Raw genomic sequence first — 52,742 nt, 5'->3', positions numbered from 1 at the left:
GGCGGCGCGGGCGGTGCGGGCAGCCGGGAGGCAGGGCTCGCGGTGGAGATCGCCACGGGGGATGCGCTGGACGTGCATCACGTCTCGGTGCACGAGCGGCTCTCCGCGCTGTTCAGCGTCACCCTCGTGGTGCACAGCAGGAACGCCGACCTCGCGTTCGACGAGGTGGTGGGGCAGGAGGCGCGGTTTCACCTGCGGCACGGGGACCACAGCCGCACCTGGACCGGGCTGTGCAACCACATCCAGCAGCTCCGCGCCGAGGAGGAGGGGGAGTCGGTCTACGAGCTGAGCCTGGTGCCGACGCTGTGGCTGCTCACCCAGCGGCGCAATTACCGCATGTTCCAGCAGATGTCGGAGCTGGACATCGCGAAGAAGCTGCTCGACGAGTGGTCGATCCCGTTCGAGGAGAAGCTGACCGAGAGCTACAAGCCCCGCAAGTACCGGGTGCAGTACGGCGAGAGCGACTTCTCGTTCCTGTGCCGGATGCTGGAGGACGCGGGGATCACCTTCTACTTCGTGGAGGGCGAGGAGGAGACCCGGCTGGTGCTCGCCGACGCGCCGCAGGCGAACCCGCTGCGGGAGCCGAGGATCCGCTTCCACGACGACGTGACCACGGCGGGCGCGAACGAGTACGTGACGGGGGTCCGCTTCGGGCAGCGGGTGCGGCCGGGCCGGTACACGATGCAGGACCACGATTACCGGCGACCGCCGACCTACAAGCTGGCGAAGAGCGCCGAGGCGCTGGCGCGCGGGGTGGAGTCGCGGCTCGAGCGGTTCCACTACACGCCGGGGGCGTTCCTGTTCAGGGCCGACAAGGGAGAGGACAACCCGGTCGCGGACGACAAGGGCAAGAGCCGGGTGGACGAGAAAGAGGGCGAGGCGCTGGCGCGGAAGCGGCTGGAGGCGAAGCGGGCCACCGGGAAGCAGTGCACCTTCTCGACGGACGCGCACGATCTCGCCCCGGGGGTGGTGATGGGGATGCTCGACCACCCCAAGTCGGAGCTGGGGCCGGACAGGAAGCTCTTGATCCTGGAGTGCAGCCTGGAGGGCACGCAGAACGGCGCGTGGACGCAGCAGTGCGAGGCGGTGAGCGCCGAGGTGGCGTACCGACCCCCGCTGTCCGCGCCCAAGCCGAAGGTGAACGGAGTGGAGAGCGCGACGGTGGTGGGGCCTCCGGGAGAGGAGATCCACTGCGACGAGTTCGGGCGGGTGCGGGTGCACTTCCACTGGGACCGCGAGAGCAAGATGGACGACAGCAGCTCCTGCTGGATCCACGTGAGCCAGGCCTGGGGCGGGGCCGGCTACGGGGGGATGAACCTGCCGCGCGTCGGGCAGGAGGTGATCGTGGACTTCCTGGGCGGGGATCCGGACCGGCCGATCATCGTCGGGCGGGTGTACACGAACCTGCAGAAGGTCCCGTACAAGCTGCCGGAGAGCAAGACGCAGAGCGGGTGGAAGAGCAACTCGACGGGCGGCGGCGGGGGCTACAACGAGATGATGTTCGAGGACGCCAAGGGCCGGGAGCTGCTCAACATCCAGGCGGAGAAGGACCTCAAGAAGCGCGTCAAGAACAACGAAGACGTCACCATCGGCAACAACCGCACGAAGCGCGTCAAGGCCAACGACAGCCTCACCGTGGGCGGCAACCGCGCCCACATGGTCGCCCAGAACGAGCAGGTCAAGGTGGGGTCGAACCAGGCCCTGGCCGTGGGCGTGAACCGCTCGACGATGGTCGGCGCGGTGGACGCGACGACGGTGGGCGACACGCACATGATCAGCATCGTGCCCGCCGACGGACCCACGGCCGGCGGCGGCGGCGGCGGAGGCGGCGGAGGCGGCGGTGGCGGCGGTGGCGGCGGCGCGGCGGCCGGTGGTGGGGGTCCGACGACGGCCACGATGAAGGACAAGAAGATCGTCTTCGACTCGGGCGCGGGAGCGTCGATCACCGTCGACGGGTCCAAGATCTCGATCGTGGCCAGCGAGGTCACCGTGGTCGGCACCAGCGCGGTGAACGTGGTATCACCCGGGGTGACGAACGTGCTCGGGGGCAACGTGCTGAACCTGGTCTCGTCAGGCGGCGACGTGAACGTGAAGGGCGGGCCGATGGTGAAGATCAACTCGTGACGCCGGGCGCCGCCGGGGCCCTGACGGGGGCGCCTGCCGCGTGGATCAGCCCCAGCGCCGACGGCCGGCGCGCAGCTCGTCCACCGCACCGCGGAGGAACGCCGTCACGGCCTCGGTGCTCCAGGGGGTCTTCCCCGCGGGCATGAGCCCCGAGGCAGGCGCGCGCCCCGAGGCAGGCGCGATGGACAGGCCCGAGGCGTCCACCTCCGCGCGGCGGCCGGCGTCGAAGTCCTGCCCCGCCACGCGGGCGACGATGATCTCCGCGGGCCATTTCTCGTTCAGGAACATCATCACCTGCGCGACCATCTCCCCGTGATCGTCGAGGCGCGCGACGAGGGCCTGCTCGTCCGTCACCGCGATCCCGGTCGTCTCGTCGTCGGCCAGGTAGAAGACGATCGACCTGCTCGGCCCCAGCGTCCGCGCCAGCACCGCGATCTCGGGGGCCACGGCGACGGCCAGCGTCTGCATCAGGTCCTCATCGAAATGCCACGTCCCCGGGCGCTCCGCCGGCTCGACCCAGCCGTGCGCCTGGAGCTTCGCCATGAGGCGGGGGAGGTTCTCCTCGGTGAACGCCTGAAAGAGCGCCTCGTCGAGGCCCACGAGCTTGCGCGCATTCAGGAGGCCAACCAGCGCCGCGAGTTCGTCGATGTCGAGGGTGAATGCCTTCATGGTTCCTCGCTCTCACCCGTGAGCCATTTCCAGGCATCGGAGGAGGCGTCTCGGACACGCTCGCGCGCCTCGCGTTCGGTCTCCTGGGCATCTTTGTAACCCCCGGAGATGCGCTCGTAGGCCTTGTTCCCCTTTTCCCAGACGGTCGAGCCGCCGTTGTCCCAGATGGGGACGACCCCATCCATGACGCGGTTACCCAGCCGGTCCACGACCTTTTGCTTCAGGGTTCGGTCCGGGAGCTGGCCTCGCCAGTACTCGATGCCGGATCGCTGTCCGCTGAGCGGATCGCTGGTGTCACGATTCTCACGCCGGAGGTAATTGTAGCCGGGGCCCCGCTGCTGATAGTTGTAGAGATACCCTGCGGCGTCGTGCACAGCGCCGTGATACCCGAGCGCGGAGTCGTTGCAATCCACCGCCTTGTTGCCCGGACCGACGAGCCCCCCGGTGGGATTCAGGTACGCGCCGAAGACGGGGTCCACACCGAGCGCGTCTCCGACGACCTTGCCATAGCGGAGCTGCGAGGTCGTGCCCATGAAATCACGGTTCTTCTCGTTGAGTTCCTCGATCGGGTCGAGCCCCTTCTCGGCGATCCTCCGTCTTTGCTCGGCCTCGAGATCCAGGGTGCGCTTCCATTCCTGCTGGAGCTCCGAGAGAGGTCGCTTTCGCAGCTCCGCGATCTTCGCCAGCGCCTCGGCGACCTCGGGGTGATCCGGGTCGTCGCGATGCCTGGCGAGCGTCTCCATCGCCTTCCGGAGTTCGGGGTCGTTCTCACCCTCGAATTTCATGCCAATCAACGATTTGAGGTACGGGTCCTTGAAAAGGTCGTCGACGGGGTCGCCGCCCGAGCCAATGAGCACCGTGGGGAAGCCGAAGACGATGACGCCCGCGTGCTCGGTCGTGTCGCCCATGCGGGCCGCCGGCTTGCCGCCGATGAGCACCGTGCCTGCCCCGGTGGCGATCACGTCGACCGCGCCCTGGCACTCGCACTGGTCGTCGACGCGGGCCGCGGGCAGGTTGCCGATGACGACGGTGGGGCACCCCGGCGGGAGGATCGGGCCTCCGACATGGGCAGGGCAGACGTGCGGATCCCCAACGCGCGCAGCGAGCTCGGTCATGGCGGGACGACCAGGCTATCAGAGCACGCCATGCGCACGCTGCCTCGAAGCGGGGCGTTCATCGCGCGGATCCAGCCGTACGCGGCGCGTCGTTGGCCGCCCTGCCGCCCTGCCGCCCTTCCCTGCCGCCCTGCCGCCCTGCCCTGCCGCCCTGCCGCCCAGACGCCCTGCCCTGTCGCCCTGCCGCCTTGCCGGGGCGCGTCACAACTCCCGCTGGGCCGCGACGGCCTCGCGCACGCCGTCATCGAGCGCTGGCTCTGCAGCCATCCGCCGGAGCCACACCCGCTCCACGCGCATCAGGGCGGTCTTCGGGATGCGCAGGTCCACGAGCACCTGATCGACCTGGCCCCGCTCCAGCGCGACCGTGATCCGGGCATATTCCACCGGCAGGATGGGCCCGCGCTCCTTTTCGAGCCGCTCCAGGTAGGCGGCGTCGAACCGCTTCAGGAGCGCCTGCTTCCCCTGGGCAGTCTCGCCGCGGATCGCCTCCACCCAGCGGCGCTCGACGGTCGCCCACGTCTCGGGGGCGAGGTCGTGCTCCTTCAGGATCGTCGCCCTCTCGGCCGGGCGGCAGGCGAGTGAGGCAGAGATCTCCGCGCACCGTTCCAGGGGAACGTCGGCCGGGGTCCTCGACGCGGGTGCTTCGGCGGGCGGCGGGGCGGCCTCGGTGCCCGGCGGCGCCTGGCCCTCAGGGGGCTGGCGCTCCAGCGCGGGCTTCGGCGCGGGCTTCGGCGCAGGCTCCGGCGAGAGGTGAAGGCGGGGCTCGCGCAGGCCGGAGGACGGGGCGTCCGTGGAGGCAGCAGCAGACACCAGGGGCGGCGGAGCGACGGCGTACGGCGGCGGCGGCGGCGGCGCGGCGGCGGACAGTGGAGGCGGCGGCGCGGCGGCGGGCGTGAAGAGAGGCGCGGCTTCGGGGCGCGGCGCGGCTGCCGGGGAAGAGGTCGCAGGTGTCGCCACGAAAGGGAGCGCAGCGCGGCTCGGGGTCGCGGTCGGAGGGGCGGCGTCGGCGGGCGTGCCCCAGGAAGGTGCAGCGCTGGCGGCGGTGCGGAAGGGCATGGGTGGGGCTGCCGCGAGGGGGACGGAGAATGCCGGGAACTCCTCGGTGACGTCGGGCGGCAGCGCGCTCTCGGGAGGGGGGTCGACCGCGCCGCGATCGGTGACGGTGAGCGGGGCGGTGGGAGACGCGGGCGGAGTCCAGGGGACCGCGAAGGGGAGCGCGATGTTGCTCGGGGTCGCCGCGCGGGGCGGAGGCTCTTGCGCGAAGGGGAGCGCGGTGCTGCCCGGGGTCGCCGCGCGGGGCGGAGGCTCTTGCGCGAAGGGGAGCGCGGCGCTGCCCGGGGTCGCCGCGCGGAGCGGCGATTCGAGGTGCATGAGGGTGCCGGTGTCCACGCGGGGCTGGGAAGCGGGCGCTGTTGCGCTGCCAGGGCCCGGCACGGGAGACGCGGGGTCGAGCTGCACGAGGGTGCCGGTGTCCACGCGGGGCTGGAAGGCGGAACGCGGATCGGATGAGGGGGCGGGTTGCCCGGCAGGAGGCGCGGGCATCATGGGCAGGGTCGCGCGACCGTCTTCAGGCAGGTCGTCGAGGAAAGGGAGGGCGGCGAGACGCTGGGCGGCGCGGGCCGCGAGGCTGAGGGTACGGCCGGCGTCGTCGTCTTCCTCCAGGTCTAGGGTGAGCACGGCATCGAGGCCCGGGCTGAGGGTGCCCTCGGGGTCCACAGGCTGCCGGGGCTGGCTGGGAGGTGCCGCGGGGACGCGGGTGCCGGAAGAGGGCTCGGCACGGCTCGATGCGGGAGAGGCGCCGGTGCCCTCCGCGGTGACGACGATGCGTCCAGCTTCCTCGGGGTGGCTCAGGGAGAGGCGGCCGCGCCAGACGAGGGTGCAGAGGCCTCGGTCAGTGTCGATCCAGAGGGTGTCGCAGCGCAGGGGGATCTCCTCGGCGAGCCTGCCAGGGCGGGCGGCGCTGGCGCGGGGGCGGAGGCCGGGGAGGCTGGTGACGAGGCGGGGGTGGTCGGGGTGGAGGTGCTCGAGGACGAGGCGGGCGTTGTCGTGAAGCTCGGCGATCTGCTGGTCGCGGGGGGCGACGTTGAAGAAGCCCGGGTCGAAGCCTTCGGGGAGGGATTGCTCCCACCAGCGGTCGTGAGGCCAGGTGCCGGCGTGACGGCCGAGGCGGTCCCGGCGCGAGGGCCAGGTGGGCGCGATGGGGCCGAAGCCGATGGGGTCCATGGTGTCCTCACGGCAGGTGACGTGGAGGCCCACGGGCTGGAGGCTGGGGAGTGGGACCTGGCCGTGCGCGTCGGGTGGCGCATCCGCGCGAACGCCGACGGGGTTCCAGGAGCCAGGGCCGCCGGCAGCGCGCTCGTAGCGGAGGGAGACCTTGGTGACGCGGGGGCCTTCGCGGAGCTGGCCGTCCTGGGTCCAGGCGCGGGGGGCGAAGGCTTCAAGAGACTTGTCGAGGTCGGAGACGACGAGGCGGACGACGATGGAGGCAGCCGGGACGCCGCGCGGGGCGTGGGCGCTGCCGACGAGGACGACATCGGCGCGGGGCTTGAAGGGGGCGAGATCGGAGGCGATGGCGAGGCTGCGGGTGGGGTCGTCGTTCCAGTGGGTGTCGTCCTCGAAGACGGGCTCGGGGGTGTCGTGGACGGGGGATTCGCCGGGCTGGAGGCGGTAGGTGGCTTTGCAGACGAGGGTGAGGTTCCAGCCGCCGCGCGCGGTGGGCCAGATGCGGGAGGCGACGCGGAGAGCGGCAGCGCTGGAGGTGAGGTGCACGGGAGCATGGTATCAGCGCGGGCGGGAGGCACGAGGGCCGTGGGGGCGCTGCTACCCTTCGCCGCGCAGCAGGGTCGCCGGAAAGTTCGTCAGGAGAGCGGCGGCTCGGATGACCGAACACGGGGAGACGAGGGCATGACGGAGCGCAGGGTGCGGGTGGGAGGGGTGGAGATCTGGAGCGAGGCGGTGGGAGATCCGGAGGGGGCGCCGCTGTTGCTGATCATGGGGGCGAATGCGTCGGGGCTGGTGTGGCCAGAGGCGTTCGTGAAGATGCTGGCGGCAGGAGGGCACCGGGTGATCCGGTACGACCACCGGGATACTGGCACGTCGACGCGGCGGGCGTTTGCGGCGCGTCCGTACAGCGTGGAGGACCTGGCGCGGGATGCGGTGGGGGTGCTGGATGGGCACGGGGTGGAGGCGGCGCACGTGGTGGGGATGTCGATGGGAGGGACGGTGGGGCAGGTGCTGGCGCTCGATCACCGGGAGCGGCTGCGCACGCTGACGGTGATGATGACGGCGGCGCTGGGGGTGGACTTCGTGGGGAACATGCAGCGTGCAATGGCAGGACTGCCGTCGCTGGATGGGCTGCCGACGCCGAGGAGAGAGGTGCTGGAGGCGCTGGGAGGGCGGGCGCAGGGGGTGCGGGATCGGGAGGCGGAGCTGGACCGACGGGTGGCGGAGTGGCGGGTGCTCTCGGGGGAGGTGCTGCCGTTCGATGCGGAGGCGTTCCGGGCGATGGAGGAGCGGGTGATGGATCACGCGGGGACGCTGGATCCAGCGATGACGCACCTGCTGGCGGAGCCGGTGGCGCTCGCGCGGGGGGCGGAGCTCGGGGGGATCACCACGCCGACGCTGGTGATCCAGGGGATGGCGGATCCGCTCAATCCGCCGCCACACGGGCGGTATCTGGCGGGGAAGATTCCGGGGAGCCGTTGCGTGGAGGTTCCGGGGATGGGGCACGCGCTGATCGCGGCAGTGCAGCGAACGGTGGCGGAGGCGATCCTGGCGCGCACGCAGGCGTGAGGTGAGGCGGGGGGCGCGGGAGGGCTGGGCGGCGGGCAGCTCGACGACGTCCACCTGGTCGAGGGTGCGGGGAAGGCGAACGTGTTCTTCAAGGTGGCCAAGCAGGGGTGTCCTGGCTGCGTCTCGGGCACACCACGCTCATGAAGCGACGGACGGCAGGCTACGGGGAGGCCTGGTTGTGGCGCCGCGTGAGGGCGTGCTCTCATCGCGTGTCATGGATGAACCTGTAGCGAGTCCGCCAGCGCGCCCGCCGATGAAGCCGCGCTCCAAGGCCCTCGTCGCTGGCCTGGTGGGGGTCATCGTGGCCGGGGTGGTGGGGCTCGCGGTGGTGCTGATGGCGCGGACGAGCACGCCGGAGTGCACGACGCGGTCGTACACGGACCTCACGGAGAACGCGATCTGCGTGCTGGAGGGCCGCGTGGAGCTGATCGACGACGCCAACCGCGCGCTCAATGCGCGGGAGATCACGGGCGAGGACGCGGGGAAGCTCGATTATTTCCACCTGGTCGACGACGCCGGGAGAGCGTTGATCTTCTTCGATGTGGCCAAGCACAAGATGCCCGCGGCAGGGGCGCAGGTGAAGGTGAAGGCGAAGGTGCTGGTGGAGTCGGCGAAGGCGACGCCGCGGCTGGTGGCGGAGAGCCTGGACTGAGGACGGAGAGGCCTCTCGGCAGGGCAGGCCAGGCTTCGACGGGGCGAGGCTCAGCGGGCGTGAAGGGCGCGCAGAGCGCTCAGCGTGGCCTTCACGTGCGCGCGGTAGGCTCGTTCACGCGAGAACAGGGAGGCGTCCTTGCGGAGCTGCAAGACGTACGGGCTTCCCTGCCGGCGTGTGGTGTGCAGGACGGGTAGCTGCGCGCCGTCGATCATGCGGTGGATGTGCAGGCGGCGTTCCTTGTTCAAGGGCCAGTCGTGCTCGGTGTCGGGGGCGTGGAGGAACCTGGAGAGCACCTTGCAGTCGGCGCAGGTGCAGGGCAGCGGGTGGGTGAGGGTCCAGTCATCGGGGGCGCGCACGGGCGCCTTCAGGACCGCGTCGAGGCGCTCGACGCACGTGCGGTGGAGCCGCGAGCCGGCAAGCTGGGCGCGGAAGGCCGGGGAGCTGGCAACACAAGCCTGGGAGAGCTGCACGAAGAAGGCCGTGGGGAAGCGCTGGTCTCCGTCGAGCAGGGAGGTGGTGAGGTCGTCGAGGATCTCGGGGGTGGACACCGCCGCGGCCGCCGCGAGCACGTGAGCGAGGTGGGTGGACCCGGGAGCGAAGACATCGAGGTCGAGCCAGGGCTCCTGCTGGGTCAGGGCGGTGACGCAGCGCTCGCGCGCCGTCTTCGCCTCGCGTTCGAGGAGCCACCTGGAGAGCGCCTCGCAGGGTGGGCGCTGGCTCGCGCACAGCGCTTCGCAGAGGTCGGTGAGCAGGGAGGCCAAGGGAGGCGTGGCCCAGTGCGGGCGCTCCGCCCAGTCCGAGAACAGGTCTCTGGCCCAGGGGAGGCCGTGCCTGTCGACGAGGGTCACGAGATCGCGGCGCATCGCCTGATTCTGGAGGCGGTGTGCTCCCAGCGGCGAGAGCCATTCGCGCGCGAGCGCGGGGTCGTGGATGCGCGTCGAGAGCTTGATGAGCCTGGCGAAGAAGCGGGCACCTTCGACGGCGCCGGCCGTGCGTGGCCAGTGGGGTAGCAGCGCCGTGATCTTCGCTTCGAGCGCGGCCGTGTCTCCACGCGGCAGCGCCAGCAGCTCGTCCACGGCCCACTGGGGCGAGGCTTGCGCCTTCAGGGCGAAGGTGTTGTCCCGGGGCCACGTCACGAAGGCCGCCCGGTGGTACCAGCGGTCGACGGTGTTGCCGTAGTTGCCCTGGTAGCCTTCGTAGTCGCTCTTGAAGGGAGCCAGATCGGTGGAGGGGCGGGTGAGGTGCAGCTCTGCCAGGCTGACCTCGCCGGGGACGCCTTCGATGGGCTTGCCTTGAGCGTCCAGCCAGTGGTGAAGCGCGATGTCGCTGTCCAGAAGATCGCCGAGCGTGTACTCGTCCGTCTCGTCGGCCTCATCCTCTGGATCGTCCCAGCCGAACGAACCACCGTATTCCTCCCAGTCGTCGTACTCGCACGTCCAGACCTCGTGGACGTCGGCGAGCGCGAGGAAGCATTCGCCGTCGAGGCGCTCGGCCGCGGTCCGCAGTGCGGCGACGCGGACGCCGTCGCCGTTCTTGAGGTGGCTCCAGGAGAGGCTTCGCTGCGTGTACTCGTGATCGAGGAGGTAGACGAGTCGCTCGGGCGGCGCCGGCTCGGACTGGCTGTAGCGCCTCCTGACGGGCACCGCGAAGTGCTCGCGGATGCTGTCGGTGAGGCGGTCCACGAGGTCGGATGGCGTCAGAGGGCGCCCGCCTTGCGCGTGGTTCCGGAGCGAGAGGCGGTAGGTGAGCGCCACCCGGACGCCGCGCTTGATCGGGCTCACGGCGTGGTAGCAGTCGGCGTAGAACGCGAGCAGCGAGAGGTCCGTGTTCTGGTTCGCGAGGCGGCGGAAGTGCTTCTTCTCGCCGCGGTGCTCCACGGTCAGGGCGCCGCCGCTGTACGCCGAGGGCAGGATCACCACGAGCGTGGCCACCATCTCGTCGCTCTTCTCCGAGTCCTGGTGAGGCTTGAAGAACTGGCCTTCCTCGTACAGGAGGAGCTTGTCGAAGACCGCCTCGATCTCGCGCTCCTCGGGAATACCCAGCTCGGCCTGGAGGGTCCGCAGGTGCGCCGCGAGCGCGGGCTTCCAGCGTCGCGCGGCGATCTTCACCCGGCTCGGCGCGATCTCCCAGGTGTTGCGCACGCTCGGGTCGTGCAGGGTCTGCTCGCGCAGTCCAAAGGGCGAGGGGCGCGCCACGCCACGGAGCTTCCCGGCGACCGTCGGGCTGATGGGGAAACGCAGGGGGCCGACGCCGGTCACCTCGATGTCGAGATCCTCTGCGGGCGCGGAGAGGCGCGCGGCAAAGGTGCCAGGGGCCTTGAGCTGGGCGAGCAGGTCGGAGATGGAGGCTGTCATGTCGTCGCTCCTGTGGGGGAGGGCCTGGTCGCTGGCGTCCGCACCGCGACAGCGCCGGAACCTGCCACGGGAATGCATCGCCGATCGACTGGGAAAAAGAGGCTCCTTCGCGGAATACCGCGGGATCACAGGGGTCCTGGAGAGGTCTCGGAGAGCGCGAAGCAGGGCGATTCACGCGTGCTCGCGGCTCGTTGCTCCGGGATACAGCAGACGGGATGGGGGCTGCTGGCCGTCACCTCTGCTGGCCATTGCCGCGGTCATCCAGAAAGCGCCACGACTACCGCCGGAAGAACGACGTCTGCTGGAAGCGCAGGCCGTCGAGGATCTGCTCGACGCGCGCGTCGGACAGGGAGCCGATGCGTTCGCCCAGGCGGGCCTTGTCGACCGAGGAGATCTGGGAGACGACGACGACGCTCTGCCTGGGGAGGTTGCCCTCGCCCGCGTCGAGCAGGACGTTCCCGGGCTCGTGCATGCGGTGCAGGTTCGAGGTCAAGGCGCAGACGACCACGGTGGTGATGCGGGAGTGGTTGAAGAGGTCGTCCTGCACCACGACGTGGGGGTGGGCGTAGCTCGGGGCAGGGCCTCGCGCGTCGTCAGGGCCGATCCAGAACAGGTCACCACGGTGGATCGTCTCCGGAGGGGTGGGCTCGGGTGCTGCTGGGCTCGTCTTCATGGGCACTCGCGAGACTGGAAGAGGCTGGGTGGCGTCGTGGTGGAGGTGTCGCACGGTGCAGCGGGGTTGTGTCGGCGTGTGCCAGGATCGAGGCATGCTTGCCCTGCCGCGGGAGGGGATGAGGCCTGGCTGGGCAGGGTGGCATGGGTCTTGGACGGAGAGGACTCTGATGAAGTATCAACGCATGAGCAGGCTGGCGCTGTTGACCGTGGCCCTGTCGGGGGCGGGGCTCCTCGGGGCGGCTTGCGATGACGAGGTCCCGGTCGACCCCGGGACGACGGGCTCGGGCGGCAACGGAGGCGCGGGCGGCGGTGTCGGCGGCTCGGGCGGAGACGGCGGGGAAGGAGGCGGGTACGAGTGGCCCGTCGATACGTACCCCATCGAGATCACGCCCTCGGAGGACTGGAAGAACGAGCTGAGCTTTCCGTGGGATCCGTTCGCGGTGGTGCCGTTCGAGCCGTTCACGCCGAGCTGGGTGAAGTTCACGGTGCTCATGCACGATCCGACGAAGGTCTACTACCAGAACAGCAACCTGTTCCCGTTCCACGGGGAGTTCGCGACGGCGCGGCTCGATCCGTTCTTCGACATGTCGCTGGAGGAGTACAACCAGGTCTCGCTCTACGAGGAAGGGCAGCAGGCGATCCTGGGGGCGGTGCTGATCTCGCCGCGGCCAGAGAGCGTGCCGGAGTACGGGATCCAGCTCGTGCGGCAGGATGCGTACGACCCGGAGATGGCGCGGATCGTCCTCGACCTGGTGCGGGAGAGCATCGTGGCGCCGGACGGGACGCGGCCGTTCTACTTCCCGACGTACGAGCAGCAGGAGTCGGCGCGGGACAACAGCGATTTCTTCGCGGCGAGCGGGTTCCCGGTGAGCTCGGTGGAGAGGTGGACCGTCGGGGATAGCTGCTATGCGACGGGGTGGGCGGTGGGGAGGCTCCGCTACGTGGCGCCGGACATGATCGACGAGGCGTACGCGAACGGGGAGCTGACGGCGCAGGACATCCTGCTCACGGACGCGGTGCCGGCAGAGGTGCCGTACGTGGCGGGGATCCTGTCGCTGTCGCCGTCGACGCCGAACTCGCACACGGCGCTGCTGGCGACGTCGTTCGGGATTCCGTTCGCCTCGCTGGGGACCGAGGCGCAGCAGCAGCTCGCCAAGGGGCTGGATGGGCAGGAGGTGGCGCTGCGGGCGTCGCTGGAGTACGGGACGTTCTGCCGGGTGGCGATCGTGGACGCGGAGGGGAAGATCTCGCCGGCGGACAGGACGCAGCTCGACGACCTGAAGCGGCCCGCAGATCTGGGGCTGCCGCCGAAGCAGACGCTGGGGGCCTACTACGGGTCGACAGAGAACCTGGGGCCGGCGGACATCGTCCATTTCGGCGGGAAGGCGGCGAACTATGGGCTCTTGCGGGATGCGATTCCGCAGAACTCGGACCTGGCGGTCGCGCTGTCGTTCGACCTGTGGGACGAGTTCCTGGACCAGGTGATGCCGGGAGGGAGCACGCTGCGGCAGGAGATCGAGGCGAAGATCGGGGGGTACACCTACCCGCCGAACCTGCAGGCGCTGAAGGCGGATCTCGCGGAGATCCGGGATCGGATCACCAAGGACACGGTGTTCACGCAGGCGCAGCAGCAGGCGATTGCCGCGGCGCTCACGGGGTTCACCCCGACGCAGAAGATCCGGTTCCGCAGCTCGACGAACGTGGAGGACAGCGCGGTGTTCACCGGGGCCGGGCTGTACGATAGCTACAGCGGCTGCTGGGCGGACGATACCGACGCAGATTCAGCAGGGCCGAGCCTGTGCGATGCCGGAGAGTCCGACGAGAAGGGCGTGTACCGGGCGATTCGCAAGGTGTACGCGAGCTTCTACAACGACAATGCCTTCCTGGCGCGGCTGCTCTACGGCGTGAACGAGGCCGAGGTGGGCATGGGCGTGCTGGTGCATTACTCGTATCCCGATCCGCAGGAGATGGCGAACGGGGTGGCGACGCTGGCGCACGGGCTGCCGTTCACGGGGGATCACGCCAAGCTGGTGACGCAGCTCGGGGCGACGTCGGTGACCAATCCGGAGGGCGGGGCCCTGCCGGAGGTGGTGCAGGTGAGCAAGGACTTCGACGGGTCGTACTACGGGAACCTGATCTCGGGGTCGACGCTGGTGCCGCTCGGCGCGCACGTGATGGAGTGGGATGAAGACTACTTCGCGCTGGCAGGACTGCTCGGGCAGGTGGAGCAGCGGTTCATGCAGGTGCACCCGGGCAAGACGTCGTTCATGCTCGACTTCGAGTACAAGAAGATGACGCCCGGGAAGCTGGTGGTGAAGCAGGTGCGCGAGGTGGCGCAGCCGGACACGACGCCGAGCCTGACGCCGTACCTGATCGACGATCCGCACACAGCGTGCACCTTCCAGGGGGAGGCCGGGACGGTGTTCGCGAACCACCGGCTGAAGGTGCAGGGGAACCTGGCGACGAAGAACACGTTCCTGACGCCGGCAGTGCTGGGGAGCACGCTGTTCGCAGACGCGAGCCTGTCGTTCCTGGGCGGCGGGAGCGGCGGGGTGGTGACGACGCTGACGGGGAGCCCGTCGTCGTGGCCGGGGGCGACGCACGGGTACGCGGCGGAGACGACGACCGACAGCTTCACGCACGGGGCAGGAGCAGGGCTGACGACGTTCTCGCTCACGTCGGAAGGGGTGAGGGAGCTGCTGCCGCCGTCAGAGGGTCCGCTGACGATGCTGCGGGACTACAGGCTGAACCTGAACGCCACGTACGCGACGCCGGTGAAGTCGCTCAACTGGGACGGGACGACGGAGCTGGTGACGGAGGAGGGCGTGCTGCTCTCGACGTGCCCGCCCACGGGGACGCCTGGGCCCGGGGCAATCCTGGTGGAGCGGTCGTATGCGCTGCCGGACGGGGGCGCGGTGGAGACGTCGTTCTACTGGCCGCCGCCGCCCACGGGGGTCACGGCGGGCTACACGGCGCCGCTCCTGAAGTGGGTGGAGACGCGGATCACGGGGCTGACCAGCAGTCCGATCGTGCTGACGGGGTACTTCTCGCAGACGTACCGGCCCGGTCACCACAACTTCTCGGAGGAGTTCATGTTCGAGCCGCGGCTCGAACAGGGCATCTCCGCAGCGCTGGTGGCGGAGCTGGAGGCGCAGGGGATCCGCGCCATCTACCTGAACGGCGATCCGGATGGGGTGAACCTGCAGGTGTGGGCGGTGGACGCGGCAGGCGACTTCCACGCGCTGAATTGAGCGAGGGAGAGCCTCAGGGATCGGGCAGGAGCCCGGCCAGCACCTCGTCAGGGCTGGTCGGGCTCTTCGTTTTCGGGCCCGGGTGCTTCGTTGTCGGGCTCGGGCTCGGGCTCGCCTTCGGGAGCGCGGTCCCGGGGGCGGTCGCGCTTGCGGCAGGGGCCCAGGGTCTTGAGCACGTCGATGGGGAGGGCGAGGTCGAGGGAGAAGCGGCCGTCGCGGGGGCGGACGGAGGCGTAGTCGAGGAGGCCGGCGAGGCGGTCGTCGCCTTCGTCGGAGGAGGCGGCGCGGGCGACGGCGAGGGCAGCGCCGAGGGACTTGGCGAGGTCGGAGACGGACTCGGCGTCGGGGCCGTCGACGTTGGCGACGAGGGCGACGTCCTCGGAGGCGTCGACGTGGATCTCGACCTTGCTGACAGCCTCGCGGAGGCGGGCCGCAAGCTCGGCCTGCTCGGGAGGAAGGAGGTCGGCGGCGTCGTCGGGGGAGAGCATGCCGTAGATGTCGCCGTAGCTGGCCTCGGAGGGGATGAGGGGCTTCTCCGGGGGGGTCTTGCCGCCGAGGCGATCGAGGGCGGCCTCCAGGGAGGCGCGGTCGGGGCTGACGAGGACCATGTCGTCGCCCCAGGTGGCGATGAGGGGGCCGCGGCCCTCGTCGTCGCGGGTGTAGATCTGGCCGCGGTCGCCGTGGGGGGTCGCGGTCATGCCGCGGGGGGCGATGGCGGGGGTGTCAGCGCCGAGGCCGAGGACGGCGACGCGCTCGGTGGAGAAGGCGACGCGCTCGACGTCCTCGAAGAAGTCGAGGCCGAGCTGGTCTTCGAGGCGGTCGCGGCGCTGGTTCTCGCGGGCGAGGAGGCAGTCCATCCAGATCTGGCCGATGGGGGAGGTCTTGAGGTCGTCGACCTCGAAGACGAAGGCGCTCTTGCGCGGGTCGGTGGGGAGGGCGACGAGGAGGGGGTCGCGGGGGGTGGGGTCGCGCTTCTCGGGGTCGGCGTCGAGGACCGGCGGGAGGGTGAGGCGGCGGGTGCGGCGCTCGGTGTCCTGGGGGGTGGCGCGGCGGGGAAAGTCGACCTTGCTGACGCGCGGGGGAGGCTTGGGGCGGTCGGAGCGGGCCATGAGGAAGGCGGCGACGGCGAGCAGGGCGACGAAGACGAGGAGCCAGCCGCGCTGTTTCATGGAGGGTCAGGATAGCGGGGGCGGGGCGGGGCAGCAGGGGAACCTCCATGGAGAGGCTGTGGAGTGAGGCGCCCTGCCTTCGGCGAAAGGCCTTACAGCGAAGCACTCCCCCAGGGTAGCGACCTGCGGGAGCGCCAGAGCCCCGTGTGCCCTGCTGTTACACCGGCGCCTGTGGCCATGCTGCCGCGCTCTCGCATCCGTATCGCCGGCCATCCCGAGTGTGCCGTCCTGTTCGCTCAGATCGGCGACGTCGCGACGACCACGGCCAGGGCCTATGTTATCAAGCCGGCACCGGCAGGCGACACGCTGGGCAGGCGACACGCTGGGCGGGCGACGGGAAGGAGGGGCAGAGAGGTGAGCGAGAAACCGAACAATGAAACCGCGGGAGCACCGGGCGGACCAGCTGCCGCTGCGGCGGATGAGCCGACACCGCCACGAATGTACCGCGCGATGAAGGCCGACGGGACGTTCCCGAGGACTGGTGCAAGCGCGATGGCCCTGGGCGCCCGTACGCCGAACGATATCCCCGTGGATGCACAGGGGCGCGTCCGCCCTGGTACAGGAGGGATGTCCGTGCGCCCCAGGATCACCGACATTCCCGCGATGTTCCTTCCCCGTCGGCTCAAGCACCTGAACCGCAATGCAGGCGGCAGCGAGTCCACCGTTGTCTTCCGCTTCGGTGCCGTGAATGCGAGCTTCGCGGCGGCCCCGGTGGCGCCTGCACTGGTCCTGAAACCTGACGCCGACAATCACGGCAACGTCGAGCCCAGGCACGAGATGGGCTTTGACGCCTACCAGGCTGCGCTCCACGCGACCCGCGAGGGATGGAGGAATGGTGAAAGCGATCGTTGACACCGCACGCGGCGAGGCGAACGCGAGCCGCGCGCTCGAACAGCTCACCCTCGACCTCCACGTCCTCATCCGTGCGGACAGGGGGAATGACGACGAAGCGGATCTGGTGCGCGAGCGGATGGTTGACATCTGGGAGACCTTGTCGCCGGAGCGCCGCGCCCTCCTCGACAATCTCTCCGGCGACCTCTTCATGCTCGCGGGCGACGAGGTGCTCGATGTCGGTGAGGACCTGGTCCAACCCAAGGCGGCCTTCAAGGATGCCTGGGACCGCCAGGACTGGGTTGGTTCTCTCGCGCTCCTCCGCCGCCGCGATCTTCGCGCCCAGATCCCTGCGCACGTCGCCGCATACTTCCGAGGTCGCTGCTGGTCGTCCCTGGGCTACTTCAAGGCGGCGCTGGCCTTCTTCGATCACGCCGCGCAACTCGCACCGGACAACGACACCTATGCCTATCTCGCTCTTGATGCCCTGATGATGTCAGGACGGATGGAGGAGGCTCTGGAGCGGGCCAACGACATCCTCCGCGAGCAGGCCCCCTCGGTGCGCCGTTTCTTCAAGGCCGCCGACGTCCTGTTCCACGCTGCGCGGCACGTTGACGAGGGCGCCGGCGCGGCCGTGTACAACCGCGTGCTCCTCGTGCTCGACAACGCCCTGGAGCTGGACGCAGAGCTGCCCGCCGACGAGCGGCTCTCGTCGCTGACCGTGGGCGGCTACGTCGTCAAGGGCCTCTGCCACGAGCACCTGGGACAGCCTGAGGAGGCGAAGCGAGCCTACACGGCCGCGCTCGCGGTGGACCCGGAGAGCGATGATGCGCTCACTGCCCGCGGGCTCGTGTCACTCGAGACCGACCGCGCGGCTGCACTCCGCGACTTCGAGCGCGCGGTCACAAAGGGGACTCCGCTCCTCTGGCCGTATCTCTACCTGGCGCATGATGCCCTCCAGAGCGGTGAGCTCCGCCGCTGCCGCGACATGGCCCAGCAAGCCCTGGCGCGGACGCGTGCCCCGGTGCTCCGAGCGAACCTCATGGAGTGGATAGCTATCGCGAGCCTCAAACTCGCTCCCGGGAACAAGACTTCCGTCGGGCTTCTGCAGGATGCCCAGGCCATCAACCCGCTCAGCGATCGCATCGCCGCCAACCTGCAGGATCTTCTTGCTGGCAAACCCGCCGCAGGTCTGCGAGTGGCGAATGACACGAGCCCCCGAGAGGCAATGAAGGACTTTATCAAGGACTTCAGCAGCGAACTGCATCTGGCCGCTTAGTTTCGGATCCACTCACGACGACGAACAGGAGCGCAGGGAGCGCATTCCAAGGGTAGCGACCAGCGGCAGCGCAGGGAGCGCATTCCAAGGGTAGCGACCAACGGGAGCGTAGGGAGTGACAGCTCCCTCGTTAAAAATCGCGGTGCTCGAAGAAGTGGATGCCGAGGGCGAGGGCGGCGAGGCCATAAATGCACACGCCGGCGAGATTGGCGAGGAGGGCGCCGCTATCGATGGGGGTGGAGGCGGCGATGTCGGAGGCGGCGTCGGCGAGGGTGGAGATGCGGGGGAGGACGAGGGTGAAGGTCTCGAAGGCGGCGCGGCTCAGACCGGCTTCGAGGAAGGTGGCGACGCGCTCGCGGTAGCCGGCGAGGACGCCGAGGCCGAGCAGGGCGAGGCCGGTGGCGGCGGAGAGGGCGGCGCTGCGGGCGACGATGGAGACGGCGAGCATGGCGCCGTAGAGGGCGGAGAAGGTGGCGCTGGCGAGGAGGGCGGAGACGATGGGGCGGGCGGTGAAGACGCCGGTCTTGACGCCGAAGAGGACGACGAGGCCGGTGGAGCCGTAGAGGGCGCCGAGGAGGGAGAGGACGAGGACGCCGAGGAAGGTGCCGAGGATGAGCTCGAAGCGGCGCACAGGAAGGGAGAGCACGTGCTCGATGCGGCCGGGGGCGAGGAGGCTGGGGCCGAAGTCGGCGCAGGCGACGGCGCCGAAGAGGAGGCCGCCGTAGAAGATGAGGTAGGAGGCGGCGCGGAAGAGGGGGCGGAGGGCGACGTCGGCGGCGCGGATGGGGTTGTGGAGGGTGCGGCCGAAGAGGCGGGAGGCGGCGAGGGCGCCGTCGACGACCTCGATGCGCAGGGCGAGGCCGAGCACGAGGAGGATGAGGGTGATGGCCAGGCCGAGGGCCAGGAACCAGCGGCGGGAGGCGGCCTCGCGAAGGAGGTCGGCGGCGATGGTGAAGGTCTTCACGGGGACCTCCGGGAGGAAGGAGGAGGGGTCAGGGCGTCGGTGAGGACCTGTTCGAGGTCGCGGAGGTCGGGGCGCAGCTCCACGAGGAGGGCGCCGGTGGCGCGGGCGCGGTCGAGGAGGGTGTTGAGGGTGAGGGGGTCGGGGGTGTCGGCGAGGAAGACGTCGGGGTCGGGGGTGGGGGTGAGGCCGGCGGCGCGGAGGGCTTCGGGGTCGGAGCCGGGGGCGAAGCGGAGGCGGTGGCGGGTGTCGGAGCCGGAGAGGGCTTCGAGGGGGCCTTCGCGGACGAGGCGGCCGCCGGCGAGGATGCCGATGCGGTCGCAGATGCGCTCGGTCTCGGAGAGGAGGTGGGAGTTCAGGAAGAGGGTGGCGCCGCGGGCGCGCTCCTCGGCGAGGATGGTGCGGATCTCGACCCGGCCCATGGGGTCGACGCCGTCGGTGGGCTCGTCGAGGATGAGGAGGAGGGGCTTGCCGAGGAGGGCGGCGGCGAGGCCGAGGCGCTGGCGCATGCCCTTGGAGAAGCCGCCGATGCGGCGGGAGGCGTCCCCGGCGAGGCCGACGCGGGTGAGGGCGTGGCGGGCCTCGTGGGAGATGTCGGAGAGGCCCTTGAGGCGCGCGACGCCTTCGAGGAAGCGGAGGGGGGTGAAGGAGGCCGGGAGGTGGAGGCGCTCGGGGAGGTAGCCGATGCGGGCGCGGGTGGCGGGGTCGTCGGGGGACTGGCCGAGGACGCGGACCAGGCCTCGGGTGGGCCGGAGGACGCCGAGGAGGGCCTTGATGAAGGTGGTCTTGCCCGCACCGTTCGGTCCGATGAGGCCGAAGGCGGCCCCCGAGGCGATGGCCAGGTCGAGGTCGACGAGGGCCTCGTGGCCGGTGCTGCGGAACCAGCCGCGGTAGGTCTTGCAGAGCCCTCGGGCCTCGATGGCCAGCGCCAGCATCGGCGGGAGGCTACGCGAAGGGCTGCATGGCGTCGCGGGCCGTTCTCCAGGTGACGCTCCGGCTCACGCTCCGGCTCACGCTCCGGCTCACGCGGTGCGGCAAAGGCCTGATGCGGGTGTGCGTCCTGAGGGGGCGTCAGGGCAGATGTAAGCGTGATTCGCAGACATTGCGACGGAGGGAGGAACCCTGCGACCAGAGTGAGACTGCCGTGGTCGATTGGCTTGACGAGAATGGCCTTCCTGGCTTTTATGCACGATGCAGGTCTCCTGCAGCTACATCCTCGGCGGGCCGAGAGGCCCAGTCATCCAATTGGTACAACGTGTTCGTCGTCAAGGAGTCTCCCTCATGTTGAAGCTCTCCGGTTGCCTCGCCGCTGCTGCCCTCTCGCTCGTTGCCCTCGCCCCTTCGACCGCCAGCGCACAGACCTGCGGAGCAATCGCCGGCGCCGCGCTCAGCATCGTCGAGGAGGGCCTCCTCACCGGCAATGGCGCACCATTCTTCACGTCGGCCTTCCGGTTCGCCTATGAGCTGAACGTCTCGGATGTGCGTGACATCTGGGGCTATGGAAGCCCGAGCTCCCCCATCTATTACGATTACATCCTCGACGGTGTGAACTTCACCAACATCTCGACCCTGGTCGACACGAACAGCGACGGCCTCGCTGACAACGTGGCGCCCGGCGATATCGTCGTCATCGACGAGGCGACCGCGCCCGTGTACAGCGGCCACACGGTGGTGATCGTGGGTGACGTGAAGAAGCTCGCGACCCCGCAGGGCCCCATCAATAGCTTCGACCAGTGGATCGTGGCCATTGCGGACCAGACCGGCAGCAGCCACGGGTGCGCGACCATCGGCGGCGTGGCCTACAACGACAGCCGCGGCTGCGGGACCATCACCGCGGCTCCGGGCACGGCGTACATCCGGCTGTACACGGACCCGACGACGGGCGTGATCGAGGGCTACAACTGGAAGGCTGGCCCCAGCAATGCCAGCTACTACACGCAGGCGCAGCGCGGGGTGACCATTGGCCGGGTCGCGCCCTGCCCCCCCGCCTTCTCCGTGATCACCGGCTCCTGACACGTTCACACCGAGACACCTCATAGAGCAAGAGACAGGGCGCCACGCGGGCAACTCAATGCCCCCGGGCGCCCTGCCCGTTTTGTCCGCGCGGGGTCAGCGCCAGGCGAGGGAGAGCTGGAGCGAGGCGAGCGGGACGTCGCCCCGGTAGCCGCCGTCTTCGGGGGCGCGCCAGAGGGTGCGCACCTCGCGGGCCCCGGCGGCTTCGAGGGCGATGCGGCAGAAGGTGGCTGCCGAGGGCATGTACCAGGGGAGCAGGAAGGTGGGCATCTCCTGGATGGAGATCTCGACCGTGCCGTCGGCGTGCTCGGTCGTCGTGGCCTGACCGAAGTCGATGTACCGCGCGAAGCCGCGCGCCAGGCGAGAGGCGACCTGGGCCGGGGTGGCGCCGCGGTAGAAGGGGCGGTGGATGGTGCTCAGGTCCTCGGTGGCGCGCGCGCGGGTGCCCTCGATGGTGGCCTTCTCGAAGGAGATGCCTCCGACCCTGGCGATCCCCGAGAAGAGCGGGACGACGGGGAAGATGTCGTACCAGCCCGAGGTGAGGAAGAGCTGGTCGTAGAAGGCGAGCAAGGCCTGGTCGGAGAGCTCGGCGCGCAGCCGGTCCATGCCGCCAGGCTCCTGCGCGATGCGGGAGAAGATGCCCGCGTAGACCACGCCCTTGATGTGGAAGCCGCTCTCTCCTGCGGGTGCCGGCAGCGTCGGCAGGCGAAGGACGCTCAGCGGGCGACGGGTCATCGAGGGGGCGAGGATACTCCAACGAGGCTCGCGGACAACGGGGGGCGATGCCAGGTGGAGGCACAAAACGCCGAAGGCGCGCACGCGGCGCGCCCTCGGGGAGGCCAGTGGGCCGAGGCCGTGACTACTTGGTGGAGACCTTGATCACCACTTCCTGGGAGACAGGGATGCACTCGGTCGCCTTGCACTCGGCGTACTTGATCTTGCCCTTGATCTCCTTGGCGCCCGCGGCCTTCACCGTGAAGGGGAGGCTGAACTCAAGGACGTTCTCGTCGCCCTTGGGGCCCTTCACCACGCCGTCGGTGGACACGAAGGTGGTCTTGTCCATCTGCACGCCGTCGACGGCCGTGAGGGTGAGCTTGTTCGGGTACTCCTTGTTGATGTGGTAGCCGTTCTTGGTGGTGACGGAGATCGTCGCCGAGACGGCCTCGCCGGTCTTGACCGACGTCGGCGCGGTGACCTTGAGGTCGGAGTTCGCGGGGGCGGCGGTGTCAGCGGCGATGGCGGTCCCGGCAACGCTGGCGACGAACAGAGCGGCGATGGCGAAGATCTTCTTCATGGCGATTTCCTCTTCTTCTTCTGGCTTGCGAGCGGCTTGTGTGTCGCGTCTTGCGTCGTTGTTCGAGGCTAGCTTTTAGCATGGGCTGTGCCGCGCGCAGACAGGCCCGCAAACAAGGCAAGAATCCGGCATTCGTGCACCAGGCCTGCGATTTTGCCCCAGCGTTGTCGGCAAACGAGGCTCTCCGGGCGTCGGGCGTGGTGCTTCAGGGGCCCGCTGGTGGAGATTCGATGATCCAGGTGGGTAAGCGGCGGACCGGGGGAGGGGCGAGGAAGCGCGAGAAAGCTGGGGAAATACGGCGAGATCGGGGGTGGTCATCCGCGGGGGTCGCGGAGGGGGCAGGAGGTCACGGATGAGGACGCTCAGCGCGAGGAGCGGCTGGCGTAGACCGCGACCACGGTGCGGTAGGGGAAGGGGAAGGTGGCGCGGCCACGGAGGTCGGGGTGCTCGTCGGCGAGCGCGCGCACCTCGGCGAGGACGAGGGCCTGCTCGGCTGGAGGAAGGGCGGCGATGTAGCTGATCGAGGCGGCGCGCTCGGCGAGGCCGCGCCCGTCGAGGTCCTGGCTGTGGGAGATCTCGCGCTCGACGACGGGCTCGAACAGCGCGCTCGACGCGAGGTCTGCGCGCCACGCGCCGCTCCAGGAGTGAGGGGCTTCCCGACCGTGACGATCGAGGATCTCGGAGAGGCGCGCGACCCACGGGACCCGGGCGTCGCGCATGTTCCAGACGAGGGCCATGCGCCCGCCTGGGCGAAGGACGCGGTGGATCTGGGGCAGGGCCAGGTCGGCGTGGAACCAGTGGAACGACTGGGCGGCGACCACGGCGTCGACGGAGGCGTCGGGGATGGGGATGGCCTCGGCCACGCCGTCGAGGACCTCGACGCTCGGGGCAGCCTGGGCGAGCTTGCCGCGCATCTCCTCGACCGGCTCCATGGCGAGGATGCGCGCGCCAGTGGGGACGAGCAGCCGCGTCATCTTGCCGGTGCCTGCGCCCAGTTCGAGCAGCGCGCGGCCCGCCTGCAAGCGAAGAGAGTCGGCGAGGATCTCGATCGCCCTCGGGGGGTAATCGGGGCGGCCTCGCTCGTAGGCGTCGGCCGCGGCAGAGAAGCCCTGTGCGGCGAGGTGATGCAGGCTCATCGACGAGAAAGTCTAGGAGCGCAAGGCACGACCGTCCACATGCCCCACGGTTCTCTTCGCGCAAACTTCGCGACCGTCTGCGACGTCTGCGACGCTCGTGAGCTACCGCTCGCGGGGCGGTCTCTGGTAGCTTGGCGCCGGTGGGTGGACACATGAATTACCGGTGGATTCTCTCCTGCGCGGCAGCGCTGACGGTGCTGGTTCCCGCTCTCGGGCACGCGCAGGGCGCTCCTGCCCCGGCATCCGCAGAGGGCCGTGAGCGGGCCCGCACCCTTGCCAACAAGGGTTATGCGCTGTTCGAGGCCGGCAAGCACGAGGAGGCGCTCAAGGCCTTCGAGGAGGCGGAGCGCTCCTTCCACGCCCCCACGCTGATGCTGATGATCGCGCGCACCCATGCCTTGCTGAACCACCCGGCCGAGGCGCGGACGGTCTACCAGCACATCCTCGATGAGAAGCTCGCGAACTACGCGCCGCCCGAGTTCTTCGACGCGCAGGAGAAGGCCCGCAAGGAGCTGGCGGCGCTCCCTCCGTCCGATTCCGCGGAGGCGCCGGGCGCGTCGCCAAGCACCACGCCTCCCCCGGTGACCACGGGGCCGGAGGTAGCCACGCCGGTAGCCTCCGAGGTGCCGGCCGAAGAGCCCAGGGCCAGCAAGGGCTCCCTCGTTCCTGCGATCGCGGCGTTCGGCGTAGCCGGGGTGGGGCTGGGCATCGGCGCCGTCACGGGCCTGATGACGTTCAGCAAGGTCAGCGACTTCAACGAGGCATGTCCGGGTGGGCAGTGCAGCCCGAGCGAGCAGGCGCGCCTCGACTCGGCCAACACGGTGGCCACGGTCTCCACGGTGAGCTTCGTGGTCGCCGGTGTGGCAGCAGCCGCCGGGGTGACGCTGCTCATCCTGCGCCCGGGTGGACAGGCGCAGGAGCAGGTGAGCGTCGTGGCAGCGCCCGGGTGGATCGGGGCGCGCGGCAGGTTCTGACGTCCACAGTCTGGGGACGCGTCCTCGCAGCGCGTCCTTGCAGCGCGTCCTTGCAGCGCGTCCTCGCAGCGCGTCCTCGCAGCGCGTCCTCGCAGCGCGTCCTCGCGTGGAGACGCCAGGGAAACTCAGAAGGCACCACCGACCTGGCCGACGATCTGCCAGGTGTCGGCGCCGGCCACCTCCGACCCTGAGCCCAGCTCGTCGAAGAAGGCAGGGCGCACGTTGAACCGGGCGGCGATCTTCACGTTCTCGGTGAGCAACCGCTCGGCGCCCGCGGCGACGGGCACCGTCACCGTGAAGGGGTCGCCCCGGTCGCCGAAGAAGCCTGCGTACCCGAGGCCCGCGGCCACGAAGGGCTGCACGGGGGCCTCGTCGGCGCGGAGGATGTTGAACCTGGCAGAGGCGTCGAAGGCCGCCATGTGCAGGTTCTCGTCAGGACGCGAGGTCGCGCTGGTCGCGCCCGTGTAGCCGAGTTCTCCGGCGAAGCGCGCGCTGAAGGCCAGCGAGAAGCGCACGGTCCACGCGGGGCCCACCGAGGCTGCGCCTCCGAGGTAGCCGAGTACCCCACCTCCACCCTCGATCGCGTAGCTCGGCTCCTCGACCGTGCGGATCAGGGGCTCGTCGGCCGGCGGCAGCTCGCGCTGGGTGAGCGCCATGTACTCGCTGTAGTAGCCGCTGGTCTGGGCGTGCGCGGGGCGCACAAACAGCAGAGCCGTCGCGCTGGCGAGGCCCAGCGCCAGGAGTCCCACCGTCTTCATGCGTACTTCTCCGGGTCAGGCTCACGGCGTGATGCGGCGGCGAGCCCCTGGACGCCTCCTCCACGCTGGCCCCGGTCGGACGTCGCTCCCGGGCAGTGCCGAGCAGCGATCTCCGTCAGGGGCCATCATGGAAGGCTCTCGGGGAGCCTCCGGCACGCGGCCTTGCGTGTGCGTTGGTTCGGGGAGCCGAGCTTTGCACGGGGCGGGCCAGCCGGCGTGTGCAGGGGGGGCACGCGGAGGTGCGAAACCAGGAGCCAGTCCCGTCCGTACTACCTCCAGCGCCGAAGCGGTTCACGCGGGCGACGTACTGGCATAGATACGGGACACACCAGGAGCGGACACGATGCTGTCGAAGAAGAGCATTTTCGAAACCCTCACGGCGCTCGGCGCGGGCGCCATGATCTCGGCCTGCGGTGGATCCCAGACGCCGGTCAACGCGACCGAGGTCCCCGCCGCGCAGGACGCGACCCCGGCCGAGGAGACGGCGCCGGCCGCCGACCCTGCTCCTGCCGATGCTCCCGCCGCAGCGCCTGCGGACCCTGGAGCAGGTGCCTCCGCGGCCCCGACCGAGGCCAAGCCCGCCGAGGCCGCAGCTCCGGCCACGAACGCCGCCGCCGCGCCTGCGGCCGCTCCTGCCAAGCCCGCCACCAAGCCCGCGGCGAAGAAGCCCACCGCGAAGAAGCCCGACGCCGCCGCTGCCTGCGGTGCGGGTACCTGCGCCTGATCCTGCCGCGACGAGGGGGATGGTGACCGCGAGCGAGGGACGGACCGCGACGCCCACCGGCGTCGGCCTCGGGCTCCGCTGGGAGATCCTGGACGCGCTGCTCGAAGGCCTCGCCGAGGGGTCGCCCCCTCCCCTCCCCTTCCTCGAAATCTGCCCGGAGAACTACATGCGCCGTGGCGGGTTCATCCCCGCGGCGCTCGCGCGGGTACGCGCCCACTACCCCGTGCTCAGCCACGGGATCGCGCTCTCCCTGGGCGGGCTGGACGCCTTCGATCCCGTCTTCCTGCGCGAGCTGCAGCGCCTCCTCCAGGAGGTGGGCGCGCCTTACCACAGCGACCACCTGTGCTTCTCGGGGGTGGAGGGGCGGACGCTGCACGACCTCTTGCCGCTGCCGCTCACCAGCGCCGCCGCTGCCCACGCTGCGGCCCGCATCCGCGAGGCGCAGGATCGGCTCGGGCTCCGGGTGGCGGTCGAGAACATCACCTACTACCTGGTGCCGGGGAGGGCGCCCCTCGACGAGGCCGACTTCCTCGTGGAGGTGCTCGAGCGCGCCGACTGCGGGCTCCTCCTCGACGTGAACAACGTCTACGTGAACGCGCAGAACCACGGCTACGACCCCGGCGCCTTCCTCGATCGCATGCCGCCCGAGCGCGTGGTGGCGATGCACGTCGCCGGCCACGGGCGGCGCGGTGAGATGCTCATCGACACGCACGGGGCGCCGGTGATCGACCCGGTGCTGCAGCTCCTCACCCGGGCCGTGGCGCGGACCGGGCCGGTCCCGGTGGTGCTGGAGCGCGACCATGCGGTGCCCCCGCTCGACGCGCTCCTCCGCGAGATGGTGCAGGTGGATGAGGCGTACCGCCTCGGCCTCGCGGCGGGTCCCGGCGGTCCCGGCGCTCCGGACGCCGTGTCACCGTCCCCTCCAGAGCGCCCCCGGACGACAGGCGCGCGGCGCTTGCCGGAGATCACCACCCTCGCCAGCGACGCGGAGGGCATCGCCATCCTCAGGGCGCTGCAGCGCACCGTGGGCGCGGCGCGGGCCGACGAGATCACCGCGGATCCGAGGGCGTTCTTCGCCAGGGAAGGCGTCTCCGGCGCCGACCTCGACGCGCTCGCAGCGCTGCCGCCGGAGCGGCTGCTCGTGTACCGCGATCTGGTGCGCGCCAGGCTGACGGGCGCGATCCGCATCGAGATCCCGCGGACGGCAGCGCGGCTCGGCGCGGCGTTCGACAGGTACGTGAGCGCGTTCCTCGACGAGGAGCTGCCGCGCTCCCCCTACGTGCGCGATGTGGCCTTCGAGCTGGTACGCTGGGCGGCGCCGCGCTGGGCCGCGGATCGCGACGTCCCCGATTACCTCGGCGATCTCGCGCGGCACGAGCTGATCGGCTTCGCGACCCGCGCCGCTGCCGGAGCGCCTCGCGAAGGGCGCCCGCGCCGGGATGCCGCCGAGGAGGAGCTCTCCCTGGATCGCGGCGTCCGCTTCCACGAGGCGGTGACGCTGGTGCGCTACGAGCACGCCGTGCACCAGCTCCTCTCCGACGAGGACGCCCAGGATGTGCCGGCGAGGACGCCCACTGCGCTCCTCGTGTACCGCGACGAGGAGCACGACGCGCGTTACCTGGAGCTGAGCCCGCTGGCGGCGGGCATCCTGGAGCGGCTGCTCGCGGGAGCCACCCTGCGCGGCGCGGTGCTCGCCGCGTGCGCCGCCGGGGGCCACGCCCTGGATGGCGCGGTGCTCGAAGGCACGGCAGCCCTGCTCGCCGATCTCGGAGAGCGCGGGGCGCTGCTCGGTTCATCGGCACCTCCGGACGAGGAGCGAGGCGAGGGAGGGCACGCGCGCGTCCATGGATGAGTCTTCGCTGAACGGCGCCATGGATCGGTACGCCTGCGGGGACAGCGCCGCCTTCCGGGTGCTGCACGCCGCGCTCCACCCGCGCATCTTCGCCTTCCTGGTGAGGCTGAGTGGCTCGACCACGCTCGCCGACGACCTGACCCAGGAGACCTTCCTCCGCCTGCACCGGGCCCGCGCCACCTTCGCCGCCGGCGGGGCGGTGCTGCCCTGGGTGTACACCATCGCCCGCAACGTCCACCTCGATCACGCCCGCTCCCGGCGGCTGCGCCAGGAAGAGCGGCTGCCCAGCGATCCTTCCCTCGAACCGCTCGATGGGCGCGGCGACGATGCCGAGGACCTGGCGATCGCCTCCCAGATGGCGCACACGGTCGAGCGGGTGCTCGCCTCGCTGCCCGCGACGCAGCGCGAGGCGTTCGTGCTGATCCGCTACGAGGGGCTGTCGGTCCAGGAGGCGGCCGCCGTCCTCGGGATCACCGAGACGGCCGTGAAGCTCCGTGCCTTCCGCGCCTACGAGGCCCTCCGCGCGGAGCTGGGCGCGGCGCGGCAGGCAAACGACACAAAGCAGCACGGGACTGCCGATCCCGCGAAGCCGACAGGGGGTGAGCCGCGTAGGAGCGTTCGGAGACCGCGCTCGGGAGGACCTCATGGGGCATGACATCGGAGGACGACCCGGCATGGAGCCCCTCTTCCCCGGGCTGGACGAGATTCCCGACCCGGCGGCCCGGGTCGCGCGCCACCTGGCACGCCTTCCCGCACGCCTTCCCACACAGGAAAGCGAGCTCTCCGCCGAGGACTCCCCGACCCGTCCCCAGCGCAGGCGCTTGCTCGCCTTCGCCGGCATCCTCTCGGTCGGGTGGATCGCGGGCGTCGTCGCGTGGAGTGGCCTGCGCTCCGACATCGGCACTCCCGTCACCGCCGCCTCGCTGGTGATGCTGGTGGTGCTCGCGGTGGTCGCGGCGGCGTGGCTCATGCGGCCTGGGAGGTACGGCTTGCCGCCAGGGCTGCGGGTCGTGCAGGCGCTGACGCTCGGGCTCCCGGCGGGGTTCGCGGCGCTCGCGCTGCTCGACGCTCAGCCAGGAGGAGCGGTCCCCCTCGGCGCCACGCGCGCTTGCATGCTCCTCGGGTCCTTCATGGCCCTCGTCCCCTTCTCCCTGGCCGTGCTGCTCCTGCGCCGCTCCCTGCTCACCGCGCCGTCCTGGCGGGGGGCCGCGGTGGGCGCGCTCTCTGCCCTGCTCGGCGCCATCGGCATCCACGCCTGCTGCGGGTGCAACGCCCTCGATCACGTGCTGCTGGGGCACGGCCTCCCCATCCTGGGCGGGCTCTCGCTGGGCGCCGCGGCGGGGGCCGCGTGGGGACGGGTGTGATCTTGGCCCAAATGAGGGTAAAAGGCCGGACCAGCGCGGTTGCCGGGGGGGTCGCTCCACCCGGCTCCACCCAGAGAAGCGGGCCTTCGTCGTACACGAGGGTCCCTTTCAGCCCACAGCGTCGCTAAGATGCCGTCCCTTTTCCAAGGAGCTTATGAGTTCCCAGGCTAGCCGCGACCCCCTCGGCATCAGTGGTACGGTCATCGCCGAGAAGTATCTGGTCGACAGCGCGGTCGGCGAGGGCGGCTTCAGCGTCGTCTACAAGGCCGAGCACACCATCTGGCGACAGCCGGTGGCGCTGAAGTGCTTCAAGATCCTGGCCAACGCCCCCGCGGAGCAGCGCGACAAGCTCCTCGACGGCTTCATCCAGGAGGGGCGCCTCATGGCGGAGCTGTCGAGCCGCTCTGCCGCCATCGTCCAGGCGCGGGACATCGGGACGTTCACGAGCCCCGAGGGCCAGTGGCTCCCGTACATGGTGCTCGAGTGGCTCGAAGGGAAGCCGCTCGACAGCGTCCTCTGGGACGAGGGGCGCTCGGGGATGCCGAACCGCTCCTTGCTCGAAGCCATCGGGCTGCTCGAACCGGCGGCCGTGGCGCTGGAGCTGGTGCATGCGCGCGGGATCGCGCACCGGGACATCAAGCCCGCGAACATCTTCGTGACCGGCGATCCACGCGCGCCCGGCGTCCACGTGAAGGTGCTCGACTTCGGCATCGCCAAGGTCATGTCCGAGCACGCCGCGGCCGCAGCGGCGCTGGCGCAGACCGGGCAGGAGATCACCGCCTTCACGCCGAACTACGGCGCGCCCGAGCAGTTCAGCCGGAGCCACGGGGCGACCGGCCCCTGGACCGACGTGTTCGCGATGGCGCTGATCCTGGTGGAGGTGCTCACCGGCCGGTCGGCGCTCCAGGGCGACGACTACCTGCAGCTCGCCGTCGAGAGCCGCGATCCCATGCGCCGCCCCACGCCGCGCGCCTTCGGCCTCGATCTCGGCCCGGCCGTGGAGGCGGTGTTCGCGCAGGCGCTCGCGGTGGCTCCCGGGGACCGCTTCACCACCATGGGCCAGTTCTGGTCGGCGCTGCACCACGCCGTGCACCCGAACGCTGCGACCTGGAACCCGGGGCCGAGCAGCGGCCTGCTCCGGAGCGGGCGCCCTTCCATGGTGAGCATTCCGGACGGCATGCCCACCTCGCAACCCACGCCCATGGCCTCGGGCATGCCTGCGGGAGCGCGGCCCGACACGAACGTGGCATCCTTCGTACCCGCCACGTCGACCGCCGTCCCGGCGCGGCGCTCCTCGCCGGTCCCGCTGATCCTCGGCAGCATCGGGGTGCTCGCGACCCTGGGTGGCGTCGGGTTCGCGGCCTCGAAGTTCCTCGGCGACGCTCCTCCCGAGCCGCCTCCGGCCTCGCCGGTGCCCACCGCGGTGGCGACCAGCAACCCCTCCGCGAGCGCCATCACGAGCGCCGCCGCGGTGCCTGCTGGCTGCCCGGAAGGGACGGCGCTGGTGAGCGGAGGCAAGTTCTTCATGGGCTCCGACGAGCCCACCTTCAAGCTCTGGCAACCTGCCCACAAGGTCACCATCGACTCGTTCTGCATCGACATCTACGAGGTCACGGCGGGCGAGTACAAGGCGTGCTCCGACATGGGCGAGTGCAAGACGCCGCCCGAGTTGCCCGACTTCTCCAAGGACGCCTCGATGTCCGACGCCGACCACCAGAAGCTGCTCAAGACGCTCGGCGATCAGTGCACCTTCGGCAAGCCCGGGCTCGAGAAGCACCCGATCAACTGCGTGACCTGGGACCTCGCCGACAAGTACTGCAAGGTGAAGGGCGGGCGACTCCCCACCGAGGCCGAGTGGGAGTACGCCGCCCGCGGCTCGGATGGGCGCAAGTTCCCCTGGGGCAATGCTCCCGGCGATCAGACGTTCATGAACGCCTGCGGCTCGGAGTGCACCAAGTGGGAGTCGGAGCGCGGCCTGAAGCCGAGCCCGCGCATGTACGAGGCCGACGACGGCTTCAGCGGCACCGCGCCGGTCGGCTCGTTCCCCAACGGCAAGACCCGCTTCGGCCTCTACGACATGGTCGGCAACGTGTGGGAGTGGACCTCCGACTGGTTCGCCGTCTACAAGGACGAGGAGCAGGTGAACCCCAAGGGCGCGGCCGCGGGCGAGCGGAAAGCCATCCGCGGCGGCGCCTACAACGGCGGCTTCGCGCTGTGGCTGAACCCCGCCATGCGCTTCCACCAGCTCGCGACGGCCAACGCGCCCGGCATCGGCTTCCGCTGCGCGAAGGACCTGTAGCCAGCGAAGTCACGGGGGTAGCGACCATCGGGAGCGTAGGGACCGAAGGTCCCTGAATTGCCGTACGCAGTACTAGGGCGCTCCGCGCTCGCCGCCGCGCCACCAGGTCTCGGCGAGCGAGGCGTCCTGGAGGGTGTCGATCTCCATGTAGCCGCCGTGGGTGTCGACCTTGTGGATCGGCGCGCCCTTCTCGACGAGGTGCTGGAGCATGTCGAGGAGGTAGGCCCGCTCGAACGGGCGCCCCTCCCGGAAGACCTGGCCGGCGTACTGCGCCCGGGCTTCGTCGAAGGCCTCGACGAGCGCGGAGGCGCCCCGGGCCGAGGCCTTCATCACCCCGATGAACTCACCCGTCGCCTGCGCGGAGGGGATGCGCCGCGAGATCTCCACCACCCGCTCGCCCTCGGCGCGCAGCTTCTCGGCGTCGGTCTCCGGGTGCTCCGAGCGGCCCTCGTACCGGCGGCGCCAGTCGGTGTCGCACGCGAGGGTGAGGTCGTGCGGTGAGCGCATCAGATCGGCCACGATCTGGGGCCTGTAGACGATGTCGGCGTAGGTGGAGACGAAGCCACCCGAGAGGTGCTCCCGGGCGCAGAGCAGCGAGAGCAGGATGTTGTTGTGCTCCCAGTCGCGGTTCTCCACGTAGGTCAGATCAGGGTAGGCGGCCTTGATGACCTCGGCCCGGTACCCACAGATGAACACCACGTCGGAGCGCGCGAACCCGCCTGCGGCGAGCGCCTCCAGGATCCCGTCGAGCATGGGCCGCCCGAGCACGGGGACCAGCGTCTTCGGGATCTCGTCCGTGAGGTGACGGAGCCTGCTGCCGCGACCTGCGCCGATGATGATGGCCTTCACGGTCCGAGGCCGTAGCACGGCCTCACGCCGCCGACCAAACCCGCGCCGTGAAGTCGCTGCGCCAAGGCGGGTTCATGTATCTTCGTGCGTCATGCGGCGCACTTTGCATCTCCCCACCCTGGCCCTCTTGCTCCTCGCCACGTTCGCCTCCACCTCCTCGGGATGTTCCTGCGGAGGCGAGGACGAAGGAACGAGCGGGGACACGCCCACCGGCACGGGAGGTGGAGGCGCGGGAGGCTCCGGCGCCAGCTCCGCCGGGGGCAACGGCAGCGGGGGCAACGGCGGCGAGGGGGGCAGCGGCGGCGGCACCGGGGAAGCCTGCATCTTCATCCCTCCGGCGAGCGCGTTCAGCCCGGCGGTGGAGTGTGCGTGGAACGAGCCGGCGCCGGCCGGGCCTTACGCGGACCGGGACGACGTGGTGATGACGCCGGTGGTCATCAACCTGACCGACGACAACGGCGACGATCAGGTCGACACCAGCGACATCCCCGACATCGCCTTCATCGCCTACCGCTTCCAGGAGGACGGCTGCTGCAACCAGAACGGCGCGCTCCGCGTGCTGTCGGGCGCCTGCAACGCCGACGGCACCATGACCGAGCACTTCGCCGTCGGCGCCCCCGAGATCGAGGCACAGACCGGCGAGCAGGGGGTGTGGCTCGACAACTCGGGCGGCCTCGCGGCGGGCGACATCGACGCCGACGGCTCTCCGGACCTCGTGGCCACCCTCGTCAACGGGGGCACCATCGCCTTCGAGCGCGACGGGACCGTGAAGTGGATCAACCGCATGCACCCCTCCAAGCAGGAGCGCAGCCACCTCGCCGGCACGACGCCCGCGCTGGCCGACATCGATCACGACGGCGCGCCCGAGGTCATCCAGGGCCGCGTGGTCCTGAACGGCGCCGACGGGACGCTCAAGTGGGCGGGGACCGCGGGCGTCGGCATCAACGCCTTCCTCGGGCCGGTGAGCACCGTCGGCGACCCCGACCTCGACGGGAACCTGAACGTGCTCGCCGGCAACACCATGTACGAGATCGACGGCACGCCGATCTGGACCTACGAGTACCCCACCCCCTCCACCGCCGCCAACTGCGGCGCGCCGAACGCCTACCCGTGTGACGGCTTCACCGCCATCGGCAACTTCGACGCCGACGAGCAAGGCGAGATCGTCTCGGTGCGCACGGGCGTGATCTACATCCTCAACCACGACGGCACGCCGCTCCTGGTGAACGACACCCCGGTGCGGATCAACATCCCCCTCCTCAACTGCATCCTGAACGAGGGCGGCCCGCCGACCATCGCGGACTTCGACGGCGACGGCATGGCCGAGATCGGCGTGGCCAGCGCCGACTACTACATCGTCGCCGATCTCGAGTGCCTCGCCACGCCGCTGCCCGCCCAGTGCAGCGATCCCGGCATCCGCTGGAAGAGGCGCAACGACGACTGCAGCTCGCGCTCCACCGGGTCGAGCGTGTTCGACTTCGAGGGCGATGGAAAGGCCGAGGTCGTCTACAACGACGAGTCGTTCTTCCGGGTGATGAGCGGCTCGGACGGCGCGATCCTCCTCGAGGTGCCGAACAACTCCCACACCCGCCTGGAGATGCCGATCGTGGCCGACGTCGACAACGACGGGAACGCCGAGATCATCTTCGTGGAGAACGCCAGCAGCAGCACCTCGGCGGCCACCGACGGCATCCAGATCTGGGGCGACCCCACCGACTCGTGGGTCTCCACCCGCCGCATCTGGAACCAGCACAGCTACCACGTGACCAACGTGAGCGAGACGGGCGCCATCCCCATGAACGAGCCTCCGAACTGGCGCGAGCCCACCGACGCTACGGTGGCGGGCGTCATGAACAACTTCCGCCAGAACCTCCCGAGCTTCGACAGGTTCGCGGCGCCCGACATCACCGTGGCGATGTCGCTGGACATCGGCGGCTGCCCGCAGCACCTCAACCTCGTGGCCAGCGTGTGCAACGAGGGAGCGCTGGTCGTCGGCGCCGGGGTGCAGGTCCGCTACTACGACAACGCCACCCAGACCGAGATCACCTGCGCGAACGGCCCGCAGGCGACGGCTCAGCCCATCGCGCCAGGGGACTGCGAGCCGGTGGTCTGCCACTGGGAAGGTGCCCCCAGCAACGGGTCCATGGTCGACGTGCGCGGCTGCGCCGACAACGAGGGCTACACCTGCGCCGTCAACGCGATGGGCGGGAACAACGAGTGCCGCGAGGAGAACAACGCGGGCGACACGAGCGGCGCGAGCTGCGCAGCGCCCGAGTGAGAAGCTGACCGGAGGGGCGCGTCAGGGCTTCTTCGACGCGCCCCCGTCTCCCTCCTCGAAGAGGAGGTGCAGCGCGCCCGGGATGTCGGACGGCGCGAGCTTGTCCTTGCGCGCGTTGAACTCCGGCAGGGCGGCCTGGTACGCGCTGTCGAGCCGCAACTCCTCGCCCTCCCAGTCCGGCCGCCAGAGCGCCATCGTCTCGCGCCCGAGGTCCAGCACGTCCCGCAGCTCCCCGCGCTCCTTCAGGATCTGGGCGCTCAGTCCGTACATGAGGAGGCCACCCGGGATGGCGCCGAGCGCCGTGGTCGCCACGGGCGGGTAGCAGATCCTCGCCGTCTTCACCCCGAAGCGGCCGCGGATCTCCTGCATCGACTTGCGCTGGAGCACCTTCGCCCCTGCGAGGGGCCCCATCGCGTACACCGGGTCATCGGCCGGGTAGTCGTAGTCGCAGAAGGCCACCACGCTCTCGCCCGGCGCGAGGAGCCCCGCTGCGGCGAGCGGCTCGGCCCAGAGCAGGGTCGAGGTGCCCATGAAGCGGTTGGTGCGCTCGATGTCGGCGTCCGTCGCCACCTCCACCTCGACCAGCCCGAGCTTGCGGATGTTCTCCGGCCTGGAGAAGTCGGGCACCTGCAGCACCGGATCGAACGCCACGTCGAGGTCGCGCACCGTCGTCGTCCCGTGCTCGGCGTATCGCTTGGTCGCCCCTGCCGCGATGCCGTTCACGAGGTGCACGGCGCGGTAGCGCTCCTTGAGCGCCGCCACCACCTCCTCCACCGTCTGGGGACGCGTCGCGTCAGCGTTCCAGAAGCGGGCGTCGACCCCTTCGGCTGCCGCTGCCGCCGTGAGGGCCTGCACGTGGTGGGGGCCGATCTGCATCTTCTCGCTGTCGAGGTGGACCCCGTACACCGCCGCCCGCTCCCCGAAGAGGAGCTGCACCGCCACGGCCCGGGTGATCCCGTTCGACCCGCCCAGCACCAGCACCGCGGCGTCGGGCGCGATCTTCGTCCCCATGGGCTGAACACGCGCGCGGTGTACCCGCAGCAAATCCGCGGCTGCCCTGGCGCCGTGCTCGGAGAGGGCGCCGACCAGAGCGCGGCGATCGACGCCGCCGAGGGGGAGCTTCTTGAAGGTGTCGAGGAGCGTCATCGCGCGACCCTCTAGCGTCCATCGCTCGCCGCCGGAAGCCCCACCTCTGGACTGGGAAGCGTGGTAGATAGGCCGGCCGTGAAGAAGATCCTGATCACCGGGGGCACAGGGTTCATCGGCCGGGCGCTCATCAAGGAGCTGCTCTCCCGTGGAGACGAGGTCATCGTGTTCTCGCGGGACGTGGCGCGGGCGCAGCGGGCGCTGCCCGGCACGCGCGCGGTCGCGTGGGATCCTGACCAGGCGGGCCCCTGGTTCGAGGCCATCGACGGTGTCGACAGCCTCGTGCACCTCGCCGGTGAGCCCATCGCCAAGCGCTGGAACGAGGCCGCACGCCGCGACATCATCCGCAGCCGCGTGGAGACCACGCGCCTGCTCGGCGACGCCATCGCCCGCGCGAAGAAGAAACCCACGTCGTTCATCTGCGCCTCGGCGATCGGCTACTACGGCCCGCAGCCTCCGGAGAAGGTCTTTGACGAGGACGCCCCCGCCGGCGAGGGCTTCCTCGCCGACGTGGTGGTGCGCTGGGAGGAGGCCGCGCAGGTCCTCGCGGCGCAGCAGGGCGTGCGCTCCGTGCAGCTCCGCATCGGCATCGTCGTCGGCGAGGGCGGCGGCGCGCTGGAGAAGATGATCACGCCCTTCCGCCTCTTCGCGGGGGGCCCCATTGGCGACGGCCGCCAGATGATCTCCTGGATCCACGTCGACGACGTCGTGGGCCTCACCCTGCTCGCCATGGAGAACGAGTCCGTGCAGGGCCCCTTCAACGTCGTCGCCCCGAACCCCGTGAATGGCGAGGAGCTCGCCAAGGCCATCGGTCAGGTCCTTGGCCGCCCCTCCTGGCTCCGCGTCCCCGAGGCGGTGGTCCGGCTCGGCCTCGGCGATGCCGCGGAGATCATCACCACCGGCCAGAACGTGCACCCGAAGCGTGCCCTCGAGCTGGGTTACAAGTTCCACTACACCGACGTGGTGACCGCGCTGGAGAGTACCCTCCGCTGAAGCGCTGACCGTGGTGCGTCACGAGCCGTGAAGGCGCGGCTGCCACAGCGCGTCAGCGCGTCATGCGGGTGGCTGCTTCCACGCTGCGCGCACCCCCTCGCATCGGTCACGTTGCCACCCGGTCCATGGGGCCACAAAAAAACAGCGAGCCGCCGGGGGTAGCTGGGAAGTCGACGATTGTCGAGCAGCGTACCCACGGGGGCTCGGACGGCGTCACGTAGCGGCCGGACTGCCCCACCACAGCTCTGGCACCGTGGCGCTCCCCCAAGCGCGCCGTCCCCCTAGATCTAGGCCATCCAGGAGCGTGTGACCGTAGGGGGCCCGAGGATTCGAGGGTGAGGTCATCACCGTATGTCTAGGGCTGTCTCGGAGCGTCAGGAGCGTGATGACGCGAGGCTTCCCCAGCGCCTGACCTGTGGGCCCTGGCGGGATTCACTCCCGACGGGGCGAGGGGACGTGCGTCCCCTCGTGGCGACTCAGACGCTCACACCGCGGTCGTGGAGGATCTCCCGGACGGCTGCCTGCGGGGCTCCGGTGAGTTCGGGGAGTGCTCCGCGGGCCAGGTCGATGAACTTCATCCCCCGGACCTTTTTCAGCGCGTCCACCGCGGCTGCCCGCTCCTCGCTCCCGTCGTGGCGGATGATCCCCAGCAGCAGCTCCGACGCCTCGAAGGTGTCGATCTTGGACAGCGCGCGCACCGCGCTCTGGCGCGTCTGCTGGCTCTGTGCCTCGCGGTACACGCGGGCGAGGGGATCGAAGGCGTGCGGGAACCGCAGCTCTTCCAGGGCCTTCCGCGCCTCGTGCACCACCGTCGGGTCGGCATCGACCAGCGCGTCGCGCACGGTGATGAAGGTGCGCTTGTAGAGGAACCGCGACAGCGCCCGCACCACCGCGCCGCGCACCGACGCTTCCGGCCGTCGGAAGAGGCGCTCGAGCGGCGACAGGATCGTGTACAGCTCGACCGCCGAGAGCTGCTCGGCGAGCGTCGCGTACAGCACGGGCGCGTCGCGTGACGCGCCTCCTTTCTCCTCCTGGGCCTCGATCGCCAGCGCCGTCAGCCGCGCCAGCATCGCCCGCCGCCGCGTCACCTCCGACCACTGGCCCGGGTCCAGCACCACGTCGCCCGTCGCCTGGCTGGCGCTCCCGGCCTGCTCCCACTCCACGAGGTCCACGTGCCACACCTCGGGGAACCCCACCTCGTGGCGGAGCTGCGCCGGCAAGGGGGAGGCATCGATGGTGAGATCCTGCGCCTCCAGGTACCGCGCCCGCGCTTTCCCGTAGTGCTTGCGGCGCGACTCCTCGAGCGGCAGCTCCGACAGGGCCCGGTACACGTCGCCGACCTTGTGGTACTGCCCGGCCTCTCCGAGCGCGATCACCGCGGCGAGCAGGGCGTTCTCGGCGATCTCCGGGGGCGTCCCCCGCCGGAGCGCCATGGTCGACACCTCCTGCCAGAGCCGCGCCTGGGTGAGCATCGCGAAGTTCGCCACCATGGGCAGCCCTTCCTTGCGCGCGTAGGCCGCCATCTCCCGCGACAGCGTCGCCGCGGCCGAGGTCTCTCCCTGCTTCTCGGCCGCGGCCACGGCCTCCTCGTACGACTGCAGCGCGTAGTAGCGCAGGTGGTCTTCCCGCAGGATGCGGATCACGTTCACGTAGCCCTCGAGCACGTGCTCGAACACGCTGCTCTCGCGCCCGATGGCGATCAGCACCTGGTAGCAGTCGAAGGCGCGCTCCCGCTGCCCGATGGTCTCGTACCGGTCCGCGGCCTCTTCCAGGAGGTGCACCGACGAGAACACCGCCTCCCGCGCCGCGGCGGTATCGCCGGTCCGGAGCGAGGTGCGCGCCAGGTTGAAGCGCGACAGCCCTGCCGCGTAGAAGTCGGCCCCCGACGACGACAGGATCTGCGCGAGGCGCGACCAGAGCGCCCGCGCGCGCTCGAAGTCCTGGCCGCGCTCCCGCGCGATCGCCGCCTGCGCCACCAGGCCGGCCTCCTCGTAGGCCTCGGCGGCCTTGGCGTAGAGGCCCTGCTGCCGCGACGCCGAGGTCTCCCGATCGGCCCACGCGAGCAGCGTGCGGGCGCGGTCGATGGGCGGGACGTGCTCCAGGAGGGGCCGCTGCGTCTGCTCCGTCCCGGCGTACCACGCCACCGTGAGCGCCGAGCGCATGTCGCCCTGGAGGGCGAGCACCTCGCGCATCTCGCCCGTGAGCGCGACGTACTCCTCCTCGCGGGCGATGGTGTGCTGCAGGGCCCCCCAGAGCGCGTCGCGGGCGCGCGACAGCTCTCCCCGGGCCCTCGCGGTGCGGGCCTCGTCACGGAGCTCGTAGAGGGGGCGGACGTGCTGACTCACCGCCGCCCAGCCTAGTACATCGCGCCCACGCCTACAGGCCCCTCACGCCATCGGCGAGGGGATGCGCTCCCGGATGCTGTCCTGGTGGAAGTACGGGTATGCGGGGGGGGTCTTGCTCGCCGCGTCGAGCCGCGCCATCTGCGCGGCCGTCAGGCTCCAGCCCAGCGCGCCGAGGTTCTGCCGGAGCTGCCCCTCGTTGCGCGCGCCGATGACCACCGAGCACACGCTGGGCCGCTGGAGGAGCCAGCGCAGGGCCACCTGGGGCACCGCCTTGTCCGTCTCCGCCGCCACCGCCTCGAGCGCGTCGACCACCCGGAACAGGAACTCGTCGTCCACCTTGGGCCCCATCGCGCAGACCTCCTTGCTGTGCAGGCGGGAGCCATCCGGCAGCGGCTGCCCCCGCCGCAGCCTCCCGGTCAGCCGCCCCCACCCGAGGGGGCTCCACACCACCGTCCCCACCTTCTGATCGAGCCCGAGGGGCATCAGCTCCCACTCGAAGTCGCGGCCGATCAGCGAGTAGTACGCCTGGTGCGCCACGTACCGCGGCAGCCCGTACTTCTCCGACACCGCCAGGGACTTCATCAGGTGCCACCCCGAGAAGTTCGAGCAGCCGACGTACCGGATCTTCCCGGCCCGCACCAGGTCGTCGAGCGTTCCCAGCGTCTCCTCCACGGGCGTCAGCGCGTCGAAGATGTGCAGGTAGAACAGGTCGATGTAATCCGTCCGGAGCCGCTTCAGGCTCCCCTCGCAGGCGCGGATCAGGTTGAACCGCGACGAGCCCACGTCGTTCGGGCCTGGCCCGTGACGGAAGGCGGCCTTGGTCGAGAGGATGACCCTGTCGCGCCGCCCCTTGATGGCCTCCCCCAGGATCTCCTCGGAGAGCCCGCCGGAGTACACATCCGCCGTGTCGAACATGGTGAGCCCGGCATCGAGCGACACGTCCAAGAGCCGCTTCGCCTCGGTCACATCGGTGGCGCCGAACTTTCGCGCGGCCTCATCGCCCCTGTTGAACGTGCCCGTCCCGAGCCCCAGCACGGGAACTTTGAACCCCGAGCCCCCTAGCAACCTGTGCTCCATCGTGCGCCGTCCTTTCTTCGCTTCCCCGAAGAGCGCCCGTGGAACCGCCTGCCATGGCGATGTCCCACTTCACTCCCCCCTGGCCACCTTCCTTAGCACGCGGATCGCGTGCTCTCCTTTCAGGGTGGCTGATCTCCGCCCTTATCTTCACGCGGCGCAAGGTGCCAAGGAAGCTCTGACCCCCGCCCTGCGCGCCTTCTTCCTGACCGCCGCGGCGATGTCCCTGCTCGCCCTGATCCTCGCGGCAGCCGCCTATGCCATCGCTGCCGAGGGGGTCGTGCTCCGCGGCGCGCTCGGCGCCCTCGTCGCCCTCGGGGTCTGCACCGCGGCAGGCATCCCTCTGGCATGGAAGCGCGCCCTCGCCGCCGGCATCCTGCAGATCGTGCGCGCGCACCGCCTCGCGGGCACGCTGGTGCGCGCCCTCTTCCAGCGCCTCCTCGGTCTCGACGAGGAGGGAGAGCACGGCTCCCGCGGCGCCCGCGCCGCGCAGGCCATCGAGCAGCTCCCCCTCAACGAGGCAGCGAGCCGCCTCCGGCTCGCCGTCATCCACCAGGTCAAAGCGTCGCCGCAGGGCGGAGGCCTCGGCGGCGCTCTCCGGCGGGCCATCGACAGGACGCTTTTGCGCCTCATCGAGCACCTCACCCTCGCCCGGTTTCGCGAAGAGGCCCACCAGCAGGGCGGCATCGACCTGCTCAAGGTCCGCGACGAACTCGCGACCACCGCCGACGCCTTCATCGCCGACCAGATCGAGGGCGCCGCCCTGAAGACGACGATCCTGCTCGTCGCCCTCGCCACCCTCGCCACCCTCGCCGCAGCCTGCGGCATCGCGCAGATCCCCTTCCGTTGAAGACGATCCGCGCCCGCCGCCTCGTTCAGCGGAGGTTCACTGCGGGGGCGGCACCGAGGTGACCACCGTGAAGTCCGCCGTGTGCGCCCCCGCGTCCACGCGCTGCCCTGGCACCAGCGCGGCCGGGAAGCTCGCCACCTCCCCTTCCGGCGTCACCAGCACTGCCGCCAGGTAGATCCTCGGCAGCGGCCTCCCCCCGGGCGCCACCGACCCGCCCACCCGCGACTCCCAGAGCTGCGGCGAGCCACGCCGGCTGCTGAACAGCAGGAAGTAATACCGCCCCTCTGGCCGCTCCACCGTCTGCTGACCGAACCTCGGCCAGGCGTTGGTCAGCCCGAGCCCGCTGTACACCGCGGCGTTCTGCGGAGCCAGGTTCCCTGCGATCGACACGGGCGCCGACGCTCCATCGGCGGTCACCACGAAGATCTGCCCCGTCTCCTCGTCGTACGCCCCCCGCCCCGCCCCCACGCGCGTGTACGCGAGCAGCTCTCCGTCGTGCGAGAAGGCCGGGTAGATCTCGCCCTCGGGCGTCCCCGACGCGAACGGCAGCGCCGCGGGGGTGCCGAACGTCGGCGCCCCGTCCTTCACGGTCGTCACCGGCACCTGCCACAGATCGAAGCTCGCGCCGGTGTTCTCCGTGGTCCTGCCGTCGACCATCCCCGTGGTCGCCACGTACACGATCCGCCCCCCGTCGGGCGCCATCACCGGCAGCGCGGCCTTGTACGTCGCGTTGCCTGGCACTGGCTCGGGCCCGATCGTCATCGCCGCCGCCGCCGCGTCCACCTGCACCAGCGAAAGCCTCCCGAGCTGCGTCGCGCCACCCGAGAGCGCCACCGCCGTCAGCCACCGCCCCGTCGCATCGCTCCACGCCCCGGCCGACGCTGTCGGCGCTCCCAGCGACGTGCTGGACAGCAACATCGCTCCCGACGCCGAGAGCGCCGGCGACGTCACCGGCCCGCTCGCCATCGGCCTCATCACGTTGATCCGCCAGCTCCCCCCTGTTCCCGGCCGCTGGTACGCCACGTCCTTCCCGTCCGGCGAGACCACGTGGCACCCCACGCACCCCCCGTTCCCGCTCACCAGCGTGCTCGGGTTCGCGCCCACGGCCAGCCGCTCGATGGAGAAGACGCCTCCCGACACGTCCTCGATCTGCCAGAACGTCATGTCTGGCTCCTCCGCCCCCTCCAGGAGCCGCATCGACCCCTCGGCGACCCCGCCGGGCGCCTGCGCGCCGGTGGCCGCGTAGAGCACCCGCCACGACAGCGTCCCGCTCCCCGCCTCGCACCGGACCGCATCCCAGAACGAGTCCGGCGCGTTCACCGTCCACCACGTCCCTTGCACCACGCTGTCGCTGTGCGCGAGCGGGCTCGCCACGGGCCGCCCCACGTACCCCACCGCGAGCTCCCCCGCCTTGAGTTCCAGCCGCACGACTCCCGGCATCGCCGCGGTGTGCACCAGGAAGCGCGGCGACGGCCACCCGCCCGGCAGCACCACGCCCGAGGGCGGATCGAACACGAACGGCGGCGCGAACCCTGGCGTCGCCTCGAACACCGCGGCCTCGGACGGCGTGATGCCCGCCTGGAGCACCTCGTTGGTCGGCGGCGACGGACACCCCCCGACGATGCCGCCACCGAACCCGCTCCCTCCGTTCCCGCCGCTCCCGCCGATGCCTCCTGCACCGCCCACGGCCGCGACACCCCCGCCACCGCCCACGCCTTCCGAGCCACCAGGATCCCGGTCCCCTGCCGCCGAGCATCCGGCAGCCAGACGCAGCCCCCCCGTCACCAGCGCAAGCAGCGGAACCGCCCGAACGATCACGTTCCCCATCACGACAGGATAGGGCCATCTCCCCACCATGGAAACCCGCAGTGAGCCCTCATGTCCGTGGAGCATTCATCCATGTACGACGGGAAGGCCTACTCTGCTGCCCAGCTCCCCTCGGGCAGACCGAGCAGGCGACGCAGCTCCGGTGTCGCCCAGCCATCCCGCACCAATGACACCGATGCGCATGGACTGTGCGGCCCGCTCCTGCACCGGCTCGTCGCCGACCTGCGGCGTCGCCTGCGCGGCAGGTGCGCTGGCGGTGGGCTGTGCGTCCCGCTCTTGCGCCGGGGTTCTCTCCGCGTGCCGGCCCTCCCTCACCCCGAGGTCCCCTGGAAGCCACCGAGCCAGGCCCGCGCCGCCTCGCGGGTCTCGAAGAGCCTGAAGAAGTCCCCCCGCCGCTCCTCGGCCACCATCTCTCCGAACCGGCTACTCCACGGAGGATCCCCTGCACGCCACACGACCGCGAGCCTGATTCCGTAATTCCTCAGCTTCTGCAGCAGCGCCCCTACCTGCCCCGAGCTGAGGTCGAAGAAGTCCTCCGTCAAGTTCGACGCATACAGGAGCACCACATCCGCCTTGGCGGAGAAGCAAGCCTCCAGCACCCGGTCCACATCCTTGAGGCTCGCCACGAACTGCTTCTCCGGCGCCCCCTCCACCACCGCGACGCCATCCTCGGCGACCACCTCCAGCTCCGTGTCTTCCTCGCGTCGTTCCATCGCCTCATCCTAGTCCTGCGTGACCTGGATCCGTGATCGATGTCTCATGGCCCCGCCGCTGGCGAGTGCATCGATCACACGGGAGAATACGACATGAGCACATTTCACCCTGAGCTGGCCCTCCTCGCGCGCTTCTTGCCCCGCTTCTCGTTCGGCCCTCGGTTCGTGAAGGTCACGCGCCGGCTCCGTGGAGGGATGCGCGCGCCGCGCAGCACACCGGGCGTGCGCGCGTCCCTCCGTGACATCCCGGGGGCCCAGACAGCGCGCGTCTTCGTGCCCGAGGGCGCCACGCGACCGATGCCGGCGGTGCTGTGGATCCATGGCGGTGGCTTCATCATGGGCTCTCCTGCCCCTGATGACGCCATGGCGGCGACGTTCGCGCGCGAGCTGGGCGTGACGGTCATCGCGCCGTCGTATCGCCTCGCGCCCGAGCATCCGTTCCCCGCGGCCATGGACGACCTGTACGCGACGCTCACGTGGCTCCACGCGAACGCCGAGGCCCTGAACGTGCGGGCGGATCGGATCGTCATCGCGGGCGCGAGCGCCGGTGGTGGGCTCGCGGCCGGGCTCACGCTCCTGGCGCGCGATCGGAAGGAGATCCCCGTCGCCTTCCAGCTCCTCGTGTATCCGATGCTCGACGACCGGACGGTGAACAGGACCATCGACGGCGCGAATCACCGCATCTGGAGCGCGGAGAGCAACCGGTTCGGATGGACGTCGTACCTCGGACGCGAGCCCGGCGCGGACGACGTGCCGCCGTACGCCGCCCCTGCGCGCGCCGAGTCGCTCGCAGGCCTGCCGCCCACCTGGATCGGCGTGGGAACCTTCGACCTCTTCCACGACGAGGACATCGCTTACGCGGAGCGCCTCAAGGCTGCCGGCGTCCCCGTCGAGGTGGAGATCATCCCCGGCGTCTTTCACGGCTTCGACAGGTTGCAGCACATGAACGTCGCGAAGGCCTTCCGCACGAGCCAGGTCGCGGCGCTGCGGCGCGCGCTTGCATGAAGGACCCCTCGGCCCTCTCAGCCCAGCGCGACGGCGGGTTCCGGGTTGGCCTCCAGCCATGTCACGGCGAGGCCTGCTCGGCGTAGAGCGCCAGCAGATCCTCGCCCATTGCCTTGAGCTTTGCCCGCAACTGCTCCGGCGCAATCACCTGCGCCGCTCGGCCCAGCGTCAAGAGCTGCCCGATGGCGATCGACTCTCGCTCGAAATCGAGCGTCACCGTCTTCCATCCGTCCTCGCCCAGCGGGGCCTCCGCCATGCGCGCCTGATCGGCGGCGGAGCGCACCTTGCCGAGCGCCTCCTCCCTCTCGCCGCGGAGGCGCAGCGTCACCTCGTACGACGCCCGCTTCTCCGCGAACTGCTGGCAGTACCCCTTCCAGAACGCCGGCAGATCGAACGCCTCCGGCCGCACGAACCGCTCCGGCAGCACCCGGGTCCCCTCCACCCGCGCCCCCCGGAACACCGCCGTCCCCTTCGGCGTCCCCGCCACCAGGTACCAGCGCTCCGCCTTGATCACGAGCCCGTAGGGCTCCACCACCCGCGCGCTCTCCGCCCCCTCGAAGTCCCGGTATGAAAGCTCCACCTTCCGGTCCTGCCACACCGCGTCCCGCAGCACCGCGAGCTGCGGCACCTCTTCCCGCTCCTGGAACCACGACGACCCGTCCACGTGCAGCCGCTGCCGCGCGTGCTCCGCGTCCGGCTGCTGCGCCGCTGGCAGCGCCGCCGCGAGCTTCATCAGCCCGCTCTCCAGCGCCGCCGCGAGGCCGATGTCGTCGAGCGCTCCCGGCGTCGCGACCGCCGCGAGCGCCTCCACCTCCGCCCGGGTCAGGCCGGTCAGGGTGGTGCGCCACCCCTCCATCAGCGCGACACCGCCGTTCGGGCCGCGGCTCGCGTAGACAGGCACGCCTGCCCCCGACAGCGCCTCCAGGTCGCGGTAGATGGTCCTCGCCGACACCTCCAGGCGCCGCGCGAGATCCGCGGCCGTGAGCCGCGTCCGGCTCTGGAGCAGCATCAACAGGCTCAGCAACCGATCGGCGCGCATGGTCTGCGCACCCTGCCACAGGAGCCCTGCCCTCGCTCCCTCAAGTCGCCTGCGCGCCCGCCCCCCGTCCGTGCATGGAGGAGCACCACGTCCGCCCTGGCGGAGAAGCAGGCCTCCAGCGCCCGGTCCACAGCCTCAGGTGGCGCCGCCGTGGATCGTTTCCCGCTGCCGGAGCGGCGCGTGGCTGGCCCCGCGGATGCGGGCCAGGATCTCGGACGCGATGGACAGGGCGATCTCCTCCGGGGTCTCTGCGCCGAGATCGAGGCCGATCGGCGCGTGAACCCGCGGATCCGCGAGCAGACCGTGCGACACCTCGGCCGCGAGCGAGGCGGTCCGGTGGCGTGGACCGAGAACGCCGATGTAGACCGCGCGCGACGCGAGGGCCGCCCTCAGCGCCTCGCGATCGCGCGACAGGCTGTGCCCCATGACCACGGCCATCGCGCGGTGACTCGCGTCCACGCGCCCCCGGACGACCTCGAGATCGCTCTCCACCACCGCCCCGGCGGCGACCAGGTGCGCACGGTTCCCCAGGGAGTCGGGGGCGCCCCACACGGTCACCCGCCACCCAAGGTGCCGGGCCATCGTCACGAGCGGAAGCACGTCGGGGCCCTCCCCGAAGATGAAGACGTGCGGAGCCGGCAGGATCGGCTCGACGAGTACGTCGACGACCCCTTGGTCCGTCGCGAGTTCGAGGCACGCAGCGCGCTCCGTTGCGAGCACCTTCGCGCTGGCGGACGCCATGGCGTCGAGAAGACCGGGCGCGCGCGGGTGTCCTGGGTGTGAGGCCTCGGCGAGCGAGCCTCCCCTCAGCGCCCAGCGTGCTCCAAGCGGAATGCTGCGGTCCGTCGTCTGAAAGACGGTGGCCAGGGCCGCGGCTTGATCGGACGAGAGCACGCCTGTGAGCAGGGCGAGCGGGTCGTCCTCGGCGCCGGCCGTCCCTTGCTCGAGCAGCACCTCCACGATGCCGCCGCAGCCGAGCACGGGCTCACCCTCGTCCAGGTCTTGCGAGTCGTACCGGACGAGCACGGGCCCATGGCGCGCGCGCCAGAAGCCCGTGCGGAGGAGATCCCTTTCGAGGCAACCTCCGCTGATGGTGCCCGCCAGGCGCCCCTCTGCCGTGGCGATCAGCCTGGCGCCTGGACGGCGGTACGACGAGCCCTGAACGCGCACCACCGTGGCCATCAGGAACGGCTCGCGGCGCGCGCGCAGGGTCGCAGCAGCAGAGGCAATCGCGGCGGCATCCTTCATGGCGGGCAAGCACCTCCCAGCGGCACTCGGGTTCGGAATGCGCGGCCTTGCCGTCAGCGAGACGCGGTCGCGTCACCCGGGCATGGCGCGCCCGCGCCCGCCCACGTCTCCCATGCGGCGAGGAACCGATCGCGCGGGACCGACACGGGCGCGCGCCCGAACCCCGGTGCCCAGCCCCAGACGACGAGCGGGTCGTCGAGGTGGGTGCGCAGCGCGGGCATGTCCTTTCCGCCGTTGCGCGCGGGGTCTTTGATCTGCTCGCAGAGCGCGCGCGGCGTGAGGCCCACGAACACGAGCTTCAGGTCCTCCGTGGGCATGTGCCAGCCCTTCACGTTCCCGGGCGGCACGTGCGCGCCGAATGCGCTCGGAGGGTTCGCGGGGCCGTGGCACGTCGTGCACTCTGCACCGATGTTTCCGTGGCCGTCCTTGCCGCGAAGCACGTTCTGCGCGTGCACGTGGCTGTCGTCGCCCTGGAGAGGCGCGTCACCGGCGGGGTGGCAGTTCTGGCAGCGCGGATGTTGAAACACCTCGCGCACGGTCTCGAACGCAGCGAGCCCCGCGGCGTTCGGCGCGACAGGGCTGACGGCGGGCGGGTGATTGTCGCCGCACGCGGGGAGCGAGAAGGCGACGCAGAGCGGGAGAACCAGACGTTTCATGGAGGTGCTCATGCGAGGCGAAGAGGGAGGGATCGAAGACGTTTCTGCGTGAGCGCGAACACCGCGTTGGCGACGGCGGGCGCGATCGGCGCGGTCGCAGGCTCCCCGATGCCGCCCATCGGCGCGCCGCTCTGGATGATGTGCACGCTGACCTTCGGCATCTCGAACATGCGGAGCGGCGGATAATCGTGGAAGTTGCTCTCTTGCACCTGCCCGTCTTTCAGCGTGAGCTTTCCGTAGAGGGCCGCCGTGAGGCCGTACACGACGGAGCCCTGGATCTGCGCTTCGACCCCGAGCGGATTCACCGCAGAGCCGCAGTCCACGGCGCACGTGACCTCGTGAACCTTGATGCGCCCTTCGGTGATGGAGACCTCCGCCACCTCGGCGACGATGCTGCCGAACGATTCATGCACGGCGAGGCCACGCGCGCGCCCCTCAGGCGCAGGCTTCTCCCAGCCTGCCTTCTCCGCCGCGAGCTTGAGCGCGGCCGCGAAGCGAGGGCTGTGGTCGAGCAGCGCCAGCCTGTACTCGAGCGGGTCGCGCTTCGCCGCGTGCGCGAGCTCGTCGATCATGCCCTCTATCGCGAATGCGGTGTGCGTGTTCCCGACGGACCGCCACCAGAGGACGGTGACGGGCGTCTTCATCGTATGGAGCGAGACGCGTTTCGCGCTCACCCGTTCGAGGTAGGGCGACTCGGCGAGGCCTTCGACGGACGTGTTGTCGATCCCGTCTTTCACGCCGAACCCTTCGAACGGCGTCCCCTTGAGGATCGACTGGCCGACGACGACGTGGTCCCACGCCGAAGGATTGCCCTTGGCGTCGGTTGCGACCTGCATGCGGTGCACGTACGCCGGCCGGTAGTATCCCCCGCGAATGTCGTCCTCGCGCGTCCATACCACCTTCACGGGGACGCCTGCCGCCTTGGCGACGGTCACGGCCTCCGCGACGAAGTCGGACCGAGGGTTCGCGCGCCGACCGAAGCCGCCGCCGAGGAACGTGGTGTGGATCTGCACCTTGTCGATCGTGGTGCCGAGGATGGTCGCGGCGGCCTTCTGGTCGACGGTCTGAAACTGCGTCCCCGTCCAGATCTCGCAGCGATCGCCGTCGATCTTCACGGTGCAGTTGAGCGGTTCCATCGGCGCGTGCGCGAGGTACGGCAACTCGTATTCGGACGAGAACCTGGTGGTCGCAGAGGAGAGCGCGGCTGCTGCATCGCCGACGGAAGCGACCGTCGTGCCTGGCTCCTGCGCTTTCTTCCGGTACTCGGCGAGCAGCACGTCGGAGTTCACCCCGCCGCCTTCAGGCTTTTGCCACTCGGCGACGAGCGCGTCGCGCCCGAGCTTCGCCGCCCAGAAGTGCTTCGCCACGACGGCGACCCCGTCCCCCGCCGGGACGACCTTCTCGACGCCCGGAACCTTCAGGGCCGCGGCGCCGTCGAAGCGGACGAGCTTCGCCCCGAACGCAGGGGGGCGAAGGATGACCGCCGTGCGCAGATCGGGGAGCGTGACGTCGATGCCGAACGTCGCCTTGCCCGTGATCTTGTCGAGCGAGTCGAGCCTTCGCATCGGCTTGCCGATCAGCTTCCAGGCCTGCGGCTCCTTGAGCTTCACGCTCGCGGGAGGCGGGAGCTTCATCGCAGCCTCCGCGACCTCGCCGTACCGCAGCTTCTGCTTTCCGTTGAGGATGACCCCCTTCTCGACGACGAGCTTGTTCGCGGGCACCTTCCACCGCGCCGCGGCCGCGCGGAGGAGCATGTCCTTCGCCGCCGCGCCGACCTGGCGGTAGCGCTCGAACTCGCCGCGCGTGGTCGACGAACCGCCCGTCATCTGAATCCCGCCCGCCGGACCGATGTACACCGCCGCAGCGGGCGCATGCTCCGATCGCACCTTCGCCCAGTCGCACTCGAGTTCTTCGGCGATGAGCATCGCGAGCGTCGTCCAGATGCCCTGGCCCATCTCCGAGTGCGCGATCACCACCGTCACCGTGTCGTCCGGCGCGATGCGCACGAATGCGTTCGGAGGAGGGAGCGCTTTCGGTTGCACAGGCGCCGCGCGCGCGATCTGCTCCGGCACGTAGAACGAGAGCACCAGCCCCGCGAGCGAGGCGCCCGCGCCGCGCATGAAGCCGCGACGCGAGATCTGTGTGTCACGCGGTCGGTTCATCGGTTACCTCGCTTCAGGCGCGACGCGAGATGAATCGCCTCGCGGACGCGGTTGTACGTGCCGCAGCGGCAGACGATGCCGGACATCCCCGCGTCGATGTCGGCGTCCGTCGGATCCGGCCTCTTCTCCAGGAGCGCAACGGCCGTCATGATCTGCCCGGACTGGCAGTATCCGCACTGCACGACGTCCGCTTCGACCCACGCCCGCTGCACGGGATGTGAGCCGTCGCTGGAGATGCCTTCGATCGTGGTGACCTTGCGCGCCCCGACCGCCGAGACCGGGAGCACGCAGGAACGCACCGGTTGCCCGTCGAGATGCACGGTGCAGGCGCCGCACTGGGCCATGCCGCACCCGAACTTCGTCCCCGGGAGCCCCGCGAGATCGCGGATGACCCAGAGGAGCGGCATGTCGGGTGGCGCGTCGATGTCGCGCACGACCCCGTTGATGTCGAGCTTCATGCGGCACTCCAAGCTTGAATCGTCTGCATGTCGTTGGTCCTCCCTGGTGGCGACCGGATCCCGTGTGGGTCACTCTCGAAGGCACGCCTCATGCGCGGAAGATGCGCGGAAGATGCGCGAACGGATGCGCGGGCGGATGCGCGAGCGACGCCCTCGTGGCATCGCGATGTAGGTCATGCCTGGCGCCTCATCGTTCCGTCGATCACGGGCGGTCGGTCGCTCCAGCGCCTCCGGATGCCAGGCCCCTTACATCGTGGTCTTCGCACCGTGCTCTTCAAGGCAGCGCAGTTGATGTCATAGAGATCGCCGGGCGTCAATTCGACCTCAGCGGCGCCATTGTTCGCGTCGAATGGCGCTGCGGATGTCGGAGGCGGCGAAGGTAGCCTAGAATCCAGGCGCCCTCATGTCCGGGAAGCCGTAGCGGCCGGGCACGACGAGAGCAGGAGCCGCAGATGTCCGGACCGCCGAAGAACCTCAGGATTGCTCGGTGTGCATGTGGGAGCGTCGAATTCGAAGCGGTCGGCGCTCCCATCCTGTGCGCCGCCTGCTACTGCGATGATTGCCAGGAAGGTGCCCGTCGGATCGAAGCCTTGCCGGGTGCTTCTCCCGTCCAGGGCCCCGACGGCGGGACCGAGTTCGTCCTCTACCGAAAGGATCGCGCCCGGTGCACGAAGGGGTCCCAGCTCTTGAAGCGCCACAAGCTCAGGGAGAAGTCAGCCACGAACCGCGTCGTCGCCACCTGCTGCAACGCGGCCATGGTCCTCGACTTCGACGACTCGAAGCACTGGGTCTCGATGTACCGGGCGCGCTTCCAGGGAGACGCTCCGCCCCTGGAGGTACGTGTCTGCACGAAGTTCAAGCCGGAGAGCAGCGTGCTTCCGGACGACGTGCCCAGTCATTCGATGTATCCCTTCAAGTTCGTGACGAAGCTCATTGCTGCCAGGATCGCCATGCTGTTCCAGCGATGAGGCGCGCCCTGGCCCGCGCCAGGGCAGTGAAAGACCCATGTCGTCCCTCGGCCCCCGGCCCGCCATGACCTTTCGACCTGGTCGCTCCGAACCCGATCCGACGGATCGCTGCTACCATTCTGGCGCGCGCTCCAGGAGACGATTGCCTGAGGGCGGAGAGCGCGGCACTTGGTGAGAAGGCGACGGCGATGACGACCCTGGCCATGATGCCCACGGTTGCGACCTGCTGAGGCACGCATATGCTCGGAACCACACCCTGGGACAGCCGGCCGAGAAGCAGCAGCGCCCAGGGTGGCGACGGGAGCGCATGCCGAAGATCCCTGCCGCGCCCTTCTTCACGCTTCCGCCGGACTGGCTCTGTGAAGTCCTCTCCCCTCAACCTCGACCCACGACCGCCTCCGGAAGATGCCGGTCTACGCTCGGGCCGGGGTGACGTGGCTGTGGCTCCTCGACCCTCTCGCGAGGTCCTTGGAGGTGTTTCACCTTCTCGATCGGAAGCGCTACGCACAGGAGCAGACGTTCGTCGATGGCGAGGTGGTACGCGCCAGCCCCTTCGACACCATCGAGCTGGACCTCACCGCCATCTGGGATGCCCTCGCGCCGGATGAGGGGTGAGAGGCTGGCGCGGATGGCGTCACCAGGCCCAGACCCACAGCCGAACGAAGTCCCACGTAGCGTACGGGGCATTGTGATCGCCAGCGGCGACGCACACCTGCCACATCCCTGAGGCTGGTTCGTCGAGAGGCGCCGAGCACTCCTCGGGAGGGTCTATGAAGCCGTCGCGACAGACGGCCGGCGGGTCGCCGCTGCCACCTTGGCCGCCAGAGCCACCCCTCCGCGGCGGTTGGGGGTTTGCCTCCCCACCCGTTTCCACAGGGACAAGACCTCCGACGGTCGCCTCCCCAACCGTTTCCGCGGTGGAAATACCTCCGTTGGATCGTCGGCTCCCGACGTCTCCCTCTCCCACTCCTCGTGAGTCGCCGTGACGTCCCTCACCCGACGCTCGTCTGTCGCGACCAGCAAGGCATTCCCCAACCCGGCCGGTGCATGCGCCCCAGGTCCACGCATCCAGCTCCGGCTCGATGCCGGTTATCGGCCCACGACTGAGATGGACGGCCGCGGGCGCGGAGTGGTAGCCGTGGAATCGGTTGGCGAAGGGTGGCGGACGAACAACGAGACCATGAGGAGGTCGGGGAAGCATCACCTGCCCCCGACTATGCGCGAATGGCGGGAGGATCTGGCGGCTACTGGAAAGAGGGGCTCACCATCCTGGCGATCGGCACGGCAGCGCTCCTCCTCTTCGTGTTCGTGGATGAGCATTCGCCCACGTGGCTCCGCACGAGCGTCGGTGTCCTCGTCATCGCCGCCACCGTGGCGCCAGTCCTGCCTTTTCTGGCGCTCATCCCGTGGCATTTCATCGCCCGGCATCGCGGCCTCATCGGTTCGAGCCGCATTCCCTGCGTCGTGTCGCTCTCGCAAGAGGTCATCCATGTCACGCGAGGAAACAAGCTCACGACCCACGCGCTGACCACCATCGCTCGCGCCCGCTTCGCGCAGAATGACAACTGGACCGAATCGAAGATGCTGGAGGACGCGCTGGGGCTCTTCACTTCGAATGGACGCGAGATCGAGCGGCTGCCCAGATCGGCGACCGGCTTCGATAAACTGCTGGTCGAGCTGGGCGCGCGCGACATCCCCATCGAATACGTCTACGTGAGCGCACCGGCCGTGCTCGATTGAGCGACCACCCACGCATAGCTATCCGCCCCCTACCTCGCCCCCCAGAGCCAACCGCAACCTCCCCACCCCACGCTGCCCTCCCCCACCCCACGCTGCCCTCCC

The 52,742-nt window shown here is 70.4% G+C and carries 41 protein-coding genes and 3 pseudogenes; 21 read left to right on the top strand and 23 right to left on the bottom strand.

The features are described 5' to 3' along the window. A partial coding sequence (locus CAP_RS37385; protein ID WP_052376670.1) for a type VI secretion system Vgr family protein occupies nt 1–2,124 on the top strand: 2,124 nt, incomplete at its 5' end. Nucleotides 2,125–2,169: 45 nt separating this feature from the next. Here the strand turns inward: CAP_RS37385 and CAP_RS37380 are convergent. The 3 genes and pseudogenes from CAP_RS37380 to CAP_RS37370 all read right to left on the bottom strand — a co-directional run bounded on the left by CAP_RS37380 (nt 2,170) and on the right by CAP_RS37370 (nt 6,677). Then, nucleotides 2,170–2,793, bottom strand: coding sequence for a hypothetical protein (locus tag CAP_RS37380; protein WP_044249832.1), 624 nt, complete (start codon nt 2,791–2,793; stop codon nt 2,170–2,172). Between the two features lie 845 nt (nt 2,794–3,638). Continuing rightward, nucleotides 3,639–3,908, bottom strand: a pseudogene (locus tag CAP_RS55905) (PAAR domain-containing protein); the annotation flags it as partial. Nucleotides 3,909–4,109: 201 nt separating this feature from the next. Next, a complete protein-coding gene (locus CAP_RS37370; RefSeq protein WP_044249830.1) occupies nt 4,110–6,677 on the bottom strand; it encodes a DUF2169 family type VI secretion system accessory protein in 2,568 nt (855 codons plus the stop codon). Between the two features lie 135 nt (nt 6,678–6,812). Between CAP_RS37370 and CAP_RS37365 the strand changes: the two genes are divergently transcribed. Together CAP_RS37365 and CAP_RS37360 are read left to right on the top strand one after the other, a co-directional pair. Further along, nucleotides 6,813–7,700 carry an alpha/beta fold hydrolase gene (locus CAP_RS37365; protein ID WP_044249828.1) on the top strand — a complete coding sequence of 296 codons (888 nt, stop codon included), beginning with the start codon at nt 6,813–6,815 and terminating at the stop codon, nt 7,698–7,700. Nucleotides 7,701–7,914: 214 nt separating this feature from the next. Continuing rightward, complete coding sequence (locus CAP_RS37360) at nt 7,915–8,352, top strand: hypothetical protein (RefSeq protein ID WP_156041492.1); 438 nt, start codon at nt 7,915–7,917, stop codon at nt 8,350–8,352. Nucleotides 8,353–8,402: 50 nt separating this feature from the next. Here CAP_RS37360 and CAP_RS46440 read toward each other — a convergent pair whose 3' ends face one another. Beyond that, nucleotides 8,403–10,709 carry a 2OG-Fe(II) oxygenase gene (locus CAP_RS46440; RefSeq protein ID WP_052376669.1) on the bottom strand — a complete coding sequence of 769 codons (2,307 nt, stop codon included), beginning with the start codon at nt 10,707–10,709 and terminating at the stop codon, nt 8,403–8,405. 277 nt (nt 10,710–10,986) lie between these two features. Further along, nucleotides 10,987–11,382 (bottom strand): type II toxin-antitoxin system PemK/MazF family toxin, encoded by a 396-nt coding sequence (locus CAP_RS37350; RefSeq protein WP_044249824.1) that lies wholly within the window; start codon nt 11,380–11,382, stop codon nt 10,987–10,989. A gap of 169 nt (nt 11,383–11,551) precedes the next feature. Between CAP_RS37350 and CAP_RS37345 the strand changes: the two genes are divergently transcribed. Further along, nucleotides 11,552–14,635: a PEP/pyruvate-binding domain-containing protein gene (locus tag CAP_RS37345; protein WP_156041491.1), complete on the top strand. Its 3,084-nt coding sequence runs from the start codon at nt 11,552–11,554 to the stop codon at nt 14,633–14,635. A gap of 47 nt (nt 14,636–14,682) precedes the next feature. Here the strand turns inward: CAP_RS37345 and CAP_RS46435 are convergent, their stop codons facing one another. After that, on the bottom strand, nt 14,683–15,804 hold the full coding sequence (locus tag CAP_RS46435) for a hypothetical protein (protein WP_052376668.1): 1,122 nt from the start codon (nt 15,802–15,804) through the stop codon (nt 14,683–14,685). A 573-nt stretch (nt 15,805–16,377) separates the two neighbouring features. Here CAP_RS46435 and CAP_RS52945 point away from each other — a divergent pair. Both CAP_RS52945 and CAP_RS37330 read left to right on the top strand, forming a co-directional pair. Further along, complete coding sequence (locus CAP_RS52945; RefSeq protein ID WP_197041518.1) at nt 16,378–16,656, top strand: hypothetical protein; 279 nt, start codon at nt 16,378–16,380, stop codon at nt 16,654–16,656. A gap of 106 nt (nt 16,657–16,762) precedes the next feature. Next, complete coding sequence (locus CAP_RS37330; RefSeq protein WP_197041517.1) at nt 16,763–17,914, top strand: tetratricopeptide repeat protein; 1,152 nt, start codon at nt 16,763–16,765, stop codon at nt 17,912–17,914. Nucleotides 17,915–18,044: 130 nt separating this feature from the next. Here the strand turns inward: CAP_RS37330 and CAP_RS37325 are convergent, their stop codons facing one another. Both CAP_RS37325 and CAP_RS37320 read right to left on the bottom strand, forming a co-directional pair. Continuing rightward, complete coding sequence (locus CAP_RS37325; RefSeq protein ID WP_044249814.1) at nt 18,045–18,878, bottom strand: hypothetical protein; 834 nt, start codon at nt 18,876–18,878, stop codon at nt 18,045–18,047. Then, complete coding sequence (locus CAP_RS37320; protein WP_044249811.1) at nt 18,875–19,810, bottom strand: ABC transporter ATP-binding protein; 936 nt, start codon at nt 19,808–19,810, stop codon at nt 18,875–18,877. Before CAP_RS37320 ends, CAP_RS37325 begins: the two co-directional genes overlap by 4 nt. Nucleotides 19,811–20,156: 346 nt before the next feature. Between CAP_RS37320 and CAP_RS37315 the strand changes: the two genes are divergently transcribed. Further along, on the top strand, nt 20,157–20,888 hold the full coding sequence (locus CAP_RS37315) for a hypothetical protein (RefSeq protein ID WP_044249809.1): 732 nt from the start codon (nt 20,157–20,159) through the stop codon (nt 20,886–20,888). 96 nt (nt 20,889–20,984) lie between these two features. On the opposite strand, the gene CAP_RS37310 is transcribed toward CAP_RS37315, so the two are convergent. From CAP_RS37310 to CAP_RS37300, 3 genes are all read right to left on the bottom strand, one after another. After that, nucleotides 20,985–21,623, bottom strand: a complete 639-nt coding sequence (locus tag CAP_RS37310; protein ID WP_044249807.1) for a hypothetical protein — start codon at nt 21,621–21,623, stop codon at nt 20,985–20,987. 124 nt (nt 21,624–21,747) lie between these two features. After that, nucleotides 21,748–22,182: a protein-disulfide reductase DsbD domain-containing protein gene (locus tag CAP_RS37305; RefSeq protein WP_044249804.1), complete on the bottom strand. Its 435-nt coding sequence runs from the start codon at nt 22,180–22,182 to the stop codon at nt 21,748–21,750. Between the two features lie 362 nt (nt 22,183–22,544). Continuing rightward, nucleotides 22,545–23,318, bottom strand: a complete 774-nt coding sequence (locus CAP_RS37300) for a class I SAM-dependent methyltransferase (RefSeq protein ID WP_044249800.1) — start codon at nt 23,316–23,318, stop codon at nt 22,545–22,547. A 140-nt stretch (nt 23,319–23,458) separates the two neighbouring features. On the opposite strand from CAP_RS37300, the gene CAP_RS37295 reads away from it, so the two are divergent. Then, nucleotides 23,459–24,292 (top strand): tetratricopeptide repeat protein, encoded by an 834-nt coding sequence (locus tag CAP_RS37295; protein WP_197041516.1) that lies wholly within the window; start codon nt 23,459–23,461, stop codon nt 24,290–24,292. A 125-nt stretch (nt 24,293–24,417) separates the two neighbouring features. Here CAP_RS37295 and CAP_RS37290 read toward each other — a convergent pair whose 3' ends face one another. Next, the gene (locus CAP_RS37290) at nt 24,418–25,050 is read right to left on the bottom strand and encodes a hypothetical protein (RefSeq protein WP_044249797.1); all 633 of its coding nucleotides are present in this window, start codon (nt 25,048–25,050) and stop codon (nt 24,418–24,420) included. Between the two features lie 343 nt (nt 25,051–25,393). On the opposite strand from CAP_RS37290, the gene CAP_RS46430 reads away from it, so the two are divergent. The 5 genes from CAP_RS46430 (at nt 25,394) to CAP_RS37260 (ending at nt 31,289) form a co-directional block, all read left to right on the top strand. Further along, nucleotides 25,394–25,774 (top strand): hypothetical protein, encoded by a 381-nt coding sequence (locus CAP_RS46430; protein ID WP_052376667.1) that lies wholly within the window; start codon nt 25,394–25,396, stop codon nt 25,772–25,774. A gap of 19 nt (nt 25,775–25,793) precedes the next feature. Further along, nucleotides 25,794–27,626: a multinuclear nonheme iron-dependent oxidase gene (locus CAP_RS54500; RefSeq protein WP_063748810.1), complete on the top strand. Its 1,833-nt coding sequence runs from the start codon at nt 25,794–25,796 to the stop codon at nt 27,624–27,626. Further along, a complete protein-coding gene (locus tag CAP_RS37270; RefSeq protein ID WP_044249795.1) occupies nt 27,619–28,281 on the top strand; it encodes an RNA polymerase sigma factor in 663 nt (220 codons plus the stop codon). The genes CAP_RS54500 and CAP_RS37270 overlap by 8 nt, the downstream gene beginning before the upstream one ends. 19 nt (nt 28,282–28,300) lie before the next feature. Further along, the gene (locus tag CAP_RS37265; RefSeq protein ID WP_044249793.1) at nt 28,301–28,990 is read left to right on the top strand and encodes an NrsF family protein; all 690 of its coding nucleotides are present in this window, start codon (nt 28,301–28,303) and stop codon (nt 28,988–28,990) included. Nucleotides 28,991–29,144: 154 nt separating this feature from the next. Beyond that, entirely contained in the window at nt 29,145–31,289 is a 2,145-nt protein-coding gene (locus tag CAP_RS37260) for a bifunctional serine/threonine-protein kinase/formylglycine-generating enzyme family protein (protein ID WP_052376666.1), read from the top strand. A gap of 72 nt (nt 31,290–31,361) precedes the next feature. Here CAP_RS37260 and CAP_RS37255 read toward each other — a convergent pair whose 3' ends face one another. Further along, nucleotides 31,362–32,138: a phosphocholine cytidylyltransferase family protein gene (locus tag CAP_RS37255; protein ID WP_044249791.1), complete on the bottom strand. Its 777-nt coding sequence runs from the start codon at nt 32,136–32,138 to the stop codon at nt 31,362–31,364. A 91-nt stretch (nt 32,139–32,229) separates the two neighbouring features. Between CAP_RS37255 and CAP_RS37250 the strand changes: the two genes are divergently transcribed. Continuing rightward, nucleotides 32,230–34,416: an FG-GAP repeat domain-containing protein gene (locus tag CAP_RS37250; RefSeq protein ID WP_156041489.1), complete on the top strand. Its 2,187-nt coding sequence runs from the start codon at nt 32,230–32,232 to the stop codon at nt 34,414–34,416. Between the two features lie 21 nt (nt 34,417–34,437). Here the strand turns inward: CAP_RS37250 and CAP_RS37245 are convergent, their stop codons facing one another. After that, on the bottom strand, nt 34,438–35,562 hold the full coding sequence (locus CAP_RS37245; protein ID WP_044249787.1) for a hypothetical protein: 1,125 nt from the start codon (nt 35,560–35,562) through the stop codon (nt 34,438–34,440). A gap of 78 nt (nt 35,563–35,640) precedes the next feature. Here CAP_RS37245 and CAP_RS37240 point away from each other — a divergent pair, with 78 nt between their 5' ends. Continuing rightward, nucleotides 35,641–36,555, top strand: a complete 915-nt coding sequence (locus CAP_RS37240) for a TIGR01777 family oxidoreductase (RefSeq protein WP_052376665.1) — start codon at nt 35,641–35,643, stop codon at nt 36,553–36,555. A 476-nt stretch (nt 36,556–37,031) separates the two neighbouring features. On the opposite strand, the gene CAP_RS37235 is transcribed toward CAP_RS37240, so the two are convergent. Further along, nucleotides 37,032–38,900, bottom strand: coding sequence for a HEAT repeat domain-containing protein (locus CAP_RS37235; protein WP_044249784.1), 1,869 nt, complete (start codon nt 38,898–38,900; stop codon nt 37,032–37,034). Between the two features lie 42 nt (nt 38,901–38,942). After that, complete coding sequence (locus tag CAP_RS37230) at nt 38,943–39,977, bottom strand: aldo/keto reductase (RefSeq protein ID WP_044249782.1); 1,035 nt, start codon at nt 39,975–39,977, stop codon at nt 38,943–38,945. A 124-nt stretch (nt 39,978–40,101) separates the two neighbouring features. Between CAP_RS37230 and CAP_RS37225 the strand changes: the two genes are divergently transcribed. Next, nucleotides 40,102–40,824, top strand: coding sequence for a hypothetical protein (locus CAP_RS37225; protein ID WP_044249781.1), 723 nt, complete (start codon nt 40,102–40,104; stop codon nt 40,822–40,824). Nucleotides 40,825–40,860: 36 nt separating this feature from the next. Here the strand turns inward: CAP_RS37225 and CAP_RS37220 are convergent, their stop codons facing one another. Continuing rightward, the gene (locus tag CAP_RS37220; RefSeq protein ID WP_044249779.1) at nt 40,861–42,651 is read right to left on the bottom strand and encodes a TolB family protein; all 1,791 of its coding nucleotides are present in this window, start codon (nt 42,649–42,651) and stop codon (nt 40,861–40,863) included. A gap of 311 nt (nt 42,652–42,962) precedes the next feature. Further along, the gene (locus CAP_RS37215; protein ID WP_081865668.1) at nt 42,963–43,364 is read right to left on the bottom strand and encodes a DUF4180 domain-containing protein; all 402 of its coding nucleotides are present in this window, start codon (nt 43,362–43,364) and stop codon (nt 42,963–42,965) included. Between the two features lie 93 nt (nt 43,365–43,457). Between CAP_RS37215 and CAP_RS37210 the strand changes: the two genes are divergently transcribed. Beyond that, nucleotides 43,458–44,369: an alpha/beta hydrolase gene (locus CAP_RS37210; RefSeq protein WP_044249836.1), complete on the top strand. Its 912-nt coding sequence runs from the start codon at nt 43,458–43,460 to the stop codon at nt 44,367–44,369. A gap of 61 nt (nt 44,370–44,430) precedes the next feature. Here the strand turns inward: CAP_RS37210 and CAP_RS37205 are convergent, their stop codons facing one another. The 5 genes from CAP_RS37205 to CAP_RS37185 form a co-directional block, all read right to left on the bottom strand. Continuing rightward, complete coding sequence (locus tag CAP_RS37205; protein ID WP_044249777.1) at nt 44,431–45,408, bottom strand: helix-turn-helix transcriptional regulator; 978 nt, start codon at nt 45,406–45,408, stop codon at nt 44,431–44,433. A 135-nt stretch (nt 45,409–45,543) separates the two neighbouring features. After that, nucleotides 45,544–46,656, bottom strand: coding sequence for an XdhC family protein (locus CAP_RS37200; RefSeq protein WP_044249775.1), 1,113 nt, complete (start codon nt 46,654–46,656; stop codon nt 45,544–45,546). 53 nt (nt 46,657–46,709) lie between these two features. Further along, nucleotides 46,710–47,312 carry a hypothetical protein gene (locus CAP_RS37195; RefSeq protein ID WP_044249835.1) on the bottom strand — a complete coding sequence of 201 codons (603 nt, stop codon included), beginning with the start codon at nt 47,310–47,312 and terminating at the stop codon, nt 46,710–46,712. Nucleotides 47,313–47,320: 8 nt separating this feature from the next. Next, nucleotides 47,321–49,474 (bottom strand): xanthine dehydrogenase family protein molybdopterin-binding subunit, encoded by a 2,154-nt coding sequence (locus CAP_RS37190; RefSeq protein WP_044249773.1) that lies wholly within the window; start codon nt 49,472–49,474, stop codon nt 47,321–47,323. Then, nucleotides 49,471–49,932: a (2Fe-2S)-binding protein gene (locus CAP_RS37185; RefSeq protein WP_044249771.1), complete on the bottom strand. Its 462-nt coding sequence runs from the start codon at nt 49,930–49,932 to the stop codon at nt 49,471–49,473. The genes CAP_RS37190 and CAP_RS37185 overlap by 4 nt, the downstream gene beginning before the upstream one ends. A gap of 452 nt (nt 49,933–50,384) precedes the next feature. On the opposite strand from CAP_RS37185, the pseudogene CAP_RS56070 reads away from it, so the two are divergent. The 4 genes and pseudogenes from CAP_RS56070 to CAP_RS37170 form a co-directional block, all read left to right on the top strand. Next, nucleotides 50,385–50,489: pseudogene (locus CAP_RS56070) on the top strand (GFA family protein); the annotation flags it as partial. Nucleotides 50,490–50,522: 33 nt separating this feature from the next. Beyond that, nucleotides 50,523–50,900, top strand: a complete 378-nt coding sequence (locus CAP_RS37180; protein ID WP_231511928.1) for a hypothetical protein — start codon at nt 50,523–50,525, stop codon at nt 50,898–50,900. 384 nt (nt 50,901–51,284) lie between these two features. After that, nucleotides 51,285–51,515, top strand: a pseudogene (locus CAP_RS46425) (Uma2 family endonuclease); the annotation flags it as partial. A 609-nt stretch (nt 51,516–52,124) separates the two neighbouring features. Then, the gene (locus CAP_RS37170) at nt 52,125–52,640 is read left to right on the top strand and encodes a hypothetical protein (protein ID WP_044249767.1); all 516 of its coding nucleotides are present in this window, start codon (nt 52,125–52,127) and stop codon (nt 52,638–52,640) included. Nucleotides 52,641–52,742: the final 102 nt, after the last annotated feature.

The sequence above is a fragment of the Chondromyces apiculatus DSM 436 genome, assembly GCF_000601485.1.
Lineage (GTDB): Bacteria > Myxococcota_A > Polyangia > Polyangiales > Polyangiaceae > Chondromyces > Chondromyces apiculatus.
Note: the sequence above shows the minus strand (reverse complement) of the source record. Positions and strands in the feature narration are given on the sequence as shown.

Coding starts and splice junctions, on each gene's coding strand:
- CAP_RS37380 (WP_044249832.1), bottom strand. CDS start 2,793: ATGAAGGCATTCACCCTCGACATCGACGAACTCGCGGCGCTGGTTGGC.
- CAP_RS37365 (WP_044249828.1), top strand. CDS start 6,813: ATGACGGAGCGCAGGGTGCGGGTGGGAGGGGTGGAGATCTGGAGCGAG.
- CAP_RS37360 (WP_156041492.1), top strand. CDS start 7,915: ATGGATGAACCTGTAGCGAGTCCGCCAGCGCGCCCGCCGATGAAGCCG.
- CAP_RS46440 (WP_052376669.1), bottom strand. CDS start 10,709: ATGACAGCCTCCATCTCCGACCTGCTCGCCCAGCTCAAGGCCCCTGGC.
- CAP_RS37350 (WP_044249824.1), bottom strand. CDS start 11,382: ATGAAGACGAGCCCAGCAGCACCCGAGCCCACCCCTCCGGAGACGATC.
- CAP_RS37345 (WP_156041491.1), top strand. CDS start 11,552: ATGAAGTATCAACGCATGAGCAGGCTGGCGCTGTTGACCGTGGCCCTG.
- CAP_RS46435 (WP_052376668.1), bottom strand. CDS start 15,804: ATGAAACAGCGCGGCTGGCTCCTCGTCTTCGTCGCCCTGCTCGCCGTC.
- CAP_RS37320 (WP_044249811.1), bottom strand. CDS start 19,810: ATGCTGGCGCTGGCCATCGAGGCCCGAGGGCTCTGCAAGACCTACCGC.
- CAP_RS37315 (WP_044249809.1), top strand. CDS start 20,157: ATGTTGAAGCTCTCCGGTTGCCTCGCCGCTGCTGCCCTCTCGCTCGTT.
- CAP_RS37310 (WP_044249807.1), bottom strand. CDS start 21,623: ATGACCCGTCGCCCGCTGAGCGTCCTTCGCCTGCCGACGCTGCCGGCA.
- CAP_RS37305 (WP_044249804.1), bottom strand. CDS start 22,182: ATGAAGAAGATCTTCGCCATCGCCGCTCTGTTCGTCGCCAGCGTTGCC.
- CAP_RS37300 (WP_044249800.1), bottom strand. CDS start 23,318: ATGAGCCTGCATCACCTCGCCGCACAGGGCTTCTCTGCCGCGGCCGAC.
- CAP_RS37290 (WP_044249797.1), bottom strand. CDS start 25,050: ATGAAGACGGTGGGACTCCTGGCGCTGGGCCTCGCCAGCGCGACGGCT.
- CAP_RS46430 (WP_052376667.1), top strand. CDS start 25,394: ATGCTGTCGAAGAAGAGCATTTTCGAAACCCTCACGGCGCTCGGCGCG.
- CAP_RS54500 (WP_063748810.1), top strand. CDS start 25,794: ATGGTGACCGCGAGCGAGGGACGGACCGCGACGCCCACCGGCGTCGGC.
- CAP_RS37270 (WP_044249795.1), top strand. CDS start 27,619: ATGGATGAGTCTTCGCTGAACGGCGCCATGGATCGGTACGCCTGCGGG.
- CAP_RS37265 (WP_044249793.1), top strand. CDS start 28,301: ATGGAGCCCCTCTTCCCCGGGCTGGACGAGATTCCCGACCCGGCGGCC.
- CAP_RS37260 (WP_052376666.1), top strand. CDS start 29,145: ATGAGTTCCCAGGCTAGCCGCGACCCCCTCGGCATCAGTGGTACGGTC.
- CAP_RS37250 (WP_156041489.1), top strand. CDS start 32,230: ATGCGGCGCACTTTGCATCTCCCCACCCTGGCCCTCTTGCTCCTCGCC.
- CAP_RS37245 (WP_044249787.1), bottom strand. CDS start 35,562: ATGACGCTCCTCGACACCTTCAAGAAGCTCCCCCTCGGCGGCGTCGAT.
- CAP_RS37230 (WP_044249782.1), bottom strand. CDS start 39,977: ATGGAGCACAGGTTGCTAGGGGGCTCGGGGTTCAAAGTTCCCGTGCTG.
- CAP_RS37220 (WP_044249779.1), bottom strand. CDS start 42,651: ATGGGGAACGTGATCGTTCGGGCGGTTCCGCTGCTTGCGCTGGTGACG.
- CAP_RS37215 (WP_081865668.1), bottom strand. CDS start 43,364: ATGGAACGACGCGAGGAAGACACGGAGCTGGAGGTGGTCGCCGAGGAT.
- CAP_RS37210 (WP_044249836.1), top strand. CDS start 43,458: ATGAGCACATTTCACCCTGAGCTGGCCCTCCTCGCGCGCTTCTTGCCC.
- CAP_RS37205 (WP_044249777.1), bottom strand. CDS start 45,408: ATGCGCGCCGATCGGTTGCTGAGCCTGTTGATGCTGCTCCAGAGCCGG.
- CAP_RS37200 (WP_044249775.1), bottom strand. CDS start 46,656: ATGAAGGATGCCGCCGCGATTGCCTCTGCTGCTGCGACCCTGCGCGCG.
- CAP_RS37195 (WP_044249835.1), bottom strand. CDS start 47,312: ATGAAACGTCTGGTTCTCCCGCTCTGCGTCGCCTTCTCGCTCCCCGCG.
- CAP_RS37190 (WP_044249773.1), bottom strand. CDS start 49,474: ATGAACCGACCGCGTGACACACAGATCTCGCGTCGCGGCTTCATGCGC.
- CAP_RS37185 (WP_044249771.1), bottom strand. CDS start 49,932: ATGAAGCTCGACATCAACGGGGTCGTGCGCGACATCGACGCGCCACCC.
- CAP_RS37170 (WP_044249767.1), top strand. CDS start 52,125: ATGGCGGGAGGATCTGGCGGCTACTGGAAAGAGGGGCTCACCATCCTG.